The following is a 57671-nucleotide window of genomic DNA, read 5'->3' as shown; positions in this document are numbered from 1 at the left end:
ATATGCGTAAGAACAGAATGTCGGCAGGAAAATCAATTAATTTAGCACTAAGCGACAGAGGGTGGAGAGGGTTAGCAGGTGTTGGCATTGCAGATGAAATTAAAAAGGTTGCCATTGCAATGAAAGGACGTATGATTCATCACTTGGATAGTTCTCTTGTTTTCCAACCATATGGCAAAGAAGAGCAAGCTATCTATTCCGTCTCTCGCGGTGGATTAAATTGTGTACTGATGGATTTGGCAGAGAAGAGCGGGGTTGATATGTTTTTTAATGAACGGTGTACAAACATAGACTTAAAAAACACCACGGCATTTTTTGAAAACAACGAAACAAAAAAAATCACCGAAATAAAATCGGATAGAATTATCAGTTCTGATGGTGCATTTTCTGCAGGACGCTTACAAATGCAATTGTCTACAGATAAATTTGACTACCAACAGTTTTATTTGAAGCACGGGTATAAAGAATTAACTATCCCTCCTACTGCAGATGGAAAATTTGCAATGGAAGAACATGCGCTGCACATATGGCCAAGAGGAGAGTTTATGCTTATTGCCTTACCTAATATGGACAAAAGTTTTACCTGTACCTTATTCTTTCCGTTTGAGGGAGAAAAATCTTTTGCTGCTTTAGATACCAAAGAAAAAATGTTCGACTTCTTCAATAAAACATTTCCAGATGCAGTTCAACTAATGCCTACACTAGAGCACGACTACTTTGCAAATCCTGTATCATCATTGGTTACCGTAAAATGTTTCCCTTGGGTACATGAAGACAAATTAGCACTGATTGGCGATGCAGCACATGCTATTGTTCCGTTTTACGGACAAGGAATGAACTGTGGATTTGAAGATTGTTATGTTCTTGATAAATTGATTGACAAGCATCATGAAAATTGGGAAAAAATATTTGCCGAATACCAAGAGCTTCGAAAACCTGACGGAGATGCAATTGCCGACTTGGCTGTTGCAAATTTTATTGAAATGAGAGATCGCACAGCCGACCCGAAATTTTTATTACAGAAAAAAATAGAAGCCCGTTTTAGTCAAAAATATCCAGACAAGTGGATTCCTTTATATACAATGGTTACGTACAGCCCAGACATTAGATATTCAAAGGCTTTAAGGGAAGGAATGCGTCAGGAAGCAATTATGCAAAAAATTATGGCACTCCCCAATATTGAAAAAATATGGGAAAGTGAAGAAGTGGAAAAAGCTATTCTTTCAGAATTATAGTATTGCTTATTTTTTCCAACATGTATCTAGGTGGTCGTTTACCATACCTACCGCCTGCATAAAAGCGTAGCAAATCGTAGAGCCTCTAAATTTAAAGCCTCGCTTTCCCATGTCTTTACTCATTAAATCGCTTATATCCGTTTTTGCCGGAAGTTCTTTTAGTGATTTTCTTTTGTTTACAATAGGCTTATAATCTACAAAACTCCACATGTACTTATCAAAAGAACCAAATTCCTTTTGTATTTGTAAAAAGCATTTGGCATTGTTCACAGCCGCTTCTATCTTAAGCCTATTGCGGATAATTCCTGCATCTTGCATTAATAGCTCTACTTTTTTCGTATCAAACTTTGCAATTTTTTGGGCATCGTAATTCACAAACGCCTTACGAAAATTCTCTCTCTTTTTAAGTACTGTAAGCCAACTTAATCCCGCCTGAAAACTTTCTAAAATTAAAAACTCAAATAATTTGGTATCATCATGTACAGGTACCCCCCATTCTTCATCATGATAGGCAATATAAATTGGTTCTTTTAAACACCAATCACAGCGTACTTTTTCATTCTTCGCCATTATTCTATTTTTATTCCTAACTCGGTAAGTTTATTTACAATCGCATTAAACTCTTTTACAGGGTCGGCTTTTTTCCACAACCCACTAAACAAGGCCATTCCAACAAAACCAATGTCTTTAACCTTATGGGCAGTATTTAAATCTACACCACCGCGAGCAACAACTTTTAGCGGAAGCTTTTCTAATGCCGAACGCAAACTATGTTCTGTAAATCCGGATTGATAATTGCTGGTAAGACTATCAAAAATCGGGCTCAAAAAAACATAATCAAACTGCTCCGTTTCTTCAAATAACCCAGAGAGCCTTCTATGTGATGCCGTTATTAATAAATTTTTGTTTTTATACTTTGCAATTTTTATAGTAAGCCATGTTCCAAGCTTTTTGTTACGGTGTGATCGGGTAAGGTGTATTCCTTTTAGTTTAAATTTCCACGCCAAATTATGATGCGAATGGATTATAATACGGTTATGAAAGTGCACCGGAATCTCTTGAATATACTGAGTTAGCTGCTTGGTAGAATACCTCGGCTTTCTTAGATGCAATGTCTCGAGCCCCGACTCAAAAAGCTTTGTTACGATTTGGGTTTCGTTCTCTATGTTTTTTTGCGAACTGGTTATTACAATTAATTTCATAGGTCCTTGTATCTTACATTAAGTTAGTTGCTTTTTTTAATTGCGTTACAAATATTTCGAAGCACGCCTGGGTTTACCTCTAAGGCATTTCCTACTACGATTACATCAGCTCCTGCCTCAATAGCTCTAATTGCTTTTTCTGGAGAGTTTATACCTCCACCTACAAGAAGTGGGATACTTACTTTACTCTTAACTTTCTCTATCATCATTGAGTTTACTGTTTGCTCGGCTCCGCTTCCTGCCTCCAAATATATCAATTTCATCCCTAACATTTCTCCTGCCAAAGCCGTATCACAAGCGGTGTTATAGTCATCTTCTGCTATAGGTTTGGTTTGTGTAACTTGTAAGGTAGAGCTATTTTTTCGTCCATCAATTAGTAAATAGCCTGTAGAAATTACTTCCAGTTTAGCCTCCGCTATTTTAGGGGCCATTATTGTTTGTATGCCAATCAAATAATCCGCATTTCTACCTGAAAGAACAGATGGAAGCAAGATAGCATCTGCTATTCTATCAATTTGCTCGTACCCCCCCGGAAAAATAATAACAGGAATCGTTAGATTTGTTTTTAAATATAACACACATTCTGAAAAATTATTTTTCGTCAACTTACTTCCGCCCACCAAAACAAAATCGACAGGTGTTTGATTAATTATAGTAACTAGTTCTGCCAAATAATCAGTTTTATCCGGATCTATAAGTACCGCAATTTGAGGAATTCTCAGCGTACACTTCTTTTCAATGCAATTATATATTGTTATTTCTCTATCGCCCACGACACAATTAAATTATCTATTTTTCTTGTAAAAATATCATAAAGCGTACGACTGTTGTTAAAATTTATTTCGCCTGTTCCAGTTTGCAGCTTAGAATCGGAGTATGAAACTGAAATATGTTCACGCAAGCCAATGCCATTTCCTCCAAATGCCTTATATAAACTTTCTTTGCAACACCAAGATGTATATAGAAAGTTGTTCTTGTCGATAGTCTTCTCCAATGAAACAAGTTCGTCTTCTGACAAAAACTTATGTTTGATGTCATCTATATTTCTATTACAATATTCAATGTCTATACCCACTTGCTTATTAAAATGAAAAATGCAAGCAGCAGTATTTTTAGTATGACTTATAGATATATTAACATTGCTATTTGCAATATAGGGCTTTCTGTTTTTGTCGAGTAAAATTTCCGGAGCTGGATCAAAATTGGAAAATTGTTTTTTTATAAGTGCTCTTGATGCGATAGACTGTAATCGTTTTGATGGATGCTGCACAATGCCTAATTGTTGTTTTTCTTTCTCTGACAACTTAGCAAATTCAAGTAATTCATCTTGCGACTCCGTAATATTCCATAACGCAATAATGCCTGCATCTATTTTCCAGTGGGCTGTCAAGGGCATAGTTAATATCCCATTACATTATCGTTATCTACACTTCTCGAATCTATTGCATCGCGCAATCCATTGCCTACCATGGTAAATGCAAGCACCAACAACATAATAGCAATCCCGGGAATAAATGCGAGATAAGCAGCATCTACTATTATATAACCTCTATGCGCATTAATCATTGACCCCCATGATGAAATAGGTGGTTGAGCACCAATACCTAAAAAACTAAGTCCTGCTTCAATCAAAATTGCGGAAGCAAAATTAGATGCTGCAATAACAATTACTGGACCTAATACATTAGGCAGAATGTGCTTAATGATTATTCGTTTATTCGTATAACCCAATGCTCGGCCAGCTTCTACAAAATCTTGTTCGCGAATACCTAGTATTTGTCCGCGAATTACACGTGCCACCTCTACCCACATTGTTAAGCCAACGGCAACAAACACTTGCCAAAAACCTTTTCCAAGTATCAGCGTAATTGCAATTACTAATAAAAGAGTTGGGATAGACCACACTACGTTTATTATCCACATAATCACATTATCTACTGCACCTCGGTAAAATCCGGATATTGAGCCCATTAATATTCCAATAAAAATAGAAATAACAACAGAAATAAAACCAACTGCTAATGACACACGTGTTCCGATAAATAATCTGCTTAGTAAATCTCGTCCAGACCGGTCAGTTCCTAAAATATACTTCTTTGTGATAATATTATTCTCCTCTATTTCGGATTGCACCGCTGTAACAGATGTTTTGGTTGCGGATGACTTATTTAATTCATAAAACTCAATATCATTTCCATTGCGCAAAACGCCCGTGTTTATTGGACTCAAGGCATACACCACATCAACTATATTAAAGCGTATTTCAGCACCATTATTGGGCTCAGATCCGGTATACTCCTCGCAAACAATATAACTTCCTTCGAATTTATAGTTATAAATAGGTACTAGCTTATAGTTATTAGGTTCCCCAAACAGCATTTTTTCAAAAATACCAACACGCACGTCTTCTTGATTCTTTTTAATCTTGAGCATTTTTACTTCAAATCCAGGACTTTTTATGGCCAGCTCCAGCATTTGGTCGTTTGCATGTGGGGTTGAATCCGGAGTAATTAAATATCCCAAAATAGAAATAAGCAAGGCAATCGCAATTACCCACAAGCCGGCCATTGCAAGCTTGTTTTTTCTTAATCGTCCCCACGTATAATAAGAAAGTGATTTAGAGGCGGAGCCTGCTGTATTGTCTCTCTTTTTTTTTCTAAATAAAAACATACTACACTCTTGAAGTACTAACTATTTTTCTGCCTTTCCACATAATTTTTTGAGGAAATAATGCTACAAAAAATACAATTAGGCTATAAGGTAAATATAAAAACTCATTTATAATAAACTTAAAAATGTTGAATTTCTGCTTGTAAAATTTTGAGACGGAAGCTCCCAAAAGATAATCACAACAAATTTTTAGTAAAATAAAAATCAAGAAATAAAGCGAACTCCAAAATAGATTTAATAAAGAAATAAAAAATAAAACATTGCTTAGAACTACAAAAAATGCAGTTGCCGTATTATATCCATTTTTTACCAAAAATGTCTTGGACGCCCACCTGGCTCGTTGTAACAAAAATCCAGCAAACTGTTCTTGGGGATTTGTTTCGACAAAAAAAGAATTATTTTTAACAAACAAAATTGAGTTTTTAAACTGTTGGCTGAATTTTTTTAGTAAAAAAATGTCATCTCCAGACAATGTTTCATTTGCTCCCTCAAATCCCTTTACTGCAAGAAAGGCGTCTTTTTCATAAAAAAGATTAGCTCCATTACACAAAAAATATTTTTTTGTTTTAACAGAAACGGCAGTTACCAACAAAAGAACAAACGATTCAAAAACTTGAAAATTTGCAAGCACGGATTTTGATTCTTTAATTAAAACCGGACCTACAATCAGTTTGGGTTTATGTTTACAATAAAAATTGTTTTGTAGTGTAAGCCAATCTTTAGTTAGCACACAATCGGCATCCGTTTGAGCAATTAGTACTCCTGAGGATTGTTGCACTCCCACTTCAATTGCACTTTTTTTCCCGGTACGGATTGGCAAAACCTTTTCCAGCTCAACTACTTTAAGGTTCGGAAGACGCTTTTTGTATGATTCAACAATATCAACAGTTCCATCTGTTGAATGATCATCTATAACAATTATTTCGAAATGGCTTTGAGGATAACTTTGTGCAATCAAACAATCCAAGAGTTTTGATATTGATTTTTCTTCGTTTCGTGCTGCAACAAGAACAGAAATGTGAGTAGGGAGTGTTTCATTTTCATTCAACAGCAGCTCCTCTTGCCAACTATACCACTTATACAGCAGCATAAGTGAAAGTGCAACATAAGCTACAGAAAACAAGAAAACTATACTTTCCATTTTCAACTATATTATTCTTTAGCGAAACCCTTGTTTGGCTAAAAGCAAGTATTTAGTTAATTTACAACAATCAAGTCCCCTTTAAAACGTGATACAACCTACTAAAAATAAAAATTCAGATAAGGTAATATTAGGCATAGATCCCGGTACAAATATAATGGGATATGGCTTAATTCATGTGTTATCTAACAAAATGAATTTTCTTGACATTGGCGTATTAAAACTGCCAAGTGATGATGACCACGGAAGCAAACTAAAAAAAATATTTGAGCGCACCGTAGAAATAATTGAGTTGCACAAGCCCGATGAACTAGCAATTGAAGCTCCTTTTTTCGGAAAAAATGTACAATCTATGTTAAAACTGGGAAGAGCTCAAGGTGTGGCCATTGCAGCTGCATTGTATAAAAACATTCCAATCTTTGAGTATTCTCCTAAAAAAATAAAACTATCAATTACAGGAAATGGCAATTCTTCTAAAGAACAAATTGCCGCTATGCTACACTCCTTATTAAAAATAGATCAAGAGATTAAATACCTTGATGCAACCGATGGGTTAGCTGCTGCAGTATGCCATCACTTTCAATCAAATTCTCCAATTAAAACAAAAACTTTTTCAGGGTGGAAATCTTTTTTGAATGAAAATCCGAATAAGATTGCAAAGTAACTAGATTCAAATACACTTTAATTGGAGGATATTTAATTTATTCTAAATTTTTATTGCTTGACTATTTTACGAACTTCTTTAGCACCCTCAATCGGTACTTCTACAATGTAAATACCTGGAAGTAAATCTTGGATATTTATTGTAGTTTCTGAAGAAGTAATCAACTGCTTCTTCACAAGCACTCCGGAGTAATTGTAAACCCTTGCCGTTCCAGTTGCAAATAAATTTGATATTACCTTAAACTCATCTGACGCAAGTGTAGGGTAAATTAAAAACTTATTGTTTGTATTTTTTTCAACACTAAGCTGCAATGATGATAGTTGTATGTTGTCCAAATTTAGATATGTACCTGAACTGGTTGCACCACCATATTTTTTCGAACTAGATCGAAACTCAACAAATAAGGAATCTGGAACTAGAGAACTTAGATAATTGTAATCACCTTTAACATAACGCCAACCTATGATGAGGTGAGCAGATATTGGCATGTCAAAATACGCGATTGTATCCCTAGAATTTGTTAGTGTATTCCATCGAGAAAGATATGAAACCGCTTGCGCAGAATCTACAACATCTCCAGTTGCCGTTGGAATATAATCTGCCCAAAAACTTAAATTAATAGGTCGAAAATTAATAGCGGTATGTTGGGCTATAATTCCAGGTAAAATAGAATCGTCATAAATACCAGTTGGAATACAATTGCCACAAGCTTTAGTTCGCAAACTAATTGCACGATTCCCCCACATCACATATGAATATGACGGGTCATTTATAAGGTATGCAGTAAATGGGAATTCCTTGACCTAAATACTGATTATATGTATTCCAATCATTTGGAATAACACCCGACCAATTTTCAAAACTAGGATTATTAATTTGGGCTTTAAGTATAAGCGATACGAAAATAAAAAGAAGAAGGAGGTTTTTCGTTTCTAATTTCATAATAAATGGTTTTCATTAATACATTTTCACAAACTTTTTTTGTACTACTTTTTCTTTGTCGGCTATTCTTAATCCATATACCCCAACAGGCAACTCGCTAATATCAATACTGGTGGCATTGTCTGAACTTTGAGTTGTATACAGTGTTTTAGCATGCGAATCGTAAAGAGTAATCGATATTTCAGAATTACTTTCTATCGTTATATAATCATAAGCCGGATTTGGATACATTTTGACAAAAATAGTTTCTACCTCTTCTGTTCCATTGCAAGCATCTACCCAAATATTGTCTGTAGCTGTATTTACACACCCATTGGTATCAGTATAAGAATATGAAACAGGGTGCAATCCTAATCCGGCCAACTGCACATCAAACCAACCAAGCACCACACCCGTACCACTATAAGTACCACCTGCAGGTGTACCGCCTATTAATCCATACGTATTGTTACCATAGCACAACGTATCTATATTTGAAAGAGTAAGTGCTACATTTGGCAATGGATTTACCAATACGAGTAGTGTTTTTGTATCGGTACACAAACCTCCATTTACACCAACTACAGTATATGTTGTCGTTACAGTTGGTGTAACATTTACAGTCGGGCCCGACTGACCAATTGGCTTCCAATTGAAATAGGAAGCCCCTGAAGCACTTAATACATTGGCAGTACCGGAACACACGGCATTGTCTGGACCAGTTAATACAACATTAGGCATAGGTATTACTGTTACGGTTATTATACTGTTTGCAGTACAAACACCACCGTTTGTGCCAACTACAGAGTAGGTATGTGTAGTGGTAGGTATAAACGGAACTCCATTTTGTATACCATCACTCCAACTTAAATTTGCTGCACCGGAAGCACTTATGGTTGTATTTTGTCCATCGCAAATTTTTGTTGCAGAAGCTGTCACGGTAAGAGTTGGTGCTGCATAAATAGTAACACTAATTGGACTAGATGTTACGGTTGCATTTAATACACATGCGGCACTTGAAATCATTTCACACATTATTACATCTCCGTTATTAAAACTGGCTGACGCATACACCGAACTATTTGCTCCACTATTATTCCCATTTACCTTCCATTGATACTGTGGATTTATTCCCTCATTTGTGGCTGTTGCGGTAAAAGATATTATCGTTCCGGCACACACTGTAGTACTTGATGAAACAATGGCTACCGATGCATTTACCGATGTTGTAACGGTAATTACTACCTTATTTGATACTGCGTTTGAACTTATTACACAAGCCGCGTTAGATGTGAGCTCGCAACTTACAGTATCATTATTGTTCAATGTGTTAGAAATATATATTGGATTATTCATACCTACATTATTTCCATTTACTTTCCATTGATAAGTTGGGCTAGCACCTCCATTTGTAGGTGTTGCGGTAAAGGTTACCGAACCACCTCCACATATTGCGGTTGCCGATGATGCAATATTGACAGCGGGGGTTTGAGGATTACTAACACTAATAGAAATGGTATTTGAAAACGCTGTTGCATTTGTTGTACAAACCGCATTAGAAGTGAGTTCACACAATACTATATCATTTGTATTCCAATTTGTTGATGAATAGGTTGTGCTGTTCGTTCCAACATTTGTTCCATTTACTTTCCACTGGTATGCTGGATTAACACCACCATTTAGAGCTGTTGCTGTAAACCCAACAGTACTACCTGAACAAATAGTTGCTCCGGAAGACGAAATAGATACCGAAGGTGTTAAAGATGGAGTAACACTCATGGTAATTAAATTCGAAGTAACTGTTGTGCTTGTAACACATGCAGCATTAGAAGTAACTACAACTTTTATGACATCACCATTACTCAATACTGTTGAGGTATATAGTGCGCTATTCGTTCCAGCATTTAGGTTATTTAGCTTCCATTGATACTGCGGATTTGTTCCTCCATTTATAGCTGATGCCGAAAAAGTTACCAAAGAGCCACTGCATATATTAGAACTACTAGAAGATATAGTTACCGATGCCGTTACAGGTGTGCTTACCGCCATAGTTATTGCATTTGATGTAGCCGGTGAACCCAGCACACACAAAGCATTAGATAGCAGTTGACATGTTACCAAATCGTTATTGGATAATGTAGTAGAGTTGAATATTGCCGCATTTGTGCCAACGTTACTTCCATTAATTTTCCATTGATACATTGGATTAGTGCCACCATTTATCGCAGTAGCAGTAAAGGTTGCATTTGTTCCAGCGCATATATTTGCCCCGCTTGATACAATACTTATAGATGCAGTTACAGATGAATTCACGGTCATGGTAATAGCTGCTGATGTAACTGTTGCATTGGTTACACAGCCAGCATTAGAAAGAAGTACTACACGCACCGCATCATTATTGGTTAATGTTGTTGAAGTAAATATGCTGCTGTTTGTTCCCACATTCAAATTATTTACTTTCCATTGATAGGTTGGATTTCCTCCTCCATTAATTGCTGTAGCCGTAAATGTTACTGTAGAGCCACTACAAATATTTGCACCACTTGAAACAATGCTTACCGATGCTGTTACAGGGGTTGAAACAGTTATGTTTATTGAGTTTGAAACAACTGTAGAATTAGTAACACAGGCTGCATTAGAAGTAAGCCCTAGTGAAACTACATCATTATTGTTCAATGATGAAGATGAATACAATCCTGAATTTAAGCCAACATTATTTCCATTTACCTTCCACTGATAAACAGGATTTGTTCCCGTATTAGTTGCAGCAGCAGTAAACGACACCAATGCACCGGCACATATATTTGCACCACTAGATGAAATACTTACTGATGCTGACACAACCGGAGTAACAGTTATAGTAATAATATTCGATGTAGCCGAAGTGGTTGCACAAGTGGTACTAGTTGTCATCACTACAGAAACGGCATCGTTATTGGCTAAAGTTGATGTAGTAAATACAGTTGAATTTGTTCCGGCATTAGTTCCATTTATTTTCCACTGATAATTCGGATTCAAGCCTCCATTAAAAGGGTTAGCTGTAAATGTTACAGCACTCCCAGCACAAATAGAAGTACCAGAAGCAAGAATGCTTACGGAAGGATTACCAGAAGTCGAAATTGTAAATGTAGCATTACTTTGATCTACAAAACCTGAGTTATTCGCATCTGTAACTTTTACCAATACATTCGATGAAATAGCGTTAGGAATAAACCAACTATACATACACGTATTCCCTGTAGCATTGTAGTTGTTGGCAATAGAAGTCCAAGTAGATCCGCCATTAGTTGAATAATCAAGGTTGTATGATTGTGATGTACCGCTAGCTGTCCATGTAATAGTTTGCGTAGTACATGCTTGCCAATTTTCTCCACCATTTGGAGTTATCACGGTAATTGGCGTTGCGGTGTTTGTAATTGTAAACACCACATCGCTTTGATCTTTCTTACAGGTGTTCACATTATCCACTACTCTTACCAAAGCCATTGTAGTCGGACTATTTGGCACTGTCCAAGCATACGTGTTGGATGTTATGTTCTGGTTGAAGGCAATATTATTCCATGTTGATCCATTGTTAACAGAATAATCAATATTATAAAAATTAGATACTCCACTAGAAGTCCAGTTTATATTTAATAACGAGCCTATTGTGTAACTTCCTCCCACATTTGGCTGTGTAACTACAATAGCCGGAGTAACGTTGAACGCTGCATTGCTTTGATCTACTTTATTTGTATTAGTTGCATCAGAAACTCTAACCAATACATTTGTTGATGGAGAGTTTGGTGCAATCCAAGTATATGAGCATGTTCCGGTTCCCACCGCTGTATAACTGGATAAAATTCCATTCCAAGTTATTCCTCCGTTAATCGAATACTCTAGTTTATACGAACCAGAGCATCCTCCAGCAACCCAAATAATACTGGTAGATGTACAGCTTCCTACATTTTCTCCTCCGTTGGGTGCAACAACATTAATTGCAGGGCTAATCGTAAATACAGCATCACTTACATCATTTACGGATGGAATGCCAAACTCACTTACGCGCACCAATGCTGTATTCGATGTAGTATTTGGTACGGTCCAATTATACGTTCCGTTGTTGGTAGCTGATGTAGCTATATTCAACCAGGTAGCACCATTATCTATAGAATATTCTAACGCCACAAATGTGGATGTAAAAAACTGGCTTGTCCAAGTTATTGGATACGTACTTCCCACATACCAATTTTGACCTCCATTGGGCGCTGTAAGATTTACCATGTGTGTAGCAGGAGTAATAGTAAATGTGCTGTTACTTAAATCACTACGACAAGCCGCTTGCGCATCTCTAACTTGAACTTTACAATTACCTGATGGAATGTTCGGAACCAACCAACTGTATTGACCATTGGTAATGGTGGCATTACTTGTTATGCTAGTCCAGTTTCCTCCGCCATTTGTGGTGTAATATATATTCCACACATTGCTTGCTCCGGCTTCTTGTGTCCAAGTTATTTGCTGCGTGGTATTACCCTGCCAGCTTTCGCCACCATTTGGGGCGGTAAGAGTTACCGGTGTTTTTACTGTAAAGGTGGCATCACTTGAATCGCGTGTTGATGAATTATTTGCATCTACTACTCTTACTAATGCTTGTGTCATGCCAGTACTAGTCAAAGACCAAGGGTAAGTACATGGAGATAAATTTGTACCAGACCAATTTATCTCGAATCCGGCATTCTGATTAGTCGCGTTAGTTATAAAATGAAGTGTGATAGATCCTGTTGAACTAATTATTGTACCTCCATTAGGCAAAGTGTTTCCCGAATAAATTCCCATTAAAGGAGAGCTTGTGGTTGGACCATCGTAAATATATAATCGATCGAAATTAAGTTCTGTAGCAAAACTTAAAAATGATAACGTAACTGCTGTTGCTCCTGCCGGAGTGATTGTTATTATTCCACTAGAACTATTAGCATAAGAACCTACTCCACCATTATCGAGCAATTTGCCATAACATTCTGTACGCATTGTAGTTCCATTAATAAGCAATACATTACCTGCATTACTCGTGCAGCTTGCCGGCACACAAGTATAATTTGACACCTCTGTAGTCCAAGTGTTACCATTATTAGATGAATATTCTATGTTGTATTTGTTTGATGTACCCACCGGTGTCCAATTTATATTTTGATTCGAACAGCCTATCAACAACTCTCCTCCATTAGGGCTTGTTACTGTAATGGTAGATGGTGCTATGGTAAATACAGCATCACTTACATCTTTAATGTTTGGATTTGCTACTTCAGATATTCTTACTAATGCTTGTGTAGATGTAGAAGACCCAAGAGTCCACGAATGTGACCCATCATTAGGCGTGGAATTAACTACTACATTCCAAGTAGTTCCATTATCTAATGAATATTCTATTTTAACGGTATTAGTTGTAAGACCAGCGCTAGTCCATGTTATGGATTTGGAGGTATTGTTATACCACGTCTCTCCTCCGTTGGGAGTGGTTACTGTAATAGTTGGTAATTTAATTGTAAATACTGCATCGCTAATATCATTTACACTAGGAATGCCAAACTCGCTTACTCTTACCAGTGCGGTAGTTGATGGAGTATTTGGGAGAGTCCAATTATACGTTCCGTTGTTAGTTGCCGATGTAGCTATATTCAACCAGGTAGTACCATTGTCTATTGAATATTCTAAGGCAACAAATTGTGATGTAAAAAATTGACTTGTCCAAGTTATTGGATACACGCTTCCCACATACCAGTTCTCTCCTCCATTAGGCGCTGTAACAGTTACCAAATGTGTTGCAGGGGTAATAGTAAATGTGCTATTACTTATGTCTGTTCTACAAGATGAGTTTGCATCTCTTACCCTCACCTTACATGTATTTGATGGAGTATTTGGTAATAGCCAATTGTATTGACCTGTCGTAATGGTAACATTATTTGCAACACTAGTCCAGTTGGTACCACCATTGGTTGAATAATCAATATTCCACACATTGCTTGCTCCGGCTTCTTGTGTCCAAGTTATTTGTTGTGTAGTATTTCCTTGCCAGCTTTCTCCTCCGTTGGCAGCTGTTACAACTACCGGTGGTTTTATCGTAAAGGTGGCATCGCTCGAATCGCGAGTTGATGAATTGTTTGCATCTACTACACGTACCAATGCCTGATTAGTTGGGCTATTGGGAAGATTCCATATATAATTACAAGGAGATACGTTTGTTCCTGTCCAGTTTAACTCAAAGCCCGCATCCATGGTAGCTGCATTGGTAGTAAACTTAAGCGTAACCGACCCAGTAGAGCTAGTTATTGTTCCACCATTGGGCAAAGAAGCGCCTGAATAAATCCCTATTAAAGGATCATTTGTACTTGAGCCATCATAAATCCATAAGCGATCTGCACCTAATTCGGTACTGAAATTGAGGAAAGATAGGGTAACTGCGGTAGCTCCAGTGGGCGATATTGTTATTTGTCCATTGAAGCTGTTAGTATAATTATTTCCACCACCGTTGTCAAATAATTTCCCCGAACACTCTGTACGAGTTTGGTTACTGCCACCCATCAGCAATATACTTCCCGCATTACCTGTACATCCGCCACTTGGACAGGCATAATTTGTGGTTATGGTACTCCAGCTAGAACCATTGTTCAGCGAATAAGCTAGATTATAGAATTTTGATGTTCCGACCGGAGTCCAATTAATATTTTGATTTGTGCAACCTATTAACACTTCTCCTCCATTAGGGCTTGTTACTGTAATGGTAGATGGTGCTATTGTAAATACAGCATCACTTACATCATTAATGTTTGGATTTGCTACTTCCGATATTCTTACCAAAGCATTAGTAGTGGTGGTACTTCCAACTGCATATGGATGAACACCATCATTAGGAGTAGAGCTAATTACGCCAATCCAGGTAATACCATTATCTAATGATATTTCTATTTTAACTGCGTTAGTAGTAAGACCTGCACTAGTCCATTTTATTGATTGAGATGTATTTGTTAGCCAAGTTTCCCCTCCATTGGGTGTAGTTACTGTTATTGTAGGCTGTTTAATTGTAAACACTGCATCGCTAATATCGTTTATAATTGAATTTCCCGCTTCGCTTATTCGAATAAGTGCGTTGGTAGATACATTATTGGGCACTGCCCAAGAATAAGTTCCGTTGTTAGCAGTAGAGTTTATAACCGTATTCCAAGTAGAACCGTTATCGGCAGAATATTCAATTTTTACAAAACTTGAAACAACCGCTTGGCTTGTCCATGTTACTGGATACACATTTCCTATATATCTTATTTCGCCTCCGTTAGGAGAAGTAATAGTAATTGTTGGCAATGTAATAGTGAAGGGGACATTACTTATATCAAATACAGAAGGGCTCCCAACTTCGCTTACACGAACAAGCGCTGTAGTGGTTAGTGTATTCGGAATAGTCCAATTAAAAGAACCCGTGTTTGGTGTTGAACCGGTTATTGTATTCCAAGTAGAACCATTATCTGTTGAATAGTCAATTTTTACAGGCGAAGTAACATATTGGCTTGTCCAGGTAATATTATATGAGTTTCCTACATAAAATGTTCCGCCTAAATTAGGGAAAGTAACAGAAATGCTATGTGTAGGAGGAGATATAGTAAACAAATTATTGCTTGCATCAATTTTACAAGAAGCATTTATATTATCCTTAATACGAACTAGTGCTTGTGTAGATGGAGTATTTGGAATTGTCCAAGCGTATGTACCACTTGATGCAAGAGCCGATGTTGTAAGGGTACTCCACGTAGAGCCTGCATTGGTTGAATATTCAATCGTTAAGTTTGCACTTGTTCCGTTGGCAGTCCAAGTAATATTTTGTGCAGGACCTCCCACTTGCCAAGATTCTCCACCATTGGGAGAAGTAAGTATAAGAGACGATGTTATAGTAAAAGCGCCATTACTTTGATCAGAAATATTTGTGTTATTAAAATCGGACACCTTAACAAGACAATTGGATGAAAACGTATTGGGAACTGTCCATAAATAATTGGTGGCAGAAAGATTGGTAGCTAAGGATGTCCAACTTACACCACCATCAATAGAGTAATCAACCGAATAGAAGCCCGATGTTGCGCTGGCTGTCCAGGATATATTATATACAGTACATGCCGATAAAGACTCTCCGCCATTGGGATTTGAAACTGTTATAAGTTGAGCTTTTATCGCTGTGAAGGCGAAAAATAGCAAACCGATAGTAAATAGTCGAATAGTATTCATGGGAGTTATGGTATAAAAAGTTATGTTAGTGCTTCAAATACTAATTGCGCAAATTTAATTTGAAACACATGTCATGTCAAATTTATTTTTCAATTTTGTCTCACTTTTAAAGCATATTATAATCATTTATTTAATTGTTTTTCAACTTATTAAAAACAATTAACATTTCATATTAATAATTTTATCATCTATAAACAACACCTAAAAGAAGTATAATTACAAACTCACATCTGTCTATCTGCAATGTTATGTTATTGTTTTCTTGTTCTAAACAAGCAGTACAGAACAGATACATTCAAACGCTAGGTTTTACGAAATTTTATCTTGCGGACCTGTTAGTATATTAGTTAAAAACTAGTGCAACAATCAACAAATAGACTACTTTTCAACGCTCAACTCTCTATTGTTAATCTTTAATTAGCTTTTTAATTTCTTTCGTATTATTCACTACCACCTCTACAAAGTACATTCCTACAGGTAGTTCGGAGATGTTGAGAGTTGTAGTCGCTTCTGACAAAGAAGTAGTTTTTACAATCGTGCCATTTACATTGTAAATAGTAAGTGCTGCGGTTTCGTTCTCTCTAAGTGTACAAGTTACATTAAGTACTTCGGTAGCAGGATTCGGATAAACAGTTAGTGCAGATACATTTTCCTCTTGCATTGTTTTATAAGCAAGGCTATTGTTATCTTCTACTTGATCTTCCGGTGATAGGGCCAAAGCAGGCAAGGTATATTTACAAATAAATGAAGCATCATCGGTTGTTACTTTTGCAGTTATCATAGGATTAGAAGCTAGTAGCTTATATTCTCCTTTAGATAATAAAGAAGTAACATACACTGCCGATTTATATGTTACGATATTGGGAAGCTGCGCTGTAACAAATCCTGACGCTGAAGACCCTACTTTAGCTTGAATTCTGTTTTTCCAAACTACAGCATACAACCCTGCAGTTCTAATTTTAGACATATACAAATCTTCTCCGTTAAAGCTTGTGTTTGCCAAACTGGTGCCATATACAATAGCACCTTTAGGGTCCATATAAGAGGTAAAATGCTTTCCTAACATAGAAGGAACTCCTTGCAGGTTGTCTTCAAAATGAGAAATATAATTTCCGTTCTTGTTATACTTAGCTATAAAAATGGTAGTGTTATTAGCGGTAGCCATAACTGTTTTACTAGGAGTTAAATCTATTAGTTGATTCTCATCTAAATGTCCTGCCAACAAAATAGTTCCTGTTGCATCAATGTGCGTGTTAATTTCGCTATAAATCGCATCATAACGTTGCAACTGTTTGTGCCAAGCATAGGTAAGATTTGCATTGTATTTTAACATCAGAAATGAATTGTTCAATGCTGCTTGTTTGGTACTTGTTGCGGAAGGATCAACATCAATATATGAATTAAGCCCACAACTTAAATAGCCCGATATCACAATGTTTTTTGAAGGATCGCAATCTACATCGGTTACTTGTATAAAATTCTCCGAATTAGATTTTAGCACCATATGATTTAGATAGTTTAGATTGATGTCGTATTTCACAACTAGCAAATCATTGTATTGCATGTACACTTTTTTTACAGCAGCAGCAGGGTTTATGTCGAACCAATCTGCATCTTCGCTGTTGTTACGAATTACCATTACTAAGCTTCCATTTCTATCGGTAGTAGTTGCCTCCACTTGTAAGCTAGATCTTCCTCCTGTGTTTAGCGGTCTAATGCTTGCTTTGCTTGCTAAACCTCCGCTTGCATTCAAACGCAACATAAAAATATCTTTAGACTCTAAATAATTATACAATTGATTTTTGGCTGTTAATATTGTGTTCTCATATTTAAACTTTCCTGCAAATCCACCTACAACATACATACCGGCTAGTTTATTTACCGGTGCTATTTCGTGTACATGTACAAACGAATTAGGCGCGGCAATATCTATTTGTTTTGCCCAGCTTAACTTTCCGTTAGAGGTTTCGTAGGCTGCCAAAACATCAGACGCTAGCATCTTTTTTCCTACAGAAGGATCAAAGTCGCGTTGAAAATTATCTATGTGTTCTTGTGATAAATAGTACAGCTTACCGGCAATGGTATCAATAATATTATCAGAAAAATAATTGGCTGTATTTTCTTCTACGTAGGTAAACAAATCTTGGTTAAAGGTTTGCTTCCAATTTACAGTAGCTTGTGCTTTAGAATTGGAGGTATAACCCAATGCTGCTATTGCCAGCATGGAGGCTAGTTGTTTTGCTTTCATTTTCTACTTTTTGGTTAAGTTGCTGCAAATATATACTAGCGCTACACCCCTTGTCAAATCTAATTTTGGCTCAGATTGGAGATTGGGTACGAAACAAAAAAATATAACTACCTGATACTTAGAAGCAGAAAATTAAAATTATATAAGGCAGATTGGAGGTTGAGTGGTGAGCAATTCGAAAAAATATTTTTGAAAAAAACGAAGTTGATAATCCAAATTACCTCTGAGTCCTTTTTAAATCAATAAAATAATTTTATGTATCAGGTGGGTATGAAAGAAATTATCAATACCAATTCTACCTTATTAATGCCACATGACCTGTATAGGAATGTTTTACATCAAACACATCAGTTATGCTACATTGCCATACATATATGTCTTGTTGCGCAATTTTACTACCATTGTTTGCTTTCCCATCCCAAGGAAGAGCCAAACTAATAGAAGATACTTTTCCGGTAGTAAAAATTTCACTGCCCCAACGATCGAAAACAGATAACTGAAACTCTGCAATTCCTATTCCGTGGACACCCAAAAAATCATTTACTCCATCTCCATTGGGTGTAAAAGAATTTGGAGCATAAAAAGTAAAATCGGGTTGAATGACAATACACATAAAAGAGCTATCTACACAACCATTCTCAGCATAAGCTACTTGTGTAATACAATACGTTCCGGTATCGGAATAAGAATGCATAGGATTTTCAACATTCGCATAGACGGCATTCGCATTATTGGGATCATTAAAATTCCACACCAAATTAGAATACCCCGTAGAAAGATTTTCGCACTGTACAGTTGGGTTTAAAGCAGTTATTTCAGATGGCAGTACAATAAAATGAGAAGTAGGTGTATCATTTATTCGTATAGTATCTTGGAGCTTCGCACTCACAGAGCACCCCAGCGAATTACTTACAGTAACTGTTGGACAATAATTTCCTACTGAGGTATAGCATTTACTACTAGTATCTATAGTACTAGATACAGCACTACCATTGTCTAGTTTCCAAACATAATTTACACCAACTCCATACGGATTAGTTGCAGCAGTAAATGTAACACAAGCTGGACCACAACTTTCGGTTTTATTGGCATCAAGAGTAACACTAAATGATGGGCTAGCGGTTATAGTAGAAATTACAGTAGTTGTACACCCTTTATTATCTACAACCTGAAGGGAGTAAGTACCCGCACATAGGTTTGTACTTACAGAACTCGTTTCCCCATTAGACCAACTAAATTGGTACGGAGGGGCACCGGCAACAACAGTACCAGTAAGAATACCGTTACACGCATTGCCGCAAACACTTCCTGATGAGCTAATAGATGCCACAAGACTATCACTTTTTTCTATTGTAATTAAATAAGAATACGACTTAGGAATGCATATAAACGATTGAGATGCAGATACACCAACTTCTATTTGATAGGTTCCTGCTGGAAGATTCAAAATGGAATCAGATAGTGAAGTTGTGCTTCCTGGTGTTACATGGTAGTAAATTGGAGCGGCTGTGTCATTTCCTGTAATTATGTAATAAAATGGCATCGCAGAATTTACATCGAAACTAATTTTCCCCGAATTTGATGAACAGCCTTCCGGAAAAACAGTATAGGAAAATACTACAGAGGTATCAATATCCGGAACACAATATAATGCGGCACAAGCTGACGGATTTGAAAAAACTCCAACAAAATTTTCTCCTCCGGCAGCAATGCTCCCATTTTGCAGCCAATCCATATCAAACACAGCTCCCGTAGTTGGAATTAGCGTTACAAAATTTAAGGCATTGTCGTACTGCTGAATTCCCCATATCGTACCTAAAAATGTGTTGTTGCAATTATCCATCAGCAAGCCGGAACTTTTAACAGTATCAAATGCCAACACAGCTCCTTGCACAGCTTGGTTTACTGTGGTATAATTAATAAATGTTCCGGAAGTATCGTATTTAGCTAGCGTATCACCATCAAACACACATAGCTGAGTACAATTGGCAGCAATGCCATTGTGCATAAAAAAATAGAGCGTATTAATGTAAGTTGCATTGCCATTACCTGAGTGATACGGATAAATTCCTTTTGTTGGAATATCTTTAATATAATTTCCATCCTTATTGAATATTGCTATTCGGGCAGATGGCACATTTACAATAGAATTGGTACTTACCGAAAATATTTTTCCGCTGGGTGATACTACAGCCGCTCTAAGCTCGGGAGTGTTTAAATTACCTGTAATACAATCTAACGATTGATTTCCGTTATACGACTTATATTTATAAATATTTCCATAATTAGCGGCCCCAAAACCAAATACCGACTTTTCATCGGAACTTAATCGCATTCTAAAAAAACTTTCTCCTTGAGCTCCTACTGGAGAAAAAATTGGACCATATACAACATTTCCCAACGCATCAATCTTATAGTAAACATTGTTTTCGCTCATATAACAACTCCCTCCCTTATCTACATCAATATCTCCAAGACCTTTAACACCTGCATAACCAAGTGTATTCGTACTCAATGTCCATAGCAAATTACCATTCACATCGTATTTTTTTAGCACCTTGAATAAATTGCTTCCATAGGCCCACACATTTCCAGCAGAATCTGCTGCAACATCATACACCTCATTCTGATTAGGAAACAAAGGATTGCTAACCCATGGGTCGATTACAATATCTTGTTCTCTATTATAACTTTCAACTAAAAACGAAAGAGTATCATTTACCAATTTATAACTGCTATAAATTTTCTTTTTTGATTTTATATTGTACGTATATGGCACATCGTGAATAAATACTCCTACCGGAGACTTGTATTCAGCTTGTCCACTGGTGGTTAAGCGTGGCTTATCAAATCCGTGTTGCACTAATTTAATATTAGCTATGGATGCACCAGCATGAACTACTACATTATATTTTACTCTTCCTTTATTCCCAACTATATATTCTATGTCAATATTGGGATATATATTTTCAAGAATAATTTTTTTATAACAATTCGATTTAGTAGTTATTTTTCGAGACGGGTTATGGTTTATATAATATTGTTTTTGTGATTGCAACGTAACAATGGCAGGCGTTCTATTCGCCCCTACCCACTCCCAAGCAAACAAATGCTTTATGTGCTTAGCAATTTTGCTTTTGTCTATTTTGGGCTCGGAAGGAGCTTGCCCTTTTCTGTGCTCTCTTCTTCCCCACGTTTCATAAAGTGCATCGTCAATAACTTGCTCAATATACACATACGAAAGAGTTGTGGGGGTAAGATATGTAATTACACCTTCATTACGTGTATAAAACAAAACTGTATCAGTTATATCCGGCACAAGGTTAGCAAACTCACCATTATTCTGTATCCACACTTCTTCATTAAATGGTGCTAACTTAGACCATTCGTTCTTTTCTGAAAAAGATGACGCAAAAAAGAATAGAAACAAAATTGTAAGATATGAGCAACTAGATTTTAACGGAATACACATTTTAAGATCGCTATTTCAGAGAAAAAACCTATTTATACTTTCCTACAAATCTATTTCATTTATCCAGTTTTGGCAATTCTATTTTCAACTTTAATTACACTTTAATAATACACATACAAACACATATAACTATATATCAACTTTTTAAAACAAATATTATATCATTAATATGTGTTTTCCTAGTTTACGAAAAAAGAAAATAATACTGTAAATTTTAGGGAATCATTTTATGTTCCCTTGGGGTCCAAATCTGCATTGCATTCAAACTTAACTTGCTGCCAATTTGCACAAAAAACTATCAAATCAATAGTTAAATATTCACTCTTCTCAATACGACTGAACTTTCTATGAGGAACTAGAATCCGAGAGTATTGGTAAAAACCTTCGAATTCGATAAATAAATAGTGTCTAGAAAACAAAACAGCTCTTAAATTAATTTTGCAGAACAGCCAATCATGTTGATTAACTTTTCTGCAATAGTAAAAAGCTGAATGATATATTTCCACTAGTTACTTTCCTTGCTAGATAGAAAAGAATACATAATACCACCACCAAAATTTAGCGATGAAATTCTACCAACATTAGAGTTGCCACGTACAGATAAGTAAAACTTTGTTCGGTTATTTAAAATATATCCGGTTGATAAATCTATCATACTTGCAAAACCAATTTTATTGCCCACGTATAGAACATCATAAGTAATGTCATCATCTGCGGTATTATACATAACAGATTTCTCCATAAGAAAGCTAGGACCTACACCAATCTCGGAAGATACAAACAACCTACGCCCTAATGTATAACCCGCGGTAATTGGGAAGCTGATGCTTTTTGTAGCTACGCTCCATAGAGTAGAATTAATACAAGGTGCATTGAGTATTGTGTTCTTCGAGTACAATACATGTGTCCCAAATATAAAATTTCGTTTCGTGGTTACTTTATACGCCACTCCAAATGTTCCACCACCAGATGATTTAGGGTAAAAATTCTCAACATACCTATCAGTAGTACGATCAATTAGGAATGATTGCTTGTAGTGAATGCCAGCATATACACCTAATTCATTTTTTTGTGCATTCGCAGATGTTATAAGCGATGCCATAATCAAGAGTAAAGAAATTCGTTTCATGATTTTAGTTTTAAATTGTTATGATACAAATCTACAGTAACACCAACCGCTCTGTCCACTCAAATTTTTGCGCAGATTGGAGATTGAGTACAAAACAACAGAACGTAATCTGTTGATTTCTAGGATTAAAAAAATACAAGTTGCTACATTAAATACTAAGTTGGTTAGCTTAATTAATTTCTCAATCCTAAATTAAAGTAAGCCATCTAACGTTTACGATTTCTATAGAAAATAACCAGACTACCAATTCAAGCATCCTAGATTCGTCTCGAATAGAACATTTTGCATGTGGTAATGTTGGGGCAGAGTCTGGGATATGTGAGTTGATTTAAGAAGTAATATGAAAACCAAACAGCTCTATATTCTTTACAAATAAGTATTCTTTTTTCATTATACTTGATAATAAAATAATTCCATGGCAGAAGTAAGCTTATCACTATACAACCTTATTCATTCATTAACAGGAGCAGAGAAAAAACAATTTTACCACTATGCTTCTAAGCATGTTATTGGTAAAGAAGAGAATTCCTACATGCTGCTTTTTGATAATATTGCCGAAAACAAATTATATGATGAAGAAAAAATAAAAAAGCAGCTTTCGGGAAAAATCAAAAATTTTGCCTCCACCAAAAACTACTTATATGAGCTTATCCTAAAGAGCTTACAAGCCAACAAGTCGAATTTCGATATAGAAGATGAAATAAATAATTATTTAGAAACTATAAAAATACTGGAGCAAAAAGAACAATACGAAAAGTGCTTTCAGCAAATAAAAAAAGCTAAACAAGTAGCCAAAGAGAAGGAGTTGTTTGATAAGCTACAAGAATTAATTTCATATGAGCTAAAAGTATTTTTTCACTTAGCAGAATATACACCGGAAGAATTTTCAAGCAAGTTGGATGAATTGAAGTACACAAAAAACCTAAACGACCTAAATCAACGAGCTTTAATCAATAGCTACGAAATGATTTACCTTACTAATCAATCCCATCCCAACAAAAAAGAAAACAACAATAAACTCTCAACCCTCCTAAATTCTAGCACTGAAATACTTCGAGAAAAAGAATCTTTGCATAAAACAAAATTTATTTCATTAGAAACAATTGCGATTCTAAATGGCTATACCGGCCAAATTACAGAAGCAATCAAACACTACGAAAAACTACTCCTGCTGTATAGTGAGCAGAAACAACTACTCGAACAATATCCATCGTTCTATGCAAAATACTGCAATGCGTATTTACAATTGTGTGGTTATTACGCTCACATAAACAAAACTGAATTGGCAAAAGAAATGCTGCATACATTTGAAAACACACTAAATAAAAAACAACTTGGACTAAGAGCTTTAATTATTCAAGCAAAACTTTTTACTACCGAAATTAACTATATGCTAAACAGTAATAATCTAGAAGAGTTTAGCACTAGTCAAGTAGAAGATTTTTTACAGAAAAACAAAAACAACAATTCAAATACCTATCTAGCTATTGTAAATCATCTCCTAATTTTGTTTTTGTTAAAAAAGGACTTTAAAAAAATGGGAAAGGTTATGGTCGATACAAACAACCTTTTCGAAGCAAAAAAGTATGACATTAGAAAACATAAATTTTGCACACTCAAATTTTTGCTCTTTTTCGAACGAAGAGATTACGAACAAGCAGAACTGTGCTATAAAAAAGAAATAAAACCATTTACCGAACAAAACTTAGGATATACCTTTGAAAATGAATTCTATTCTAGATTACTTGAAATTATAAAAGACAATAGAAACAGCACCTCGCAATTTGAGCTACTTAACTCATTGCTTCAAAAACATAAAACAAATACATTAGTAGGAGGCTTATATTTATTAAAATGGGTAAGGGGTAAACTCAAAGAAATTGTATAGAATATAAAGCAATTGTTTAAACCTCTAACTTCTTGATTTCAAAAGTTAGTCGACTACTTTTGCAAACAATAATTGTTTTGCAACTCGCGCCATGTTAAAAATTTTGTTGCAATAACCGGCTTAATCTGTTGATAATTAATCCATGTATTTTCTACTTCCAAAATTGAAGACAATGATTTTCGAAACACAGTCAAACAATCTTTAGTGTACAATGAAAAATCGTTATTACTTGAACAACAAAGATAATAGTGTGCAAACAATTTACCCTCATCATTAAAATCAGTTTCTTTCATATTACCATCGCATGCAATAGCTATAAACTCGAGGCCTGTAATTTCTTTATTCATTACTTTCATCAATACCGATAGTGCATTTGACTTATGCTTATCAGCTATTAAACCATTTAAAATCATCCAGGAAACAAACATACCAAGATGTTTATTCTTATATGCAGTGCACTCAAAAGAAAACAAATTCCTTTTCATTTAACCAATTTTAAAGTCCTTCAGACTAACAATCCGTTTGTGCAGATAAAATCTGAAGGACGTAGTTTAAATTATACAGTCATACAGCTTGTATCACTAGCTCTACAGCACTGTGTTGCAAGAGGAGCCGGCTCTACGGTTTTACAACTTGTATCAGTTGCTCCACAACATTGAGTTGCCAAAGCTCCCATAATTGTTTTTTCCTCTGTCTTAGTCAAAGATGTAGTAAAGCTTTTAACTTCTAAATCTTTCAATTTCATTTTTGATTTCATTTGTATAGGTTTAATATTAATTCGCCTACTCTATTTTTCGGTTTTCGGCATACCCGACTTTTGCAAAAGATTTTTGATTTTCTTAGTGAAAAAGCGGAGGCTACATTAATGTAGCACTCCACTTTTATCCTGCATGAGAAAAACAAAGAACGATCTTAAAATTTGTATGTATTTTTCTTTGTACTTAATACTTTGTACTAACTACTTACTATTGTTTAATCAATTTTTTAATTTCTTTCGTATTACTTCCCACCACCTCTACAAAGTACATTCCTGCAGGCAGTTCAGAGATGTTTAGTTTTGTTTCTTGTTCATTCGCTTGTACTGTTTTTACTGCAACTCCGTTGTAGTTATAAATTGTTATAACTGCTTCTTTTAGTTTCTCTAATTGAATGAAAATTTCTGCATTTGCAGGGTTAGGATAAATACTGAAAAAAGAATAACTAGGCTTTACCTCTTTAGTAGCAATTCCTGTTAAAGGATTTGCGTTCCAATAAATCACAGCTCTATTGTTTATTAAATTCTTAATAGTTCCAGCTCCAATTAAATTACTGTTTGCATCAATAAGTAAATCGGTAACGTTACCACTATAATCCATTTCGTTAAATGTAAAGCGTAGTCCTAGAGTGTCCCACTGAGATCCATTCCATTCAGAAACATAACGATTAACAGTAGTTGTAGATTCGATAGCAGCATATATACGATTTTGAGAATTACTTACTATGCTCCTAATTTTTCCTTGAGCATATAGCGAGTTATTCCCACTTCCTAATTCACTCCAAGAAGATCCATTCCATTTGGCTACATACTGCGTTCCAATTGTATTCTTAAAATTTCCTGCAGCATAGATGTTTCCTTGATTGTCTAAAGTCAGTGCCTCGATAGTCCCATTAGCATTTAAGCTATTTGCTCCCATACCCAACTCACTCCACGAGGTTCCATTCCATTTGGCTACATATTTGTATCCGCTTGAATTTTCAAAATCTCCTGCAACGTAAATATTTCCTTGGCTATCGGATACCATTTTTAATATCCAGTCGTTTGCATTTAACGCATTACTTCCGATTCCTAATTCACTCCAAGAAGTTCCGTCCCATTTGGCAACATACCTATTCCCGCTAGAATTTCTAAAGTCTCCTGCAGCATATACATTCCCAGATGCATCTGTCATAAGATCGTAAATATGATAATTCGAATTTAGTTTACTTGTGCTTGTTCCTAATTCGTTCCAACTTATACCGTTCCATTTAGCAACATAGCGCATACCAGCGGAATTGTAAAATGCTCCAGCTACGTAAATATTACCTGTAGCATCTATTGCAATAGCATAAATATCAACATTAAAAGTACTTGCTCCGGCACCACCAACTTCTTCCCATTTATTTCCATCCCATTTGCAAATCATGTTATTGCCTTGCCTATTTAGCATACCGCCTGCAACATATATATTCCCACTATTATCTTTACAAATATCATGAATGCTTGTAGGATAGTAATACCCTCCTGATTCGGAATCCAAAGCATTGGAGGTAGTAGCTAGTTCACTCCAATTTGTGCCGTTCCATTTTGTAATTTGTTTTCTGTTGTCCTTATTTCTATAACTCCCTGAAGCGTATATATTCCCTTGATTATCTATGCATAGATTTATAAATGCACCATCCGCATTTAGTGCATTGGCGCCTGTGCCCAATTCAGACCATGAAGATCCGTTCCATTTAGCTACATAATAGTTATAGTTACTGTTTTCGAAATTTCCCGCAGCATATAAATTATTTTGGGCGTCAATCTCTATAGCGTAAACGTTTGTTCCAGTTGAGGATGGGGCAATATCTAACATATATGACCAACTTGATCCATTCCATTTTTGTATTTGGGTGCTTCCACCACCCGCATAAATATTATTGGCTGCATCAAGCTTAAGAATGAAAATGCCCGGATAAGACATGTATTGCATAGTTCCAACTGCACTCCAAGAAGTACCATTCCATTTTGCTACGTAATAATTAGAGCTACTGTTACTAAATGCTCCTGCAGCATATACATTCCCTTGGGAGTCCAGAGCTATTGTATTTATTACACCTCCAGCCTTTAGAGATGTAGTAAAGGAGGTCCCCAATTCAGACCATGAAGAGCCGTTCCATTTTGCTACATAATAGTAGTTGTTGGCATTTTGGAATGCACCAGCAGCATAAATATTTCCCGCTCCATCAATAATAATTTGGTAGATCGAATTATCTGCTTTCAAAGAATTCGCTCCTGTTCCCACTTCAGACCAAGAGGTGCCATTCCATTTTGCCACATAGCAGTCTCCATTACCATTTGTAAATGCCCCTGCTATATAAACATTTCCGGCTGCATCAGTAACTATACTATATATCATATCATTCGCATTCAATTTGTTGTTACCAGTTCCAAGCTCAGACCAAGAGGCGCCATTCCACTTTGCAACATAAATTCCATTTTTGTTCGAACTAAACGCTCCATATATGCTATTATTAATATTGTCTGTATACACAAAGAGGGGGGCAATTGATTCTCCCATTTCTTCCCAATGTTGTGAAAAGGAAAATGCTGATATTAGAAAAAAAAGTAGAGTACCTTTAAGTTTAAAAATAATTTTATTTGTTTTCATGGGTTTGTATTTAGTTTAAAGTTTAAAAGTTGTACGATTTGTTATTTAGTCTTCTAGTCAATCAGTCTTCTCATTTTTTTTCAACTAATTAGACTTTTTGACTAGTTTACAATTCTACATTCCTAATTTTTAATTATTTTATTCACTTCCTTATTTCCATTCCCAACCATCTCTACAAAGTAAATTCCCGCTGGCAATTCAGAGATGTTTAGTTTTGTTTCTTGTTCGGTGGCTTGTACTGTTTTTACTGCAACTCCGTTGTAGTTATAAATTGTTATTACTGCGTTTCCAGTTAGTGTAGTTTTTAGAGTAAGTACATCTGTTGCAGGATTTGGATAAATGGATACATTCATAGAAGAAGTGGTTGCATTCATTTTATATGTATTGCTATTATTCTCTTCTATTTGATCTTCCGGTGATAAAGCAGTTCCACTTAATTTATACTTTGCTACAAACCAACCTCCGGATGTTGTCAATTTTTTACTGGTTGATGAAGCAACCAATGTATAACCTCCGTAAAAATTACCGGTAAAATATAATGTGTTTCCAAAACAAGCTACCGGTGCGCTTGAAACTATATTTGCATAGCCGGCATTTTGAACAGTAGGTTTAAATGTAGTTTTCCATTTCAACACTGCCATACTCGTGTATTTATATATGTTGTACATTTTTTTTACAGAATTATAGCTAGAAATAATTGTGTTGTTCTTTGAGTCAATAGTAAATCTTCCGTTACCCATTATTAGTGCCGACCATTGGAACGCCCCTATCCCGTTGTATCTAGCTATAAAGGCCGTGTCGGTTGTTGCCACTACTTTTGTTGTTAGGTTATTATCCGGCACTAAATAAACCGGTTTATTCTTTTCTACATTTCCTATAAATACAATATTGCCAACATTATCAAATTTTGCATTACCCCATGGCGCACCTTCAATTCGCTTGGCAAATTGCAGGTTCCCGTTTGAAGAAAAATATTTAGCAAAAAAAGAATTGTATGCGCCATCCTTACCTTTTAAATAGTATTGATATGCGTCTTTTGTATTAAAGTCGATGCTTAGCTTTGTAGTATCTACTTTATAAAATCCGGATAACAAAATATTGTTCCCTCCCTTGTCTACATCCATTTTTATATCTATTTCATTTTCATTTGTGCGAATAGGTTTCGCCCACATAAGCTTAAAATTTTTATCGTACTTCGCTAGAAAATAATCTTTCTCTCCATTCTCCCCGGTAGGAAATGTTATACTATTGGAATTATAAGGACTTGGATTAAAATACACATCGCCTCCAAAATAATTTCCGAGTATGTATAGATTTCCGTTTTTATCGGTGATTGTTTCCTGTACCTCTAATGCCGGGTAATCGGAACTAGAAACAGATTTAAGCACAGCCGATTTTAGCACTGTACCTGAAGCAGAGTACTTAATAAAAAAAACATTTACACCATCACTTAGTGAGGTTAATACTGTAGCATCAGTTTTAATTTTTCCGTAAAAAGATCCTGTAACACAAATTGAAGAAGTAGCGTAATCGAACACAACATCGCTTAAATAAATGTATGATCCATTTGCAATTGGTTTAATTGTTTTTGCCCAATTTAGTGCGACTCCTGTCGCTGTTTCTTTGTACGAAGCCACAATAGGTGTTCCAAGCTCCACACCATCCATAGGTTCGTAATTGCCATTACCTGTAAGGGTTTTCTTTTTTGAAGAAGGGTCAAAATCTGCTGAACCTTCGAGCATACCAATAAAATAAAAGTTCTTTTTTACTGTATCTACATCTGTAGCAATACAAGATGCGTTACAATTTGCAATTGGTGTTGCAAATGAAATAGATGATTGCGCTTGGGTTTGCATAGACAAGCCCCACACTACTAATGCTAGCATTCCTGCTAAGCGTTTTGAATTTGCTTTCATGATTAATCTTAATTGGGTTAAGTTGGCGCAAATGTATATTGATTGTGCACCGTTTGTCAAATAAATTTTTTTCTCAAATGGCAAGTTGGGCATGCACAATCACTAGCGCAATTACCTTAAATATATTTGGCTATCAAGCAATTAAATTCTGCAATATTTACTATCAGATATTAGGTTGCTATACAAAAAATATGTTTAAAAAGCGGAGTGCTATATTAATGTAGCACTCCACCTTTAACCTGCATGAGAAAAACAAAGAACGATTTTAAAATTTGTTTATTCGATTAGTCTATTCGTTTCTTTTTGACTAACAGACCAATTGATTATTTTACTTTTCTTGTTCAACATTCATAGTTTAACATTCCCTCAATTAAATCCCCCTACCACACACTAACCAGCGCGCTCCCCCCTTCGCTTTTACCCACACCGTTTTGCTTTCGTGGGGCGCAAGTGTACCAACTTTTTTCGACTCGCAACCAATGGTTTGCAAATCAGTTATAGGTAAAGGAGTGTCGTTGATAAATGTTATACGCATTGTATTTACAAGAATAATCGTTATCTACAGGTATAGAAATGCAATAGGGATATTGATAAGCATTTTTAGAAGGGTGGTAGCCAATTTTCTCCTATTTTCTTTTCTATTTTTGCTCGAGTGGCAAGTATTATGAACATTAGGGAGTTAGCTAATACTATGAGTAGGAAAAGTATAACACATCCAAAAATTATTTCAAGTGTAGGAAAAAAATAATATACAATAAGCCCTACTGTTGCCAGTAAGAAAGAAACAATAGCGGTTTGTATTCCTAGTTTTATATGTTTTTCTGTAGTCATCTTTTTTTGTTTTGTTATTTTAAGAAGTGTTCTGTTTGTAAGGTTGGTTCTATATAATCTTTATTTTTTTTAATAACAATACGGACTATTATTTTTTAAGGCTGGAGTCGCACATAAAATCTTCCCAACAATCGGTGCAGGGTTGATTAATTATTTTATAATTTTTAATTTGTTCGTTAGAGATGTATGGATATTGTTTTTTATCCCACATACGCTCATTTAACGACCATCGATCAAACGACCACCAACCTATATTTTCTATTATAGTTAAATGCAATGTATCTGTATAACTTTTTTCGGATAAGCAAGTACATGCAAATTTGTAGGAGTCATTTCCAAAATCAGTTAAATCAGTGATATAGTACGTTTGATCGTCTTGTCCGTAAAAGCGGTACAAAAAAATACTGTCTTCCTTTATTGTAAATTCAAGTGTTGGGGTGCCTGCATCACAGGGTATATAAATAAAAGATGCGGTATCTGTAATAGTTAATAAATGCCAAGATTTTTTAATGTTTGGCCATTTTATTTTTTTAATGGGGGCTTCCTGATATGTTTCTTTTAATGGATTGGTATTACCCACAGGTTGTTTACATGCCATAGCAGCAAATAAAAATAGTACGATCAAACACATCCCTATCTTACTGCTTTTTTTTCGCGTCCTCATTTGTTTAATATCTTTTTGAAAAATAGATTTTTTTTGACTATTTCCGGTTAAAAAAAACTACGGATATCCAATTACCATTACCGGAAATTTATTGTATATAACTACTTGTAGATAGTTGTCTGTGATTTATAGTCCCTTGTTTTTAATTGTCCTTCGGAAAATTCAATTACTATCCTATTGCTTTTTATGCCATACTTATTTTTCCACTTTGCAGGTATGGTGTGTCGTTGGCCATTGTATGTCTCTATTTGCATTACTATTTCGGGCAAACCATCACTATCTATATCACGAATATCAAACTGGTTAGGTTGGCTACTGTCAACACCGCCAATATAACCACCATCCATTTCAAAAGGAAATTTTCTTTCCGTTTTGTCGCTACTTAAAACAATATTTATTTTATAGCAACAATGCGCACCTCCGGAGAAGTCAAAATAAATATGGTCGTTGATACTATCCCCATCCAAATCAAATGAGTCAAGCCAATTTTGATTAATTGTATTGGCTGTTTGTATACTACTACTATTTGCTTTCCCAAAAAATTCGTTCGAGCCTATCATACTAGAAAAAAGAAAAACCAGTATGGTTGTTAGGTGTTTTGGATTAATTAGAGTTTTCATATAGTAATGAGGGGCTATTTTTCTTGTACGACAAAGCTAGTGCTTTAACATGGGTGTGATAATCAAAATGAAAATTCGTAGGGAGTTGTTTGGTAGTGGAAAGTAGTGGTTTGCAAATTCGCTTACAATTAGTGTTAGGATTTGTTTTCTTTAAGTTTTCGTTTTTCTTTATCAGGAAGCTGTTTGAAATTTTCTTTTGAAACAACTTTCCTTCCCGATTTTCTTTCAAGGTCCCGTCTTGCTTTTCTAGCAACTTTCCCTCCTGCTTTTGCAGCCTTTCTATTGTTGATAAAGCCTTGTGCATTTTTGTTATTTGCAATTTCTGTTGTTGATGCTTCACCAAGCATTGTAAAGATTAACTCCAAGTCCATCATGTGGTCGCGAAGATTTTCGCTAGTTTTTGTAAGCCCTTCCAGCTTTTTATAATCACTTGGTACAATCCCAAACGTTGCTTTGCTTATTTCTGCTGTAAGACTTGAACTTTCCGTTTTTTTTGTCAGCAGCCATCATTTCAACTAGGGTACAAATTGTCCCCTAGTTGGAGTTTAGTTGAGCGTCTCGCTTTTTCATTTTTTTGATATAATCCTTGACATCAGAGGTGTCTGTCAATAATTGAACTTCATCCTGAATTGAAAAATACCACTTCTGCTCCGTTTCATTCCAAGCGCTCCGTATTTGTTTGCTTTCGAATAATTTAATATCACTCATTTTTTTTCTTGAAATTCAAATATACTCAATTCCCGTGATTTTGAAAATTCAAAAAAACGAGGCCCCTTACTTATAGCTGCTTAGTTACAAAAATTATCACACGTAGACAAGGCTTTCGCCTGAGTACCGTTGCTTTTACATTCTACGCTGTAAGGAGTTTTATCAATTTAATCCACAACTATACCACCACCACCAAAAAGAAACCTACGTACTTCCCCACCCGGTGAATGATGTATTTAAAAAATCAACCATCGAATAAATTAAGGTGAGAAAACAAATAAATAAACCTGCTATCTGTAGTCTCCAATATATTCTCGTTTTTTTATTTAATGCAAATATTTTGATAACACAAATCATGATTGCCGAATAAATGCTTACTAGCGCTGCAATTAAAATTACAAAACTCGCAATAGTTGGCGTATTTAATGAGAATTGAACGATTTTAGTCCCATTTCCCATTGATTTTAAAGCTATTCTTGAAGTATGTATTCCGGGGGTATTAACAAACAATTCATAATATGAATTGAAAATAAACCATACTAAAATAACCAGAGATATAGAGTTAAAAATCATTTCAATTGTTTTTTTTGTTTTCATTTTATTTGCATTAAATCTGTAGTTGTTCTGCAAGTTGTTGTTTGTGATATGCCCGCCTACCTTTAGTTACATAGGTAATTAGCATGCTTACTAAAAAAAAGTAGACATCATGCCAATATTTTTTCGCAATAGAAATATTGTAAATGCTCAGCATAAATTGGAACAGGGTATGAAGAAGCATAATGGAAATGAGAGTAAAAAAACATAATTTTGTGTGGAAAATTGCTTACTTGGTGGTGAACTTATAACTAGCAAAAGAAGGATGGCTAGCCCAAAGCCAATGAAAATATCAACTAAAAAATGAATCCCAATTTTATTAAATACTCTCATTTTTTCAACTATTTCAGACTGAAAACAATCCCCTTATTCTACACGAAAATACTCGTCTTTAAAAAACTCATCGTACGATTTTCACTTTTTATAAACTCTTCAAATACGATATATGCTACTTGAGGAGAACAATTCACTGCTATCTCGTCCAGGGCTAGTTCCGTAAATACTTTAAAACTTTCCTCTTTTGTGTCCCGGTATTCAGTTAAAATACACATTCCGTCATAAAAATACTTCTTTGCTTCCATAGTATCCGTTTCATAACCCAGATCTGAGCCCGTGCAGTTTTTAACCTCATAATAAAAAGCGAGAGAATCGTTAATGAAATAAAATATTTGCTCAGTGTTTATTACCCCGGAACTAAAACTCTCGCTGTATCTATTTTTTATATACACGCGTTTATTATTTGCGTAGGCAGCCGACATAAGACCTGTGCGTTCTTTTTGGTGAGTAGATTTTATATTGTACTGTATGCTTTCGATTTTAATTCCAACGTTTCGGTATTCAAATTTCGCAAACTATCAATTTCAGCCGCTATTGCATTTCTTTCCTGCAAAGTTGGCGTTTTAATTCGGTCGCATGATAAAATAGAGATAATAATACCGGATATTATTAATACGGCTTTTAAAAAATGTATGCGTTTATTTGTTTTCATGATGTACTAATTATAAATAGGTGTTGGTAAATAATATAAGGATTGGTAGCGATTCTCACCATCTTAAGGTTATTTATAAATAAGGAACTGTTTTAATTCTTCTTTGGTAATTTCGATAAGTGAGTTAGGGGCTGCGTACAAATCACAATGCCTAAAGTTGAAATCCCAGTTAAAACACAATGCATTATTTGTAAAATAGAAAGTCGAAAGATCTTCGGTTGCAAATTTGTAGCCCTCATATCTATTAATGGTATATATTTCTTTGTTCTTTTTTTTTGCTACTGAATAATTGTGTTGCAATTTTTTATTGCACAGTTCTACTAGCATTCCCATTTTATCAGCGCGGATAATATCATTAATTTGAATCTGACTTCCTGTATTCAAATCAAAATTTAAATAGTTGTTGGTAGTACTGTAAAACCCATTTGTAGCAGATACTGTTGTATCCAATTCGGTTTTTGAAATAAATATGCTTAGTATACAATCAGAATTATTTTTGATCTCATATTCAATCGTGTAGTAAAAATTAGTTGCAGTTGAATCTTTTAGTTGCGCTGTATCCTCGATGAATATACTTGTTAAATATTCAACTATTATCGTTTCATTAATTATTTGTTCTATTTTTTCATTATCATAAATTATAGTTGGAAAATTCACAACTACTGTTTCATTCGATCGAAACTCTTTGTAAGTAATAGTTGCTGAGCACAACGAATCAATATTTGTAGATTCGGCCTTTACGTTACCGGTTAAAGAAAACGACAGATATCCAATTAACATTGCTAGAAATTTACCGTACATATTATGCTATGCGTTTTATTAAAAAGGGGTGAGGTTAATCAATTGAGTTATAAAAATTATTTCTTTCATTAATTATTCTTTGTATTTCATCTTCCGGCATCTTTAATGTAATGATTAATTCATGACCTCTAATTAACTCAAATGAAATGTCGACATATTTATCCAATAGTCTTGTATGTACCACTCCCAGTAAATTGTTCTCGTTATTAAAGAGTAGCGTTATTCTATCGCGAGGAGATAGATCAACAAGAGGGCTTTCATAAATACAATATTGTGTTAGATTTGTAAAGGTGTCGACTCCAAGCTTTTCAAACTTAAAGTTTGCCATAAAAGGCTCCAGTTGCGATTTTTTTGTTTTGCCTTCCAAAAGTAATTTTTCTAGTTCATTTTCCACAATTGTAGAGGGATCAATACTTTTAACAGGAGTATACGCCCTAATTAAACCCAAACTATCATAGCTCATTCCTACTTCTACGGTATCACTTGTTTTACCCGCAACTTTTCCATCTTTTCCCAGTAATATTGAGTTTGGCAGTATTTTAGAACTAGAGATTTGTTCTATGGTAAGTTTTACAAAAAGCCCAGCAATTAACCAATTATTTACCGTTGGAGCAGTTTCTACCAAAACGTAATCATTGAGTGTAAACAAAGGCTTTCCATTAATGGTATCGTAAAAAACTGCCTGTCCATTAATTCTTTCTCCTAAAATCAATCGGTTTGTATTGGTTTTACTTATGATACTTGTTGTAAAACCAATTATACCAGAAAGCATAATTATTGATAGAATTAAAATCCAGGGTATGATTTTTTTTGTTTTCATTTTAATAGTGAGTTTGCTCACTTTATTTCCTATTCTTTGTTTGAATTTGCTTTCATGATTAATCTTAATTGGGTTAAGTTGGCGCAAATGTATATTGATTGTGCACCGTTTGTCAAATAATTTATTTCTCAAATGGCAAGTTGGGCATGCACAATCACTAGCGCAATTACCTTAAATATATTTGGCTATCAAGCAATTAAATTCTGCAATATTTACCATCAGATATTAGGTTGCTATAAAAAAATATATTTAAAAAGCGGAGTGCTATATTAATGTAGCACTCCACCTTTAACCTGCATGAGAAAAACAAAGAACGATTTTAAAATTTGTTTATTCGATTAGTCTATTCGTTTCTTTTTGACTAACAGACCAATTGATTATTTTACTTTTCTTGTTCAACATTCATAGTTTAACATTCCCTCAATTAAATCCCGCTACCACACACTAACCAGCGCGCTTCCCCTTCGCTCTTACCCACACGCTTTGCGCACAAGGGGGAATTTTCAAATTTTTCATTTTCAAATTATCAAATCATTTTACTGCTTAACCACTCTAATTAGTTGTACAGTATTACTTTGCTGCACTTTTACAAAATATATTCCGTTGGTTTGTTGGCTAAGGTCAATAGTGCTTAGTTGTGTTTGTGGTATCAGTTCTGCCACTACTGTACCTAACACATTTACTACTTGTATTTTTTGGGCTGTGGCTGTAGCGTATATTGTTAGTTCTCCGGTGGTAGGATTTGGATATACCAATGCCTCTAGGTTGCTTGTCAATGAAGCTTCTTCAGCTACTATTACTTCTTCTGTTTCCTCAGCATTATTTAACTCCTCCTCATCGGTTGTTTTACAATTACCCACAATAACCTGATGTGTAAATGGAGTGCTATTTCCAATAGCATTCTTAGCAATGAGTGTTACGTTGTAGGTTCCGGGTGCAGTGAATTTAATTGTTGGATGTTTTGCTGTAGATGTGCTTGGTGTTGCCCCAGGCATAAACCAAGTGTAACCTGTTGGTACTCCTATGCTCGTGTTAGTTGGTTTAAAACTACCACTTGCGCAAATATTATACGTAGTTGCAGTAAAACTTGCAACAGGTACTGTTGTTGGTATGTAAGTAAGTTTAATATTATCTACATAGATATTGTTTCCTTTATTGCCTACACTTACTATTCTCACCTTTATGTTTGCTGCACCGCTGTATGCTGCAAGGTTAATTGTTTCTTTACGCCATTGCGAGCTTGTTGGTTTGAACGACAAGTTTGTTGCTGGTGCTGTTTTTAATGAGCTTCCGCCTTTGGCATATACTTTTTGCCAAATATTGCTACAATCGGAACTTACATATATCAATAATGAATCTTTTTTGGTGCCTCGCTGAGCGTAGGCTACATCAAATGTTATGGCTAAAGAATTATTGGCTCCTGTAATATTTATATAGGGCGTTTCTAGTTCATCGCGCTGTTTATCTATCGCTTTGTTGCTATAATGTGTTATTACAGCACAACTGGAACTTGTGCCAAAACCTCCTACACCGCTAACACGCTTCCATTTGTTGTTTGTAACTGGTGCGGTATATTTCCAACCGGTGGGTACAAACTTAGTTGCCGAAAAGCCTTCTGAAAATGGCAGCGATAACCAATTTACCGGACTTATTGTTTTTACACTATCCGTTTTTGATGCACTACATCCATTATTATCATGTACTGTAACAGAATATACACCTGATTGCAAATTCATCAGTTTACTTACTTTTGCTCCCGTATTCCAATTGTAATTGTAGGGTGCTGTACCACCTGTAATGGTAGTATTTATGGAGCCCAGTATATTACTACATTGTGTGTTGTTAATTACAGAAGTACTTATTCCTAAAATTTGAGGTTGAATAATATTTACACTTGTGGTGGCAACACAGCCAGCTGCATCCGTAACAGTTACCGTAAGTATTCCTACTGATAATTGAGACGCTATTGAACTACTATTCCCTTTACTCCACAGATAAGTTAGTGGAAGCGTTCCACCTGTAGTAACAACTTGCGCTATACCATCTGAACTTCCGTAACAAGAAATTTGTTGCACTACAGAAATTGTATTAGTTAAATTTCCACCTTGCTGAATTGAAAAACTTCTTACTGCTTGGCATGCATTGGCATCTTGCACTGTTACTGAGTAAATACCCGTTGGTACATTTTGCAAATTAGCCGTTGTATTACCATTATTCCACTTATATGAATAACCAGCTGTACCACCAGCTGTAGCTATAAGTACAGAGCCAGAATTTGTTGTATTGCAATTAACAGAAGTAACAGTTGATGTAATTTGTAGAGCAGATGGTTGCTTAAGTATTATTGCCGCAAGTGCTGTAGAATTGTTTGCATCGGTAATCAAGCAAACATACGTGCCGGCTGGAACACCTGTTGCTACTTGTGTGTGTTGTGCAGGATTTGTATTCCAACTATAGTTGTATGGTTGCGTGCCTCCTACAGCAGTTACATTTACAACTCCATCCGAAGCTCCATTACATTTTATTGGAGTTGATGTTGCAGTTGCGCTGAATCCGGAAGTTGGTTGTGTGATGCAAATATTAAAAGTGGACGTAGTGCTATTTGAAGTGTACTCGCGCACTCGGATATAATATGTTTTTCCGACACTATAATTTCCATGTGTATTATTTTCAAGTCCTCCTTGGGGATTGTTATTTTCACATATGAAAGGAACTCCACCGCACGAATCAAATACGGCAAGAATAACATCCAAACCAATTGAAGGATTAACGGTAATGGTATTAAATGTATTGCTTGCTACAAATTTGTACCAAACATCTCTTAATTCATTAAAACTAGAATTACCGTAATCGCAGGTATTCCAACTAGAAGTATTATACATTGGCGACTTTGTAGCTTTTTCTAATGTACCACTCACAAAATTACAAGTGGAATTAGGAATTAACATTGCAGAGGTGGTTGAGCATTCATCTATTGCAGGACGTTGAAACAAACAAAGATCAAACGTCCCTCTATAATATGTTTCTCCGAACATGACTTGTAAATAATAGGTTTGACCTATAACTAGGTCTTTAAACCCTTTAGTGGCGTAAGGCAAATTTGAACCACAATCCACCTGAGTTAAAGAATCAGGAGCGCCTGAGTATAAGGCATAGGAAATATATTTACTCCAACTACTATAAGTGTAACCGCTTAAATTAGAAACAGCCATTCCAATATTTTGGGATGTTGCAGTAAATTTATACCACACATCATCATCCATATCATTTTTAGTGGCATTCCAACAGGTAGAATACTGATTTGAGTTTGTTGCAAAATCGGTGTTCACTTTTAGTGGATTACATACCGAGTCGTTTGCTGCTATTGTGATAGGTAATGCTCCTGTGCAATCATCATTTGAGGGATTAATCGGTTTATTGGTAACACAAATAGAAAAATCATAATCTAGTAGTGGCAGGCTATTTGCATACACTCGAATAAAATAAGTTAGGCCAATTACAAAATTATTATATGTAAGTGTGGTGTAATCATCCGTAAACGGTGTATCTACACAAGCCAATAAATTTCCTCCACATGAATTATACACCCCAATAGTTGGCTGATCGTACTGTCCATGATTCACTACAATTGAATTTGTCGTAGAATCCGCTACAAACTTAAACCAAACATCATTCGCTTGCAACGAAGTTGATCCAGTACAATTTTCAGGAGCGATTGACTGCGTTGCTAGATTAAAACTAGCTAGGGTAAGAGATTGCGGAGTTGTAGGAATCAGTTGTTGCGCATTGCTGCATTCATCATTTGCGCAAGGGTTTAAGGTATTATACTTTAAAATAAAAGCATCATCATAACTATTGCTGGAAAGATAGATGGTATCTGCTCCCGCATCAACATCAATTTTATCACTAAAACGTCCCGTAAAAAATAGTTCTCCTGCATTATTAACAGCCATGGAATTTATATAAAGATCATAACCAAAATATAATCTCCAGGAAACATTTCCAAAAGCATTTACTTTTAAAACACTTCTATTAAGATAAAAAAAATCGGAAAAGTATAAGTTATTATTCTGGTCAATTACTATTCTATCTATAGTAACGTTATCTATTTTTTTTACCCATTTTATATTACCCGCAGAGTTTAATTTACAAACAAAACCCGGGTTATACGCGCTTAAATCAGATAGAGTGTGAATATTTATTCCAGGGTCGAAGGTAATAGTGCCATCAAAATTTCCGGCAACATATAAATCACCTTGCGTATCCATTTCTATATACCTAGATGAAAACGCTGTTGTAGTCGAATTCGATTCAAAATGCTTAGCCCAAACAAAATTTCCAGAAGTATTTAATTTTACAACAAATGTATGAGGACCCACTCCTGCACTAACTGTGTATGTTCCTATACCTGGGTCTAAATCAACCGCATTCTTAAATTCGCCTACGGTATATACGTTTCCCAAAGCATCCGCTTTAATAGAACTGTAATTAGTATTCCCATCTGTTTCAATACTTTTAGCCCAAACAAAATTTCCTACTGCATTTATTTTACAAATAAATAAATATGGGTTTATGGTTGGGGCTGTGAGTTTAAAAACACCTACTCCTGGATCAAAATCAACAACATCGGTATATTGGCCTGTAGTATATACGTTACCTAATGCATCAACAGATATGGAAGCAGCTAAATCTACACCATTTGCTCCAATTTTTTTAGCCCAAACAAAATTTCCGTTAGAATCCAACTTTTGAATGAAAATATCCTTACCGGCTCCGGCAGAACTCAAACTAAACACTCCCGAACCCGGGTCAAAGTCAACAGTTCCCGAAAAATTTCCTGTGGTATATACACTACCAGTAGCATCCGTGGTTAATAGTAGATTTAAATCATTGGAATTGTTAATAGTTAACTGTTTAGCCCAAACAAAATTTCCTGCTGCATTTAGTTTCGAAATAAATATATCTCTTGGTCCATTAGAAGTAAGATTATACACTCCTACGCCCGGATCAAAATCAACTTTATTGTCAAAATAACCCTTAGTATAAATATTTCCAAAGGCATCCACAGTTATAGACTTACCTTCATCATTACCTGTTGTGCTACCAATTTGTTTTGCCCAACCCAATGACTGTGAGTTTGAGAGTATATAAACTAAACAGAATATTACTGTCGATATAATAATTTTTGTTTTCATGTTTTTTAGTTTAAAAGGTTAGGAAATTGCTTTTAATCTTCTAGTCAGTTAGTCTATTCATTTTTTTTCTCGACTAACAGATCAACCGACTTTTTGACTGTTTGACCACTTTTTAATTCTACATTTTTTATTGTTTAATTATTTTTCTAATTTCTTTATAATCATTCCCAACAACCTCTACAAAGTACATTCCACCTGGTAGTTCAGAGATGTTAAGTTTTGTTTCTTGTTCGGTGGCTTGTGCTGTTTTTACTGCAACTCCGTTGTAGTTATAAATTGTAATAACAGCAATCTCACTTAGTGTGCTTTTTACAGTAAGTACATCTGTAGCTGGGTTTGGGTAGATAGACAAATTAATAGAAGATACATTATTGCTTAATTTATAGGAAATGTTACTATTCTCTTCTACTTGCTCTTCAGCAGATAGTGCTGCTCCGGATAAAGTATATTTTATAGCTATTTCACTATGGCCGCTCTGTACGGTAAACTTCGACATCGGGTTATTTACCAAGTCCTTATAAGTTGCCACTCCTTCTATTGCTCCAAACAAAAACACACTATTTTTAACGGGTAGTACCGTAAGTCCAAATAGATAGTTTTCTGCTATCGCGTTCGTATTTTGTATTCTGTTTTTCCAAACTTGACTAAATGAGTTTGTAGCAGAAGCTGTTTTTAGTTTAAACATATATACAGAATAATCTAATGAACCGGCAAAATAGATGTTGTTTTTGCTGTCGATAGAAAAATCGTATTGATCTACATAAGCTCTATCTTTTCTGGTTTCACTAAAGCACGATTTGTAGTTACCCAGCTTGTCATATTTCGCAACAAATATGCGCGCACTATCTTTTGGTCCTTTCAGCTTTTGAGTACTACTTAGTGTAAAAATATCTCCGGATGTAAGTACTCCACCTAAATAAATAGCTCCGGTGCCGTCAACATTCATTTTCAATGAATAAAGCGATTGATCAAATGTTTTGTGCCATGCCAGCCCTAAGTTGGAATTGTATTTAATTAATATTTGTCTCTCCGAATAGCCCGAATTAGCAAGCGTATAAACTATACTTTGTTTCCCAGCTTGCTTTGTATCTAAATCTGTTCCGTTGTTGTTGTAGGCTGCAAATACTGCATTTACTACTAAGTTTTTACCTGCATCAAAGACAATAGTTCTAACATCTATATTGTTGCCAAATGTTGAAATAACATTGTGGTTTAAATAATTTAGATTTATATCATATTTGGCAATAATAACATCTCCTTCGTTTATAATCGCCTTATTAATTCCTGTTCCTGGATTTACATCATATGTTTCCAAGCTGCCGCTGTAGTTTTCAAAGGCAACACATACAGCACCATTTACATCTGTGGTAATTGCTCGTACGTATCCTCCGGAAGATCCTCCTTGCTGAATAGGTTTAATTATAATTGACTTTAGTAGTTTCCCATTTTCATCCAACTTGAAAATGAATAAATCTTTAGATGGAAATGTGTTGTTTGTAGATGGTATATTTGTGGAATTAAAAATAGTTGTTCCATATTTCATTTTTCCGGTAAAACTTCCTGCCACAAACAATCCTTTTTTGTTGCCAATTGTAGTTATAGCTTCGAGAGAAACGTAGCCGCTAGTAGATATGTGTTGTATTTCATTAGCCCAAAGATATTTTCCTGTCGCTGCATCGTAGCAGGCAATAACATCTCCTGTTTTGTTTGCTTTAGTTGTTCCTGGATCGTAGTCGTATGTTCCCTTTTCCTCGAACATATCGTTGTTAAATCGATATATTCTATTGCTAACGGTATCTATAAAGGCTTCGGTTGACGATGCATCGCCCTCTCCAAAGGCCGAAAATGGATGGTTGCTAAGTTCTGTCCGCCAATTAACAGCTGCTTGAGCATTGAGTTTTGTAGTACACGAGAATGAAGCTATTGCCAGCATTCCTGCAAGGATAGTTTTTTTGCTTTCATGGTAATTTTTTTTCAATGATTGGTTAAGTTGCTGCAAATGTATTCCAGCAATCGAGGTCTGTCAAGCAAAAAATGACACTTCAATTACACTTCTATTTAATTTATACTTTTTTTATTTACCTGTATATCACATCATTACAAATTTTTGCATTTCATTTAATATGTACTATTTTTAGTGAAAATAATTTTGATTATGCAAAACAGAGAACGAATACATACGTTAATACACTCACTTACAAAAGGAGAAAAAAGGTATTTCAAAATGTGGGTTAACAAAGAAAAAGGGAAAAACTACATCGTATTATTTGATGCGATTGAAAAGCAGAAAGAATATGATGAAGATGAGCTAAAACTAAAACTTAGAGAAACAGGGATATCGGACAATTTTGCTGTAATTAAAAATCGGCTTTACAATGTGATAATTGATTCTATGACTTATCACAATATAGATAATAATAAGTATGGATTGGTGGCATACTATATTACACAAATAGAATACATACTTAATAAAGGAGATGCCGATTATGCATATTTTTTATATCAAAAAGCAGAGGCCATAGTAAAAAATAAGGAGTTGATAGAAATGTATCCTGCTTTACTCAATGTACTCATGCGAATTAATTTAACACTAATTAAGAGTGGACAGGAATTTGTAAACGAAAACAGGAGAATAAGAGATATGGCCATTCAACAATCAAAAATAATATCAAGGAAATTCGATATTACTTTTTTGCTCAACAGCCTTATTTTGCACCATACTCAAATTAACAAAAATAACATGGTTGCGAATGAACAGGTATTGGCAGATGTAGTGGCTTTTAAAAATCAGACGAATTTGAATGAGCTTTCTCTAACGGAAAGAATAAAATACAATAACATACTATATTTTTTCCATGCTATAAAAAAAGAGAAACAGAAGCAGCTATATTATTTAACGGACACTCTTAATTTTTTAATAAAAAACAAGGAGTTTCTTTCTGAACATATTTATGTAGAATCGTTTTATAGATCACTTATAAATCTATACAATGAAAAAGACTATAAAACTTTTATTGCGTATATGCATAAATACAAAATGGTGCACTCCTCTATGTTCTATTCCGAGAAATTACAAGCCAGTTCTGCCTTAATGATAAGCTACCTTAAGATTGGACATGTTTCGTTATTTAAAAAAGAGTTTTTTGCCCTAGAGTTGGCACTAAAGAAAATTCAATTAAGTGGTAGATTAGAGTTAGAGCTTAAATATTGGCTTTCCTACGGATATTTTATAATGGGCGAATATAAAAAATCGAATAAATATGCTGCCGACTTATTTAACAACTATAAAGACAGTTTGAGAGATAGATTTGACCTACACATTATGTTGCGATTTATGCAGGTTTTGAAGAGATTCGACCAAAATAAATTACCGCTTTTTGTTAGTGAGTTGGATGAGTTAAAAAAACTAACTGTTGATTACGATAGCTATTTTTCTTTTTGTAATCTGCTTTTCTCCCCTTTATACAAAATTCTTAAAAACAACTTAAGCGAAACGCAAAAGTATAGCGAGTTTTTAAAGTTAAAAAAAGAGGTTGCCTCTTTTTTTCAACAAAATCAAGATGTTTACGATTCTTCTTCTTTTTTAGATATTTCTGCATGGATTAAATCTAAGCTGCAAAAAACGGTAATGATTGATCTAATGTGAAAACAGAATGACTAATCTTTTATTTTTTTATCCAGTTCAGAAGCAGGTGTTGTTGTGTCTATTTTAGTAGTGGGATTCCCTTCCGTATCCAATTCTATAACTTCGTACCCAAGCTTAGTTAATTTGTCGTACACCTTATTTTTATCTCCAACTACCAACATGTACATATTATTGTATTTCAAATTTTTCTTAGCAAGCGCATTTATTTCCTCCTTAGAAATAGTAGAAGCTATCTCACTTTGTTTTTTTGTATAACCTTTGTCTAAATTATATTCGATAATTTTTTTCAAAAATGCTGCTTTGTCAGATGGGCTCTCGTACTTAAGCGCTTCTCCTTGCGTTGCCGACTTTCTCATATAATCCAGCTCAATATCGGTAATGCCTTTATCGGCATAGTTTTTTATTTCTTTTAAAAATTCTACCACAGCACTGTCCGTAACATCTGTCTTAACTCCTGCTGATGCCGAATATTGGCCAAAAGATTTATTCCCCGAAAAATAACTTCTTGCCCCATATGTATAGCCTTTGGCTTCTCTCAGATTCAAATTTAATCTACTATTAAAAGTTCCACCTAAAACAAAATTCATCAATTGCGATTTGTAATATTCTCCGGTAGCATCGTATGGCATGGCAAAATAACCCATACGTATTTCCGACTGTGCAGCCTTTTCTTTATTTACAAAATACAATCTTGTTTTATCTACAGCAGGAGCATTTACGGGTTTTGCATTCTCAACTGTTTTAGCTTTCCAATTTTTTAAAAATGCGAGTTTCGCTAAGGTCAACTCTTTGGAAATATCTCCTACAACAACCAATTTAGAAATGCTCGGAGAAAATTTATTTGTGTAGTATTGCTTTACATCCTCCAGCGTAATTGAACCTACAGTTTTAGCTGTACCCAACGTAGGAACACCTAAAATATGGTCGTGTCCATACAACAACTTTGCATACACATTATTGGCAATAGTGGTAGGTTGTGTAGCCTGGTTTGCTATGGCTTCCAACATCTGTTTTTTTGAGCGTTCAAATTCTTTTTCATCAAACTTTGGTTGAAATAAAATTTCTTCAGCAACTTTTAATGTGGCATCTATATTCTTTGTTAGCGAAGTAATTGTAATTGTAATATCATCTGTGCCGGCACTCACATCCACCGAACTGCCCAATTTATCTAGCTCTTGAGCAATTTCTTCCGCACTTCTTTTTGTAGTAGATTCATTTAATAAATCGGCTGTAATTTGTGCCAACCCTGCTTTTGATAAATCCTCTTGTCTGTGACCGGCTTCTATACTAAGCTTTAGCGTTACACTCGGCACTTCATCACTTTTTACACCAATTAATTTCAACCCATTCGGAAAATTTTCTGTCCAATAATCGGGCACCGTAACCACCGGACTTGCCTTTGCTGCCGGTTTTTTACTTCTATCAAAAACATCTACCGGCTTTTTATAGGTTAGATTTTTATACTCGTCCGACTCAGCAACACTTACATCTCTTGAAGGTACAGTATAATTAGAAGTCTGAACAGCCATATCTAACTTGCCTTTCGGACACACACTAAGCACAACAGCAGGTTTGTTTTTTATATACTTACTATACACACGCATTACATCTTCTTTGGTAACTTTCATATAACGCGCATAATCCTTTTGTATATAATTTGCATCCCCTGCCTTTATGTAATAATTAGCAAGTGAAGTTGCTTTGCCACTCACACTAGATAATGTATTTACCAAATACGATTCGTAGTGTGCTTTATATTTTATCAAATCCTCATCGGTAACACCTCTTTTTTCAAACTCTTCGAAACACTTTTGAATCATCTTCTCTGCTTCTACCAATGATTTATCAGGAAAAACAAGCACAGTAGCATTGAACTCTCCGGACAATTCGCTACATGGATTCATTACATTGGCTTGTATGGCATATTGAGATTTTACAAATGTTTGATAGAAAATAGAATTTTTGTCCCCTCCTAAAATATTTGACAACACATCCAAAGGAGCTTCATCTTCGTGAAAGTTCGGAACGGTAGGATACGTAAGCCTAACCATCGGAAATCGAATATTGTCTTCGTAGGCAATGTATCTGCTTTTATCAAGCGTAACAGGCATTTTAGGCATTTTCTTTACCTCCGGTCCTTTATTTATTACACCAAAATATTTCTCCACTTGTTTGAGTGCATCTTGTGTATTTACATCACCTGCAATAGTCAACACCGCATTGTTTGGACCATACCAACGCAAGAAAAATCTTTTCAAATCGTCCACCCCTACTCTATTCAAATCTTCAATGTATCCAATTGTTGGCCAGGAATAAGGATGTCCTTTAGGATAAAGTGCTTCGTTAGTTTTCTCATTAATCAATCCATACGGTCGATTATCGTAATTTTGCCCCCGCTCATTTTTTACAGTTGCGCGTTGTATTTCAAATTTCTGTTGGGTAACAGCGTCTAATAAAAAACCCATTCTATCTGCTTCCAACCACAAAGCAAGTTCTAAATGGTTAGACGGCACAGTTTCAAAATAATTAGTTCTGTCGTTAGATGTAGTTCCATTCAATGTGCCTCCGGCTTCAGACAAAAGCTTAAAATGTTCTTCGTCTGCCACATGATCAGAGCCCTGAAACATCATGTGTTCGAAAAAATGCGCAAACCCCGAACGCCCTTCCTGCTCTCTGTTTGAGCCAACATGGTAAGTAACATCAACATGTACTACGGGATCAGAATGATCTTCGTGTATCAACACTGTTAAACCATTATTCAAAATAAATTTTTCATACGGAATTACAAGTTCGTCTGTTTTTTTAACAATCTTTTCTACCGGCTTTAGTACAGACGTTTGCGCTACTACTAGTATTGAACTTGCGACACATCCAAATACAAAAAATATTTTCTTAGATAACATATTTCGTTTAATTAAAGTTGATACATCTAAAATAATACAATAATTAGACTATTCTAAAGGAAATGCATCGTAGAGATAAACCTCTGTAAATAAGTCAACTAAAGACATTATGGACAATCAAAATGCAATAATTCGCGTTTTTTGTTTCGATATGCCAAATCTATTGTGGTATGTTTAAAACAATAAGCAAGAGTTACACATGAATAAATTATTTACATTCCTTTTTACAGTAAAATCGGCACTTAGTTTTTCTCAGCAACCACCTATTATTCCAAATCCATCGCCAAAATTACCTACCAGAGATATTATAAATACTAGTTTTGAAATTCCACCAGTGCTTAACCCAACCGGTGTTAATATTATAGATGCTGCTAATTCAAGCTCTCTTAATCCTATGTTAGGTTGGCAATCTACGCATCCTATAAATGTCAACTTAGGGTCGTTCGATCATCCTATAGAAGTTTGGGGGTCAGGAGCTTTAGGGGTTAGTATTACAACGGGAGGTGGCAATCAGTTTGTTGAATTAAATGCAGAAGATAATTCCGCATTATATCAGGATGTATGCTTAACAGCGGGAGACACCATTGTATGGACTGCATTTCACAGAGGAAGAGGATCTGCAACACTAGCTGACACTGCCGAGTTTTTTATCTCAGACCCAAACCAATGGGCAGCAGGGACAATAGTTTATACTGGCGTTAAATTATATTCAAAACTCTTAATTACCAGCTCAAATGCTTCTGTAACCAATGGCATTGCAAGCACAGGTGGATGGGCTAAACATGGAGATGTGTGGATTTGTAATGTAACAGGGACATATAGAATATCGTTCCAATCTATTGGCACCGGCAGTGGAAATAATACAATAGGAAACTTCTTGGATTTGATAAGTATATCCGTAAAACCGCAAGTAACTTTTTTGCCAACCGATTTAACAAATCGTGTAAACATACCACAAATAGAAGAAGATAGCATTTACTACCTATCGCTTGCAGTAAGCGGCACCACTAGCTCTCCGGCAACAGTAATTATTACATTAGATGCATCAAGCACACTTTCTGTAGATGATTTTACAATTGGAACAAAATACTCGGGCTCTGGAGGCAATGTTATAAGCGGTGTAATTTCTTTTCAAATAGGAAACGACATAATTATGACTATCCCGCCCTATGCCTTTAATATAAACGATTCGTTACACTATATCACAATTTCTCTGCACATATCCGACACAATTCCCGAGCCTAACGAAACAGCTATTTTTACAATTACCCAAGTATCCGGTGGCGGTGATACCTTTGGATTGTACAACCTTATAAAGGGCAATGCTTGTATGTTAAATGCACAAGACCAAGTTCAGATTACTGTAATTGATAACGATAATTACAAAGAACCGGAAATCGAGTTGCTTGTTCCCAATGTGTTTACACCCAATGGAGATGCGAAAAATGATTTATTTACCATAAAAAATAAAGGGATAAAAGAGTATGATTTAAAAATATATAATAGATGGGGCATACTTGTTTTCGAAACAAACGACTCTCAACAACACTGGAATGGGATTATAATGAATAACGGAAATAATGCATCCGATGGCACCTATTACTATCTTTTAAACACAACAGATATAAAAGAAACTACAAAGCAACACACAGGATATTTGCAACTAATAAGATAGAGGGAATTTCTTCTATGGATTATAAACGTGCAGCACTGTACCGTCAAACGTAGTTTCGTATCGTCTTAACGAATAAGTGGATGGCCCACTAACAACGGATCCATCTTGCAATAAAAACTTAGAACTGCAACACGCATCAACACCCCAAATACCAGAATTATCAACATCAACAACACCACACGCATCTTCCGGTTCATTTGGGCAATGCCTATCGTAAGTCGCAAACTCTGTATTAGACACCCTGAATACAATAAGTCCTCTAGAACCTCCGTTTAAATAAACAGAACCGCCAACTACATTAAGTGGAGTAAAGTTTGGATCGGACGAATATAAAAACACATCTACATGCACGTTTGGAATGCCACCTTGCGTTTTATCTTTTTTGCAAGAGTTAAAAACAACAACCAACAACCCAATTAGTAAACAAGAAATAAGTATTTTGTTTTTTATAGTACTCATTGTGCTACAAAAGTACATAGTATTTTTAACTTTACGTACTAACGAACTAGTTTATGCGATTATTAAAATATAGTATTCCTTTATTCTTTGTGTTGCTTTGCCTGCAAACAAATTTGGGGTATTCTCAAAATCAACCGGCAGAAAGAAACTCCCAAAACACACAATACGAACAATCTAAAACTCCTGCCACTTCCAGGGCAAAAAGAAAAAAAGCAAAAAAAGAATGGAAGGAACAACGCAAGAAAGAAAAAGCCGAACGCAAAAAAATTAAAGACCACCACAAACGTATTCAAGATAAAGAAACACGCAAACGCATGAAACAAGCTAAGCGTAAATCTAATAGAGTAAACACCAACAAGCGCGAATTTTTCTTGGTAAGATGGTTTAAGAAAAAATAATTTTAGAAAAACTTATCGTCCTTAAACAGCAACAACAGCCTTAATATGCGGATGTGGATTGTAGTTTTCTAACGTAAAATCTTCGAACTTAAAATCAAAAATATTTTTGACATCAGGGTTCAACTTCAACGTTGGCAATGGTTTTAAATCTCTTGTCAATTGCAAATTTGCTTGCTCTATGTGATTCGAATACAAATGCGCATCGCCAAGCGTATGCACAAATTCTCCGGGCTGCAAATTACATACTTGCGCTACCATCAGCAATAAAATAGCATACGATGCAATGTTAAATGGCACACCTAAAAAAATATCGGCACTTCGCTGATACAACTGGCAAGACAATTTTCCATCAGCCACATAAAATTGAAAAAACGCATGGCACGGAGGCAGCTTCATTTTGTTTATGTCTGCCACATTCCATGCACTTACAATTAATCGCCTAGAATCAGGATTTTTTTTTATCTGTTCTATTACTTGTGTTATTTGATCTATGTGTCCGCCATCTGGTGTTGGCCAGGAGCGCCACTGGTGGCCATATACCGGACCTAAGTTCCCGTTCTCATCTGCCCACTCATCCCAAATACTTACATTATTATCTTTTAAGTATTTTATATTGGTGTCTCCTTTCAAGAACCAAATCAACTCGTGTATAATTGATTTTAAATGTAATTTTTTTGTTGTTACAAGCGGAAATCCATCTGCCAAATTGTAACGCATTTGGTATCCAAAAACGCTTACGGTTCCTGTTCCGGTTCTATCTGTCTTTTTTGCACCAGTTGCCAAAACATGGCGCATTAAATCGTGGTATTGTTGCATTTGTTGTGTTTAAATTGTAACGAGCAAATTTACAAATAGCCTTATAAAAAACACAATTACCAACACATAGTTTTACCTGAATTATTAACCAGTTTTTTTAAGAAACGTATATATCTGCTGCCAATCCTCTGCTCTAAAACCAACACACGACAAGGAATCGAGCTGTTTATTGTTAAAAACAATCGACTTGCACCCCAGGTTCTCCGCAAGCTTCATATCTACCCAACTATCTCCAACCATAAAAGAATTTTTCAAATCATATTGCTCATTCATGTATTTGGTTAACATAGCGGTGCCCGGCTTGCGCGTAGGCTGCTTTTCGTGTTCGTACGTTTTGTCAATATGTACTCCCAAAAAATCTACACCTTCGTTTGCAAATAATTTTAGTAGTTTGTTTTGAACTTTATAAAAAGAATCTTCAGGAAAATCAGCCGTTCCCAAACCATCTTGATTGGTAACCATTACCAACTTATAGCCCAGCTCTTTTGTTATTTTATACAAACTACTTATCACAAATGGCATTAAGTCTAATTTCTCTAACGTGTTTACCCTAAAATCTCCTTTAGGCTCCACAATTAGAGTGCCATCTCTATCTACAAAAAGCAGTTTATCTTTATTTATGCTCATTACTTTAAAAACGGATTGTTCTTGCGCTCAAAACCAATATTGGTAACCGGTCCGTGCCCCGAATACACTTTTACCGTATCATCAAGCGTCAACAATTTAGTTTTAATACTAGTAATAAGTGCAGCATGATTACCTCCCGGCAAATCGGTTCTGCCAATGCTTCCATAAAAAAGCACATCTCCGCCAATAACGTATTGCTCCGCTTTATGATAAAAACAAACGCTACCGGGCGAATGACCGGGAGTAAACAAAATATCCAACACAGTATTGCCAAATACAATTTGGTCTCCCTCGTCAATAAAGCCTGCAGGTGCAGGCGGTGCTTCTGCATGAAAACCATACATCTGGGCTACCCTAGGCAACGCTTCCAATACAGGCAAATCCAATTTGTGTATGTAAGTAGAAAGCCCGAATGTGTCGTAAACAAATTTATTACCAATTACATGATCTACGTGTCCGTGTGTATTAATTAGCTTAACCAAATTCAGCTTATTATCCTTAATATAACTCGCAAGCGCTTGTTGCTCGCTGCTTTCAAAGCAGCCTGCATCTATCAATATGGCTTGCTTAGTTTCATCGCTAAGTATATAGGTGTTTTCCTGAAATGGCCCGAATGTAAATGTTTGTATGGTAGTCATAGCTACTGTATTTATGTGCATCTAAATTTAGTGAAATGCTTTTATAAATGTGTGGGTATTTCGTTTTTGTAAACACACCCACCCATCACTAAAATTAATTTTTATTAACCCCCTCCTTTTTCTTATATTTAAGATGCAGTATGCGATAAGCTTTTGCATTACTATTTTTTATAGCGCTTTTTCATGTATAAACGTTGTTGTTATTTTTTCGGAATTCTACTTCTCATTTCTGCACACCTTCGTGGACAGTTTTACAATGGGTCGCAAATGGATTTTGGCAAAAACAGAGTTCAATACATGGAAATTAACTGGACGTATTACAACTACGATAAATATCAGGTTTACTTTTACGAAGGCGGCAAAGAGATTGCCAATTACGTGTCTGAATCGGCAGTACGAAACATAAAAGAAATAGAAAAAGTAATTGATTACGAACTGGAGGAAAAAATACAATTCATTGTTTACAACAAACAATCCGATTTTATACAAAGTAATATTGGTCTTTCTTCGGAAGAGCAATACAATGTAGGCGGAACAACAAGAATTGTAGGCACCAAAATAATTCTTTTTTTTGAGGGCGACCATGCAAAACTCGAACAACAAATAAAAGCTGGTATTGCCGAAATAGCCGTAAGCCTTATGCTTTATGGTGGCAACATGCGCGAAGTGCTAAGAAACTCTACATTACTTACACTTCCGGAATGGTACCAAAAAGGACTTGTTTCCTATCTATCCAACAACTGGAATTCCGATATAGACAACCGTGTAAAAGACGGAATACTTTCCGGAAAATACAATAAATTCAACCGCCTTACCGGAGTAGAAGCTGTTTATGCCGGACATTCTATTTGGAACTATGTAGCCGATAATTATGGTCAACAAATAATTCCAAACTTGCTATACATGACTCGTGTAAGCAGAAATATAGAGCAAGCATTTTTATTTGTAATGGGCACATCACTCCGAAACCTAACATACGATTGGCTTGTATATTATGGCACCAAATACGAAGACGACAGCAAAGACAGGCTTTTGCCCGCTGACGAGTTGAAAATCAAGAGAACAAAAAACAGAATATTTAACCAGTTTAAAGTTAGTCCGGATGGTGCGCACTACGCTTATGTAACAAACGAACTTGGACAATACAAGGTATGGTTGTACGATGCTACTACCAACAAAAAAAACAGAATTGTAAAAGGTGGAAATAAAATTGAACGCATAAACGACAACTCATTCCCTTTATTGGCATGGCATCCGAGCGGAAAAATTTTAACCATAATTTTGGAGCGAAAAGGAATCATAAAAAATATTACCTACACACTCGAAGACAAAAAAAAGCAAGAACGCAATTTGCAGAATTTTGAAAAAGTGCTCGACATTTCCTATAACAATGATGGTAAAAAAATGGCAATGTCTGCTGTGTTAAAAACAAAAGGGCAGTCAGACATTTTTATTCTTACATCCGCATCCAATGCGTACGAACAAATCACAAACGATATTTTTGACGACCTACATCCCAGATTTGCATTAAACGGCACAAAGGTTGTATTTAGCTCTAACAGAACAAACGACACACTAAAAGCCTCTACAGAAAACAAGTTAACTGAGTTTACCAAAGATATTTTTGCATACGACTACCAAAAAAAATCGCCCGTTTTAAAACGTGTTACCAACACTCCATTTATTGACGAAGACCACGCTGCGGATTACATGGATGGATATATTTCATTTTTATCTGACGCATCAGGAATTAAAAATAGATACGTTGCTAAATTTGACAGCACAATAAGTTATATAGACACTGCCACACATTACAGAGATGTTATTACAACGAGCCCAGCCTCTAATTATTCCAGAAACATTATTGAGCACGATGTAAACAGCAACGCCAAACGACTTTCTGAAATCATTTTTCACGATGGCAAATACAAACTACTCATTAAGCCGCTAAGCGCAGTTTCTGCACTACAAATATCCGAACCTAAAAACACAACATTTGCCACAGGCAGAAACATACTCGCACAACAAAAGCTAGAACCTATTGCTATTGATAGCACACAGAACTCCAACGCAATTATTTTTACCAAACCACAAACTAGCGAAGAACAAAAAGACACAAGTGTAATAGACATAAGCAATTACCTATTCGAGAGCGAAAAAAAAGAACCCACTAAACAAAGCAATGAAATAGCAGCAAATGCTGTAGAGCTTGATTCTCTTGGAAATCCAATCGAGAAAAAATTTACACTAGCTAAGCAAAAAAATTATTACATAAACTATGCTATTGATTATGTAACTACCCAACTCGACAACAATTTTTTAAATACCAACTACCAAGTGTTTACCGGTGGGGGAAGCCCTATTTACAACAACCCCGGATTTACAGGTTTGTTTAAAATATCCATGAGCGATTTATTTGACGACTACCGAATAACGGCTGCCATGCGTCTTTCAGCCGATTTAGGAAGTAACGAATATTTATTGAGCTACGAAAACAGAGTGAAAAATTTAGACAAACAAATTATTTTGCACCGCCAATCTATTAATCAATCTCCGCTTCTTAAAGTACAAACGCATCAAGCCAAATACATTGTAAAATGGCCGTTTAGCGAAGTATCTGCAATTAGAGGTACACTAAACATCCGAAACGACAAAACCGTTTATTATGCAAACGATTTAGCGGGATTGAAACAAGAAAATGCCTACCAAACTTGGGCTACCGCCAAGGTGGAATACATTTTCGACAACACCATAAAAAGAGGCCTCAATTTATACAATGGCACACGATTAAAAGTCTTTGCCGAATACTTACAACAGGTTGACAAAAGAGAAACCGATATGATTGTATTGGGTGCTGATATACGACATTATCAAAAAATACATCGTGAGTTAATTTGGGCAAATCGAATTGCGGCAAGCACTTCATTCGGTAATCAAAAGCTAGTGTATTATATGGGGGGCGTAGATAATTGGCTAGTTCCTAAATTCGACAAATCAATTCGTGTAGCAACAGACCAAAACTATGCATTCCAAACCATTGCTACACCGATGAGAGGTTTTTACCAAAACATCCGCAACGGAAATAGTTTTGTACTACTGAACAGCGAACTACGTTGTCCCATTTTCCGATATCTTTTAGACAGACCTATTCGGTCTGACTTTGTAAATAACTTTCAAGTTATTGGATTTGGAGATTTAGGTGTGGCTTGGGCAGGAAAATCACCTTTTGGACAAGACAACTCTATAAACAAAGTAATTGTTGGAAACCCCGGCAATCCTATAAAAGTTACACTTAAAACCAACAGACAACCAATAATTGGCAGTTATGGAATTGGTTTGCGAAGTAAGCTATTAGGTTATTTTGTTCGGCTCGACTGGGCTTGGGGCGTAGAGAATGGATACGTGTTGCCATCTGCTTACGATGAAGATGCAGGAAAGAAAAAACCAACCATGCGCTATTTATCATTTACACTCGATTTTTAATTTATATAACTTATGAACGAATACATTGCATTATTACTTACCGGAATTGCAGCAGGTGTTTTAAGTGGATTGGTGGGCGTAGGCGGTGGAATTATTATTGTACCTGCGTTGGTTTATTTTTTAGGGTTTTCACAACACCAGGCACAAGGCACAACACTAGCCATGTTTTTGTTGCCTATTGGAATTTTAGGTGCTATAAACTACTACAAAGCCGGACATGTAGATATTAAAACGGCATTAATCGTATCTAGCACATTTGTTATTGGCAGTTATTACGGCTCTAAACTAGCCATTAGTATTGACCAACAAGCTGTAAAAAGAATATTCGGAGTACTTACGCTTATCATTTCCTTGAAAATGATTTTTGGTAAATAAAACAAAAGTGGGCACAACTGAATTACTACCAAAATTTAAAAAAAAATCTTCGGAGCTTTTAACCAAGCTTATCGAAATAAGAAGACACCTACACGCGCATCCCGAACTATCTTTTGTAGAATATAAAACAGCCGAATATATTTCTTCTATCCTAACGCAATTCGGCATTGAACATACAACAGGCGTAGCAAAAACTGGAATTGTAGGTGTTTTGAAAGGAGAAAACAAAAGTAGCAACACGACCATTGCACTTCGTGCCGACATAGATGCACTGCCAATTTACGAAACTACAGCGACACCTTATCAATCTAAAAACGAAGGTGTGATGCACGCCTGCGGACACGATGTACATACCACTTGTTTGCTTGGAGCATTGTTAATTCTTAAAGAATTTCAGTCTGAATGGAGTGGAACTATTAAATTTATTTTTCAACCGGGAGAGGAAAAACTGCCGGGAGGCGCATCATTACTAATAGAAGAAGGTGTATTAGAAAACCCTAAACCGAATAGCATTTTTGGGCAACACGTTTTTCCGACTATGGAAACAGGAAAAGTTGGTTTTAGAAAAGGAATGTATATGGCATCTACCGATGAAATTTACATAACCATAACCGGCAAAGGCGGACACGCTGCCATGCCGCACACCTACACTAATCCGATTCTTATTGCATCTAAAATTACTACTACTCTCCACGAATTATTTATGGACGAGCAAACAAAAATAGAAAAGCAAATTCCTACCGTATTGGCATTTGGAAAAATTGTTGGGAATGGTGCCACCAATGTAATTCCGGATACAGTGCACATAGAAGGCACATTTAGAACCATGAACGAAGCGTGGAGAAAAAAAGCGCATGAGCTACTAACACAAACCACCGAACGTATTGCAAAATCTGGTAACGGTAGTTGCATAGTAGATATTAAAATTGGATACCCTTTTTTAATAAACAACGAAATTGTTACACAACATGCAATTGAAGCAGCAGAAACTTATTTAGGAAAAGAGAATGTAGAAGAACTTGAGCTTCGAATGACAGCAGAAGATTTTGCATACTACTCGCAAATTGTACCAGCGTGTTTTTACCGCCTAGGAACCGGCAATAAATCAAAAGGAATAACTTCAAACGTACACACATCCACATTTGACATTGATGAAAACGCCCTAGAAATTGGGACTGGATTAATGGCGTGGTTAGCTGTAAAAGAGCTTAGTGCTGCAAATTAAAATTTATAGTCCTTGTAATTTCGTGTAAACTCTTCGTCTGCAATCTTCGGATTTAATTGCAAGTTGTGGTATTCGTA

41 protein-coding genes and 1 pseudogene (1 of these 42 running past the window's edge) are annotated in these 57671 nt (G+C 35.5%); 9 read left to right on the top strand and 33 right to left on the bottom strand.

The genetic code is table 11. The annotated features are described in order from the left end of the window. Positions 1-1235, top strand: partial view of an FAD-dependent monooxygenase gene (locus J0M08_04275; GenBank protein ID MBN8702256.1) — the 3' portion only. Its footprint begins 106 nt before the window's first position; only the last 1235 of its 1341 coding nucleotides appear in the window; its start codon lies off the left edge, out of view; it ends in the stop codon at positions 1233-1235. A gap of 6 nt (positions 1236-1241) precedes the next feature. Here the strand turns inward: J0M08_04275 and J0M08_04270 are convergent, their stop codons facing one another. The 6 genes from J0M08_04270 to J0M08_04245 are packed head-to-tail and all read right to left on the bottom strand — an operon-like array spanning position 1242 to position 6248. Beyond that, positions 1242-1805, bottom strand: coding sequence for a DNA-3-methyladenine glycosylase I (locus J0M08_04270; GenBank protein MBN8702255.1), 564 nt, complete (start codon positions 1803-1805; stop codon positions 1242-1244). Further along, positions 1805-2437, bottom strand: a complete 633-nt coding sequence (locus tag J0M08_04265) for a thiamine phosphate synthase (protein MBN8702254.1) — start codon at positions 2435-2437, stop codon at positions 1805-1807. Before J0M08_04265 ends, J0M08_04270 begins: the two co-directional genes overlap by 1 nt. A gap of 23 nt (positions 2438-2460) precedes the next feature. Next, the gene (locus J0M08_04260) at positions 2461-3144 is read right to left on the bottom strand and encodes a phosphoglycerol geranylgeranyltransferase (GenBank protein ID MBN8702253.1); all 684 of its coding nucleotides are present in this window, start codon (positions 3142-3144) and stop codon (positions 2461-2463) included. A gap of 47 nt (positions 3145-3191) precedes the next feature. Further along, positions 3192-3833 carry a 4'-phosphopantetheinyl transferase superfamily protein gene (locus J0M08_04255; protein MBN8702252.1) on the bottom strand — a complete coding sequence of 214 codons (642 nt, stop codon included), beginning with the start codon at positions 3831-3833 and terminating at the stop codon, positions 3192-3194. 2 nt (positions 3834-3835) lie between these two features. Beyond that, positions 3836-5107 carry an ABC transporter permease gene (locus tag J0M08_04250; protein MBN8702251.1) on the bottom strand — a complete coding sequence of 424 codons (1272 nt, stop codon included), beginning with the start codon at positions 5105-5107 and terminating at the stop codon, positions 3836-3838. A gap of 1 nt (position 5108) precedes the next feature. Beyond that, positions 5109-6248, bottom strand: coding sequence for a glycosyltransferase (locus tag J0M08_04245; protein MBN8702250.1), 1140 nt, complete (start codon positions 6246-6248; stop codon positions 5109-5111). Positions 6249-6405: 157 nt separating this feature from the next. On the opposite strand from J0M08_04245, the gene ruvC reads away from it, so the two are divergent. Continuing rightward, a complete protein-coding gene (gene ruvC / locus J0M08_04240) occupies positions 6406-6912 on the top strand; it encodes a crossover junction endodeoxyribonuclease RuvC (GenBank protein ID MBN8702249.1) in 507 nt (168 codons plus the stop codon). 50 nt (positions 6913-6962) lie between these two features. Here ruvC and J0M08_04235 read toward each other — a convergent pair whose 3' ends face one another. From J0M08_04235 to J0M08_04210, 6 genes are all read right to left on the bottom strand, one after another. Then, positions 6963-7634, bottom strand: coding sequence for a T9SS type A sorting domain-containing protein (locus J0M08_04235; protein MBN8702248.1), 672 nt, complete (start codon positions 7632-7634; stop codon positions 6963-6965). Positions 7635-7677: 43 nt separating this feature from the next. After that, entirely contained in the window at positions 7678-7854 is a 177-nt protein-coding gene (locus J0M08_04230; GenBank protein MBN8702247.1) for a hypothetical protein, read from the bottom strand. 15 nt (positions 7855-7869) lie between these two features. After that, positions 7870-16086 (bottom strand): T9SS type A sorting domain-containing protein, encoded by an 8217-nt coding sequence (locus tag J0M08_04225; GenBank protein MBN8702246.1) that lies wholly within the window; start codon positions 16084-16086, stop codon positions 7870-7872. A 406-nt stretch (positions 16087-16492) separates the two neighbouring features. Then, complete coding sequence (locus tag J0M08_04220) at positions 16493-18334, bottom strand: T9SS type A sorting domain-containing protein (GenBank protein MBN8702245.1); 1842 nt, start codon at positions 18332-18334, stop codon at positions 16493-16495. A 295-nt stretch (positions 18335-18629) separates the two neighbouring features. Continuing rightward, complete coding sequence (locus J0M08_04215; protein ID MBN8702244.1) at positions 18630-21806, bottom strand: gliding motility-associated C-terminal domain-containing protein; 3177 nt, start codon at positions 21804-21806, stop codon at positions 18630-18632. Positions 21807-22311: 505 nt separating this feature from the next. Further along, positions 22312-22935 carry a hypothetical protein gene (locus tag J0M08_04210; protein ID MBN8702243.1) on the bottom strand — a complete coding sequence of 208 codons (624 nt, stop codon included), beginning with the start codon at positions 22933-22935 and terminating at the stop codon, positions 22312-22314. Between the two features lie 415 nt (positions 22936-23350). Here J0M08_04210 and J0M08_04205 point away from each other — a divergent pair, with 415 nt between their 5' ends. Then, positions 23351-24823, top strand: a complete 1473-nt coding sequence (locus J0M08_04205; GenBank protein ID MBN8702242.1) for a hypothetical protein — start codon at positions 23351-23353, stop codon at positions 24821-24823. A 53-nt stretch (positions 24824-24876) separates the two neighbouring features. Here the strand turns inward: J0M08_04205 and J0M08_04200 are convergent, their stop codons facing one another. The 16 genes and pseudogenes from J0M08_04200 to J0M08_04125 all read right to left on the bottom strand — a co-directional run bounded on the left by J0M08_04200 (position 24877) and on the right by J0M08_04125 (position 43327). Further along, positions 24877-25308, bottom strand: a complete 432-nt coding sequence (locus J0M08_04200) for a hypothetical protein (GenBank protein ID MBN8702241.1) — start codon at positions 25306-25308, stop codon at positions 24877-24879. A 71-nt stretch (positions 25309-25379) separates the two neighbouring features. After that, on the bottom strand, positions 25380-25580 hold the full coding sequence (locus J0M08_04195; protein ID MBN8702240.1) for a pinensin family lanthipeptide: 201 nt from the start codon (positions 25578-25580) through the stop codon (positions 25380-25382). Positions 25581-25788: 208 nt separating this feature from the next. Then, the gene (locus J0M08_04190) at positions 25789-28212 is read right to left on the bottom strand and encodes a T9SS type A sorting domain-containing protein (protein MBN8702239.1); all 2424 of its coding nucleotides are present in this window, start codon (positions 28210-28212) and stop codon (positions 25789-25791) included. Positions 28213-28334: 122 nt separating this feature from the next. Then, positions 28335-30128 carry a T9SS type A sorting domain-containing protein gene (locus J0M08_04185; GenBank protein ID MBN8702238.1) on the bottom strand — a complete coding sequence of 598 codons (1794 nt, stop codon included), beginning with the start codon at positions 30126-30128 and terminating at the stop codon, positions 28335-28337. Between the two features lie 370 nt (positions 30129-30498). Then, on the bottom strand, positions 30499-30663 hold the full coding sequence (locus J0M08_04180) for a hypothetical protein (GenBank protein MBN8702237.1): 165 nt from the start codon (positions 30661-30663) through the stop codon (positions 30499-30501). A gap of 65 nt (positions 30664-30728) precedes the next feature. Continuing rightward, positions 30729-30959: a hypothetical protein gene (locus J0M08_04175; GenBank protein ID MBN8702236.1), complete on the bottom strand. Its 231-nt coding sequence runs from the start codon at positions 30957-30959 to the stop codon at positions 30729-30731. An 88-nt stretch (positions 30960-31047) separates the two neighbouring features. Then, a complete protein-coding gene (locus tag J0M08_04170; GenBank protein MBN8702235.1) occupies positions 31048-31557 on the bottom strand; it encodes a hypothetical protein in 510 nt (169 codons plus the stop codon). A 167-nt stretch (positions 31558-31724) separates the two neighbouring features. Beyond that, complete coding sequence (locus J0M08_04165) at positions 31725-32243, bottom strand: hypothetical protein (GenBank protein MBN8702234.1); 519 nt, start codon at positions 32241-32243, stop codon at positions 31725-31727. 134 nt (positions 32244-32377) lie between these two features. Continuing rightward, positions 32378-32951: pseudogene (locus J0M08_04160) on the bottom strand (hypothetical protein). A gap of 204 nt (positions 32952-33155) precedes the next feature. Continuing rightward, positions 33156-33548 carry a hypothetical protein gene (locus J0M08_04155; GenBank protein MBN8702233.1) on the bottom strand — a complete coding sequence of 131 codons (393 nt, stop codon included), beginning with the start codon at positions 33546-33548 and terminating at the stop codon, positions 33156-33158. Positions 33549-33916: 368 nt separating this feature from the next. After that, a complete protein-coding gene (locus J0M08_04150) occupies positions 33917-34303 on the bottom strand; it encodes a hypothetical protein (GenBank protein MBN8702232.1) in 387 nt (128 codons plus the stop codon). 32 nt (positions 34304-34335) lie between these two features. Beyond that, entirely contained in the window at positions 34336-34533 is a 198-nt protein-coding gene (locus J0M08_04145) for a hypothetical protein (protein ID MBN8702231.1), read from the bottom strand. A gap of 69 nt (positions 34534-34602) precedes the next feature. Continuing rightward, positions 34603-35334, bottom strand: coding sequence for a hypothetical protein (locus tag J0M08_04140; GenBank protein MBN8702230.1), 732 nt, complete (start codon positions 35332-35334; stop codon positions 34603-34605). Between the two features lie 34 nt (positions 35335-35368). After that, positions 35369-36154, bottom strand: a complete 786-nt coding sequence (locus J0M08_04135) for a hypothetical protein (GenBank protein ID MBN8702229.1) — start codon at positions 36152-36154, stop codon at positions 35369-35371. Between the two features lie 536 nt (positions 36155-36690). After that, positions 36691-41349 carry a T9SS type A sorting domain-containing protein gene (locus tag J0M08_04130; protein ID MBN8702228.1) on the bottom strand — a complete coding sequence of 1553 codons (4659 nt, stop codon included), beginning with the start codon at positions 41347-41349 and terminating at the stop codon, positions 36691-36693. 127 nt (positions 41350-41476) lie between these two features. Beyond that, positions 41477-43327 carry a T9SS type A sorting domain-containing protein gene (locus J0M08_04125; protein ID MBN8702227.1) on the bottom strand — a complete coding sequence of 617 codons (1851 nt, stop codon included), beginning with the start codon at positions 43325-43327 and terminating at the stop codon, positions 41477-41479. A 177-nt stretch (positions 43328-43504) separates the two neighbouring features. Between J0M08_04125 and J0M08_04120 the strand changes: the two genes are divergently transcribed. Beyond that, positions 43505-44995 (top strand): hypothetical protein, encoded by a 1491-nt coding sequence (locus tag J0M08_04120; GenBank protein MBN8702226.1) that lies wholly within the window; start codon positions 43505-43507, stop codon positions 44993-44995. An 11-nt stretch (positions 44996-45006) separates the two neighbouring features. Here J0M08_04120 and J0M08_04115 read toward each other — a convergent pair whose 3' ends face one another. Further along, positions 45007-47898: an insulinase family protein gene (locus J0M08_04115; protein ID MBN8702225.1), complete on the bottom strand. Its 2892-nt coding sequence runs from the start codon at positions 47896-47898 to the stop codon at positions 45007-45009. A 199-nt stretch (positions 47899-48097) separates the two neighbouring features. Between J0M08_04115 and J0M08_04110 the strand changes: the two genes are divergently transcribed. Then, complete coding sequence (locus J0M08_04110; protein MBN8702224.1) at positions 48098-49573, top strand: gliding motility-associated C-terminal domain-containing protein; 1476 nt, start codon at positions 48098-48100, stop codon at positions 49571-49573. Between the two features lie 12 nt (positions 49574-49585). Here the strand turns inward: J0M08_04110 and J0M08_04105 are convergent, their stop codons facing one another. Further along, positions 49586-50032, bottom strand: a complete 447-nt coding sequence (locus tag J0M08_04105; GenBank protein MBN8702223.1) for a hypothetical protein — start codon at positions 50030-50032, stop codon at positions 49586-49588. Positions 50033-50085: 53 nt separating this feature from the next. Here J0M08_04105 and J0M08_04100 point away from each other — a divergent pair, with 53 nt between their 5' ends. Further along, complete coding sequence (locus J0M08_04100) at positions 50086-50430, top strand: hypothetical protein (GenBank protein ID MBN8702222.1); 345 nt, start codon at positions 50086-50088, stop codon at positions 50428-50430. A gap of 21 nt (positions 50431-50451) precedes the next feature. Here J0M08_04100 and J0M08_04095 read toward each other — a convergent pair whose 3' ends face one another. From J0M08_04095 to J0M08_04085, 3 genes are all read right to left on the bottom strand, one after another. Then, a complete protein-coding gene (locus J0M08_04095) occupies positions 50452-51246 on the bottom strand; it encodes a thymidylate synthase (GenBank protein ID MBN8702221.1) in 795 nt (264 codons plus the stop codon). Between the two features lie 84 nt (positions 51247-51330). Then, positions 51331-51873 (bottom strand): histidinol-phosphatase, encoded by a 543-nt coding sequence (gene hisB, locus J0M08_04090; GenBank protein ID MBN8702220.1) that lies wholly within the window; start codon positions 51871-51873, stop codon positions 51331-51333. After that, positions 51873-52511, bottom strand: coding sequence for an MBL fold metallo-hydrolase (locus J0M08_04085; GenBank protein ID MBN8702219.1), 639 nt, complete (start codon positions 52509-52511; stop codon positions 51873-51875). Before J0M08_04085 ends, hisB begins: the two co-directional genes overlap by 1 nt. 183 nt (positions 52512-52694) lie before the next feature. On the opposite strand from J0M08_04085, the gene J0M08_04080 reads away from it, so the two are divergent. Genes J0M08_04080 through J0M08_04070 form a run of 3 tightly spaced genes read left to right on the top strand, consistent with a single transcriptional unit; the run spans position 52695 to position 57594 of the window. Continuing rightward, positions 52695-55994 (top strand): hypothetical protein, encoded by a 3300-nt coding sequence (locus J0M08_04080; GenBank protein ID MBN8702218.1) that lies wholly within the window; start codon positions 52695-52697, stop codon positions 55992-55994. A gap of 12 nt (positions 55995-56006) precedes the next feature. After that, positions 56007-56369: a sulfite exporter TauE/SafE family protein gene (locus J0M08_04075; GenBank protein MBN8702217.1), complete on the top strand. Its 363-nt coding sequence runs from the start codon at positions 56007-56009 to the stop codon at positions 56367-56369. A gap of 7 nt (positions 56370-56376) precedes the next feature. Beyond that, positions 56377-57594, top strand: a complete 1218-nt coding sequence (locus tag J0M08_04070; protein MBN8702216.1) for an amidohydrolase — start codon at positions 56377-56379, stop codon at positions 57592-57594. The last annotated feature ends 77 nt before the right edge of the window (positions 57595-57671 follow it).

Source organism: Bacteroidota bacterium, from assembly GCA_017303975.1.
Classification (GTDB): Bacteria; Bacteroidota; Bacteroidia; order JAFLBG01; family JAFLBG01; genus JAFLBG01.
Note: the sequence above shows the minus strand (reverse complement) of the source record. Positions and strands in the feature narration are given on the sequence as shown.

Coding starts and splice junctions, on each gene's coding strand:
- J0M08_04140 (MBN8702230.1), bottom strand. CDS start 35,334: ATGTACGGTAAATTTCTAGCAATGTTAATTGGATATCTGTCGTTTTCT.
- J0M08_04170 (MBN8702235.1), bottom strand. CDS start 31,557: ATGGCATGTAAACAACCTGTGGGTAATACCAATCCATTAAAAGAAACA.
- J0M08_04150 (MBN8702232.1), bottom strand. CDS start 34,303: ATGTCGGCTGCCTACGCAAATAATAAACGCGTGTATATAAAAAATAGA.
- J0M08_04220 (MBN8702245.1), bottom strand. CDS start 18,334: ATGAAAGCAAAACAACTAGCCTCCATGCTGGCAATAGCAGCATTGGGT.
- J0M08_04225 (MBN8702246.1), bottom strand. CDS start 16,086: ATGAATACTATTCGACTATTTACTATCGGTTTGCTATTTTTCGCCTTC.
- J0M08_04100 (MBN8702222.1), top strand. CDS start 50,086: ATGCGATTATTAAAATATAGTATTCCTTTATTCTTTGTGTTGCTTTGC.
- J0M08_04180 (MBN8702237.1), bottom strand. CDS start 30,663: ATGCGTATAACATTTATCAACGACACTCCTTTACCTATAACTGATTTG.
- J0M08_04105 (MBN8702223.1), bottom strand. CDS start 50,032: ATGAGTACTATAAAAAACAAAATACTTATTTCTTGTTTACTAATTGGG.
- J0M08_04095 (MBN8702221.1), bottom strand. CDS start 51,246: ATGCAACAATACCACGATTTAATGCGCCATGTTTTGGCAACTGGTGCA.
- hisB (MBN8702220.1), bottom strand. CDS start 51,873: ATGAGCATAAATAAAGATAAACTGCTTTTTGTAGATAGAGATGGCACT.
- J0M08_04175 (MBN8702236.1), bottom strand. CDS start 30,959: ATGACTACAGAAAAACATATAAAACTAGGAATACAAACCGCTATTGTT.
- J0M08_04185 (MBN8702238.1), bottom strand. CDS start 30,128: ATGAAAGCAAATTCAAAACGCTTAGCAGGAATGCTAGCATTAGTAGTG.
- J0M08_04135 (MBN8702229.1), bottom strand. CDS start 36,154: ATGAAAACAAAAAAAATCATACCCTGGATTTTAATTCTATCAATAATT.
- J0M08_04145 (MBN8702231.1), bottom strand. CDS start 34,533: ATGAAAACAAATAAACGCATACATTTTTTAAAAGCCGTATTAATAATA.
- J0M08_04080 (MBN8702218.1), top strand. CDS start 52,695: ATGTATAAACGTTGTTGTTATTTTTTCGGAATTCTACTTCTCATTTCT.
- J0M08_04165 (MBN8702234.1), bottom strand. CDS start 32,243: ATGAAAACTCTAATTAATCCAAAACACCTAACAACCATACTGGTTTTT.
- J0M08_04265 (MBN8702254.1), bottom strand. CDS start 2,437: ATGAAATTAATTGTAATAACCAGTTCGCAAAAAAACATAGAGAACGAA.
- J0M08_04255 (MBN8702252.1), bottom strand. CDS start 3,833: ATGCCCTTGACAGCCCACTGGAAAATAGATGCAGGCATTATTGCGTTA.
- J0M08_04270 (MBN8702255.1), bottom strand. CDS start 1,805: ATGGCGAAGAATGAAAAAGTACGCTGTGATTGGTGTTTAAAAGAACCA.
- J0M08_04195 (MBN8702240.1), bottom strand. CDS start 25,580: ATGAAATCAAAAATGAAATTGAAAGATTTAGAAGTTAAAAGCTTTACT.
- J0M08_04190 (MBN8702239.1), bottom strand. CDS start 28,212: ATGAAAACAAATAAAATTATTTTTAAACTTAAAGGTACTCTACTTTTT.
- J0M08_04200 (MBN8702241.1), bottom strand. CDS start 25,308: ATGAAAAGGAATTTGTTTTCTTTTGAGTGCACTGCATATAAGAATAAA.
- J0M08_04115 (MBN8702225.1), bottom strand. CDS start 47,898: ATGTTATCTAAGAAAATATTTTTTGTATTTGGATGTGTCGCAAGTTCA.
- J0M08_04085 (MBN8702219.1), bottom strand. CDS start 52,511: ATGACTACCATACAAACATTTACATTCGGGCCATTTCAGGAAAACACC.
- J0M08_04155 (MBN8702233.1), bottom strand. CDS start 33,548: ATGAAAACAAAAAAAACAATTGAAATGATTTTTAACTCTATATCTCTG.
- J0M08_04120 (MBN8702226.1), top strand. CDS start 43,505: ATGCAAAACAGAGAACGAATACATACGTTAATACACTCACTTACAAAA.
- J0M08_04130 (MBN8702228.1), bottom strand. CDS start 41,349: ATGAAAACAAAAATTATTATATCGACAGTAATATTCTGTTTAGTTTAT.
- J0M08_04250 (MBN8702251.1), bottom strand. CDS start 5,107: ATGTTTTTATTTAGAAAAAAAAAGAGAGACAATACAGCAGGCTCCGCC.
- J0M08_04230 (MBN8702247.1), bottom strand. CDS start 7,854: ATGAAATTAGAAACGAAAAACCTCCTTCTTCTTTTTATTTTCGTATCG.
- J0M08_04075 (MBN8702217.1), top strand. CDS start 56,007: ATGAACGAATACATTGCATTATTACTTACCGGAATTGCAGCAGGTGTT.
- J0M08_04210 (MBN8702243.1), bottom strand. CDS start 22,935: ATGAAACGAATTTCTTTACTCTTGATTATGGCATCGCTTATAACATCT.
- J0M08_04245 (MBN8702250.1), bottom strand. CDS start 6,248: ATGGAAAGTATAGTTTTCTTGTTTTCTGTAGCTTATGTTGCACTTTCA.
- ruvC (MBN8702249.1), top strand. CDS start 6,406: ATGGGATATGGCTTAATTCATGTGTTATCTAACAAAATGAATTTTCTT.
- J0M08_04110 (MBN8702224.1), top strand. CDS start 48,098: ATGAATAAATTATTTACATTCCTTTTTACAGTAAAATCGGCACTTAGT.
- J0M08_04215 (MBN8702244.1), bottom strand. CDS start 21,806: ATGTGTATTCCGTTAAAATCTAGTTGCTCATATCTTACAATTTTGTTT.
- J0M08_04205 (MBN8702242.1), top strand. CDS start 23,351: ATGGCAGAAGTAAGCTTATCACTATACAACCTTATTCATTCATTAACA.